The organism is Sphingosinicella sp. SM1-17, assembly GCF_056821765.1.
In genome coordinates, this window is record NZ_JBPDIO010000001.1 from 2,567,036 (window position 1) to 2,623,613 (window position 56,578).

Consider the following 56,578-nt stretch of genomic DNA (forward strand, 5'->3'; position numbering starts at 1 on the left):
GCGGCACGTTCTTGGTGGAGGACTGGGCCGGGCGCACGGGCTGCGCCTGAACGAAGGAAGCCGTTACGATCAGCGCCGGTACCAGCGCGAGAACCTGAATCCTGCTCGACTTGCCATTTCGGCCGCTCACTCCGTCCCTCCTAACGTCTTCTGCCCCAAGGATTTCATCATAACTCATGCGCTGTTGCTGTCAGCTTAATCGAGGGTTTCAGAGACGGATCGTTTCTCCGGCGCGGTCAAGCGAGTCGGTGGCCAGGTTTGATGCCGCCGATCCGGCCGGATGGGTGGTCCAGCGCCTCGGCGAACCTCGGCGGGCGCGGCGACACACTGGGACAATTTCGCGGCTTCGCCGACAAATCCGGGAGACAGGCCCGGCTCATAGCCCACCCACTGGACTTCTCACCTTGGAGGCAAAAGGACGATCATGAACAAACTCACTATCCTGACGGGCGCGGCCCTGCTCGGCGTCGCCGGGGCAGCCCTTGCGCAATCTGCCGCCACCCCGCGCATCGATCGCAATTCCGACATGACCCGTCAGCAGGTGATCGAGCGCACGCAACAGCGCTTCGCTCGCCTCGACATCAACAATGACGGCCGGGTCACCGCCGAGGAGTTCGGCCGGGCTCGCGAGCAGCGACGGGCGGAACGCGCCGGAAGCGCGTTCGAGCGGCTCGATCTCAATCGTGACGGAAATATCAGCCGCGCCGAATTCGATCAGGCGCGCTCCCAGCGCCGGGCGCAGCGCGCGGAACGTGGCCCGCGCCGGGGAATGCGGGGCGATCGCGGCCAGTCGCTGTTCGGCCAGCAGGGTTTCGTCACCCGCGAGCAGTTCCAGCAGCGTGCCCTCGCGCGTTTCGACCGGCTCGATGCCGACCGCAATGGAACCGTGACGGCCGCCGAGCGCCAGCAGGCGCGGGATCAGCGCCGGCAGCGTGCACAGGAGCGCCGCGGCAGCAACGGCTGACCTCCCGGCCGGCCATTCGAAGGGCGGTCCGGATGGACCGCCCTTTCGGCTCAGCGGGAGGTTTTTCGAAGCTTTCCCCGGGCCTTGATCTCGCTCAAGCCGGAGGCGCCGGTTTCGTGGCACACTCCCCCTTGTCCGAGTCGGGCGGACGGGGGACTTCTTGACCTATTATCGACTATACCTGCTCAGCAATTCCGACGGACGCTTCGTCGGGTTCGAGGAGATCGAAGCCTCGGACGATGTCGAGGCGGTTCGACTCGCCGAGCCCTTCGTTGGGCCGCAGCCGCTCGAGCTCTGGTGCGGCAAGCGCAAGGTGAAAAGCTTCCCCGCGGACCAGACCGTCGGCAAGTAGGCGCGCTCGTCGCTAGCCGTCGGAGCCTTCCTTCGGCAGCAAGATCCGAGCGATCAACCCGCCCTCGGGCCGGTTCTCCAAGGTCAGTCTGCCGCCATGGGCCTGGGCTGCCATCCGGGCGAGCGTGATCCCGAGTCCGGAGCCGCCGGTTTCGCGACTGCGTGACGGTTCGATCCGGTAGAAGGCTTCCTGAACCCGCTCGAGCTCCGATTCCGGAACTCCGGGGCCTTGGTCGATGACTTCGATCGCCAGCAGGCAATGCTGCTCGCTCACCCTGACCCTCGCCGCGCCGGCATATTTGACGGCATTCTCGACGAGGTTGCGGACCGCTCGGCGGAGCAGCCGCGACTGGACCGCAGCCGTGTGCCGGTCGCCATTGTCGAGGCGCACTTCGTGGCCGAGCGAACGGAATTCCTCGACCACCGTGTCGGCGAGGGCGGCGACGTCGACGATCCGGACCGGTTCCACCGCTCGACCGGAACGCGCCAGAGCCAGGGTGTCGTCGAGCATCGCCGTCATTTCCTCGATGGTGGCGACCATCCGTTGGCGCTCTTCCTCCGGTTCGACGATCTCGGCGCGGATCCGAAGGGAGGCGAGCGGAGTGCGCAGATCATGGCCGATCGCGCCGAGCATTCGATCCTTCTCGTCGAGCATGGCGCTGACCCGGGCGCTCATCGCATTGAAGGCGTTGATGGCGCGCTGGACGTCGACCGGGCCGCGGGGCACGACCTGTGGTGCTTCGCCGCGGCCTTGGAACCGCTCGGCCGCCAGTGTGAGGTCGCGCAGCGGACGCGCCAGGCGCGACGCCATCCACACCATCGCGCCAAGGACGATCACATAGATGAGCAAGGTCGCTGCCAAGGGCCGCAAGATGAGCCAGGGATTGGGCTTGGGCGTGACGATCCGGGCATTCACCCATGTGCCGTCGCGCAGTCGGACAGACAGGATCAGGGTCTGCAGCCGGTCCAGCCGCCGCTCCGTTCCCTCGCGCGCCAGTCGCTCGCGCAAGCGGGGCAGGGGCAGCTCGTCGCTTCTTGCGGCACGGGCATCGCGCAGGACCAGTCCGCTCGCCGCGGCGCTTTCGCGCAGCCGCTCGACCAGTCGGGGATCGCTTTGTTCGGGAGCGAGAAGACTGGCCTCGCCAACCGCATAGCGGCTTCTCCGCCAACGGTCCGGAAGCTGGGCTTCCCGCGACTTGGCCGGAGCGGCATCCAGGCGCTGGGCGACCATGACGAACCGGCTGATCGCGGGACCTTCGATCTGCGCTCGGCTCACCTTTTGCCGTTCGGTGAAGATCAGGCCGAAATTGATCGCCTGCGCGACGAGGAGGGCGACCGCCATGACCAGGGCGATCTGGCCGATCAGGCTCTTCGGCAGAAACGGCTTCAAAGCTTCCTGACCTCGGCCGCGAGCGTATAGCCGCCGCCCCACACCGTCTTGATCAGCTTGGGATCGGAGGGGTTCTCCTCGATCTTCTTGCGCAGCCGGCTGATATGATTGTCGATGCTGCGTTCGAACGCAGCGAGCTCGCGGCCCTGGGTGAGATCGAGCAACTGGTCCCGGCTCAGCACCCGCCGCGGATGGGTCACCAATGCGTGGAGCAGATTATATTCGCCCGTGGAGAGCGGAATGGCGACGCCGTCACGATCGACGAGTTCACGCTCTCCCGACTTGAGCACCCAGGGACCGAAGGCGTAGCTGTCGGTATCGGGCGCCCGAACGAGGCCGCCGCCTTCGCTCGCCCGGCGAAGCACCGCCTTGATCCGGGCGAGCAGCTCGCGCGGCGAGAAGGGCTTGGTGACATAATCGTCGGCGCCGATCTCCAGCCCGACGATACGATCCGTCTCCTCCGCCTTGGCGGTCAGCAGGATGATCGGCTGCCGGGTCGTGGCGCGGATATGGCCGGTGAGGGAAAGGCCGTCCTCGCCGGGCATCATGATGTCGACGAGAACGAGATCGATCGCATAGGCCGAAAGGATCTGGCGCGCGGCGGCCGCATTCTCGGCCTTGCTGATTCGAAGTCCGTTACGCGACAGATAGGCGGCGAGCGGCTCTCGAATGTCGCGCTCGTCATCGACCAGCAGGATATGCGGTTCGTCGGCCATGGCGAAGCCTATTATGGGCGTCGGCACCCGCGGCGCCAGCACAACAGTGTCGCAGAATGTCGCCGATTGTCTGACGGAGCGACCGACTTCATACTGCCCTGCGATGAGCAAGGCCGCCGATCTCGCCAAAGCCGCCCTTGCCCGCGGCGACCTGATCGGCGCCTATGATGTCGCCGGTGGCGCCATCGCGGCGGGCGACGAGAGCCTCGAGGTTCGTCATTGCCAGGTGCTGTCGCTGGCGAGGATGGGTGACACGGTGCGGGCGATCGAACGTTTCAAGGCGCTCGGCCTGGACCGGTCGCCCGATCCCCATCAGCGGGCGATCGGCGCTCGATTGCTCAAGGATCGAGCGCTCGGGCTCCCGCCGGGCGACGAGCGCGACCGCGCCCTCGAACAGGCGTTCGTGGCCTATCATTCAATCTACGTGCAGAGCGGCGACTCCTTTCCCGGCATCAATGCGGCGAGCCTGGCCCTCCTTGCCGGCGAGCCGGTTCGAGCGCGGGCGCTCGCGACATCGCTGCTGACCGACCGGGTCGATGACTATTTCGCCGCAGTCACCCGGGCCGAGGCGCTGCTGATCCTTGGCCGTGCCGACGAGGTAGGCGAGCTGCTTCGATCAGAGCCGGTAAGATCGAGCCGCGACTATGGCGCCCGTTCGACGACCGTTCGTCAGCTCTCGCGCCTGGCCGACCGTCTGGGGTTCGACTCGTCCGCGCTGCTGGCCCCGCTGATGCCGCCCAAGGTCGCGCATTTCAGCGGTCATATGTTCGCAGCCGACGAGGCGGCCGAAGCCCGGCTGAGGAGCGAGATCGACCGGGTCCTGGCGGAGGAAGATGTCGGCTTCGCCTATGGCGCGCTGGCCTGCGGCGCCGACCTGCTGATCGCCGAAGCCCTCCTTGCGCGCGGTGCCGAACTGCATGTCGTGCTGCCCTTCGCGGAAGAGGATTTCCTCACCCAGTCCGTCGCTCCCGGCGGGGAGACATGGATTGCCCGCTATCAGGCCTGCCGGTCGGCGGCCGCGAGCGTCACCCTGGCCAGTGCCTTCGAATATTTCGCAGACCCCGGCCAGTATGGCTATGGGAGCCGGATGGCGATGGGCATGGCCCGGCTTCGGGCCCGCCACCTCGTCGCCGATTGCGTTCAGATTGCGATCTGGGACGGAGCCGAAGCCAATGGTCCTGCCGGGACCGGCGCCGACGCGGCGGCCTGGACTGGGCAGGGCGGCCGCACCGTCGTCGTCGATCCGGGACCGGTCGATCGCAACCTGAAGCGGCCGCAGTCCCGCTCTTCAAGCCCCTATGAGCGGACTCTCGCGGCCATATTGTTCACCGATTTTGCGGGCTTCTCGGCCTTGAGCGAAAGCGCCTTGCCCGGATTCTGGGACGGGGTCATGCGCCGGATCGCGGAAGTCCTCGACGCCCACGGCGAAGCGGTCGTCTGCCGAAACAGCTGGGGCGATGCTCTTTACGCCGTTGCCAAGAGTGCGCGTGCGGCGGCGACAATCGCGCTCGAGCTTCAGGATGCGCTCGCCGACCTCGACTATTCGCTGCTGGGCCTCTCCGGCGGGGGAATGCGGATCGGAGTCCATTACGGCCCTGCCTATCGCACCACCGACCCGATTACCGGACGCACGACCTTCTACGGGACCGAAGTTTCCAAGGCGGCGCGGATCGAGCCGGTGACCCCGCCTGGCGCCGTCTTCGCCACCCAGCCGTTCGCGGCGATCCTGGCGCTGGAAGCCGGCCGGGAATTCGAGTGCCGCTATGTGGGCCGGATCCCGCTTGCCAAAAATTATGGCGACTATCCCATGTACCGGCTGGAGCGGACCGCACGTCAGGTCGCCGGCTGAGCGGGCGCCGCCTGTCGATCCAGGCTGCGCCGGGCGAGCGATATCGCGCCGACGACGCAGCCGACGAACAGCAGCCCCTCGAGCGCCCCGGTGACGATCTGACTGACTGGTCCGAAGCCGTTCTCGCCGACGAGGGCGCCCAGGGAGTCGAGCCGAAGGCGCGAGCCTGGAAAGCTCCGGGCAAGGAGATCTAGGCTCCCGCCCATCAACCTTCCGCCCAGCAGGGGAACGAGGAGTCCGGCGGCGGCGCCAATCGTTGCCGCGAGTGCAATGCGGCGGCGCAAGGGGCGGGTCTCGCCGCTCCGGCCCGCGAGCCAGGCGCCCAGTCCAACCGCTCCGCCCAACAGAAAGCCTTCGGCCGCGCCGGTAATGTCGCCGGGCGATCGCCCGAGGAGCAGGTTGAACGCGTCGAGGCCAAGCAGCTTGACGACCCCGCCGACGATCATTCCGCCCAGGGCTCCGCCGAGAATGCTCCAATGGCGCCCGGGGAGAAAGGTGGCGGCGGCGATTCCGAAGCTCACGCCAGCGCCGCCCATCAGGGCCGCCGCAACCGTCAGCCAGAGAAGAACCAGCAGTACCGAGGCTGCGCCCATTCCGGGTCCAAGCGGCTCCGATGCTCCGGCAAATCCGTAGAACAGGCCGCCGATGACGCCCGCCAGGCCGGCCCCGAGCGTGCCTGCGCCGCCCAGGAGGAAGAACTGGCGCCAGGGCAAGCTCGACCGCACAGGAGCGGCCGGACCTGTTCCGGATTGAGGGAGAGCCGGCGAGCCGCTGTCGATCCTCTCCACCGGGGCAATGAAGCGATAGCCATGCTTGGGAACGGTTTCGATGAAGCGAGGTGCCCCGGCGTCGTCACCAAGTTGCCGGCGAAGAGTCTTGATGCACTGGGTCAGCGCCTCGTCGGTTACCGGAACGCCCCGCCAGACCTGGTCGAGGAAGCGGTCCTTGGAAACCAGCTTGCCCGCCTCGCTTACCAGCAGGAGGAGGGCGTCGAGATAGCGGGCGTTGAGCTCCACCGGCGCGTCATCCCGGCGGAGCTGCCGGTTTTCGGCGTCGAGGAGGAATCCATCGAAACGGAAGCGGGCGGAGATCATCGTTTCAGCAATTCCTCGCAGCTCCGCAAGCGTTCGCGCCATTCAGGTGCGAGTTGCACCGCCGGCAGGCGCGGGAGTCAAGCTGCTGCCGCCGACGTCACTTGAACGGGAGGATGGAGGCCATTCGCGCTTCGCCCGGGCCTCGAAGCCTGGTCGGGAGGCGGGACCCACCCCGCCTCCGAAACCGTCCTTCCTACTGGTCGAGAAAGGACCGCATCTTCCGCGACCGGCTCGGATGCTTCAGCTTCCTCAGCGCCTTGGCCTCGATCTGCCGGATTCGTTCGCGGGTGACCGAGAATTGCTGGCCCACTTCCTCGAGCGTGTGATCGGTGTTCATGCCGATCCCGAAACGCATTCGGAGGACGCGTTCCTCGCGTGGCGTGAGCGAGGCCAGAACGCGAGTGACGGTTTCCTTGAGGTTGGCCTGGATCGCGGCGTCCACCGGAATGATCGCGTTCTTGTCCTCGATGAAGTCGCCGAGATGGCTGTCTTCCTCGTCGCCGATCGGCGTTTCGAGGCTGATCGGTTCCTTGGCGATCTTCATCACCTTGCGAACCTTTTCCAGCGGCATTGAAAGGCGCTCGGCCAGTTCCTCAGGAGTCGGCTCGCGGCCGATCTCGTGAAGGATCTGGCGGCTGGTGCGAACCAGCTTGTTGATCGTCTCGATCATGTGAACCGGGATTCGGATCGTCCGCGCCTGGTCGGCGATCGAGCGGGTGATCGCCTGCCGGATCCACCAGGTGGCGTAGGTCGAGAATTTGTAGCCGCGGCGATACTCGAACTTATCGACCGCCTTCATCAGGCCGATATTGCCCTCCTGGATCAGGTCCAGGAACTGAAGGCCGCGATTGGTATATTTCTTCGCGATCGAGATGACGAGCCGAAGGTTCGCTTCGACCATTTCCTTCTTGGCGATACGCGCCTCGCGTTCGCCCTTCTGAACCATGTTCACGATCCGCCGGAATTCGGCGAGACCCATCCCGGTCGCCTGGGCAATCTCGGCAATCTCGCTGCGGATGCGTTCGATCTGGGTCGCCTCCTGGGTGCAGAAGGCGTTCCACTTCTTGTCGATCTTGCAGACCCGCTCGGCCCAATTCTCGTCGAGTTCGTGGCCCATATAGGCGTCGAGGAAGGCCTTGCGCGGTACCTTGTGCCGCTCGGCCAGCCGGAGCATCTGCCCGCCCAGAGCGGTGAGGCGCCGGTTGTAGCTGTAGAGCTGGTCGACAAGATATTCGATCTTGGCGCCGTGGAACTGGACGCTCTCCACTTCCGCGGTCAGCTGCTCGCGAAGCTTCTGATACTTGTTCTCGTCCGCCGGGGCGAAAGTCTCGCCGGAGCCCATGGCGTCCATCCGGGTGGCCTGGAGCTTCGAGAACTTCTTGTAGAGATCGGTGATCGTGGCGAACTTCTCGAGCGCCGCCGGCTTCAGCGTCTCTTCCATCTGGGCGAGGCTGAGGGTGTTGTCCTCGTCATCTTCGTCCACCGGTCGCTGGGTGCGCCGCTCGACCAGGCTGTCTTCCTCGTCCTCGTCCTCGGCGGGCGATTCTTCGACCTCTTCCTCCTCCTTGAAGGTGGGGCCGGCGGTCGATTCGGAGATGGTGTCGTCGTCGCTTTCCGCGCCCTCGACCTGCTCGGCAGTGGGGCCCTTGGAAAGCATCGCTTCGAGATCGAGGATCTCGCGAAGCTGCATCCGGCCTTCGTTGAGGGCGTTCGACCAGTCGATGATCGCGTTGAAAGTGATCGGGGATTCGCAAAGGCCCCAGATCATCGTGTCGCGGCCGGCCTCGATCCGCTTGGCGATGGCGATCTCGCCCTCGCGGGAAAGCAATTCGACCGCGCCCATTTCGCGCAGGTACATGCGGACCGGATCGTCGGTCCGATCGACCGTTTCCTTCTTCTTCTCGACGACGAAAGTCTCGACCCCGTCCCCGGTCTCTTCGGTCCCGGCATCGATTTCCGGCTGGTCGTCTTCCTCGCCGTCGTCATTCTCGACGATATTCACGCCCATGTCGTTGAGCGCGGACATGATGTCCTCGATCTGCTCGGAGGACATCTGGTCCTGCGGAAGCGCCTCGTTGAGCTCGTCATAGGTGATGACTCCGCGCTTCTTCGCGCGCGCAATCAGCTTCTTGATGGAGGCATCGTTGAGATCGATCAGCGGCGCGTCGCCGGACTCGTTCTTGTCTTCGCTCTCGACCGTGTTCGTTTTCGCCATTCCCACGCCTTATGTCCAAATGTCGGGACTTAGTCCGCGCCGTTCTCAATCAATGTCGCAAGCCGTTGGTCCGCCTCGTCGCGCGCCGCCCGGAGTCGCTGCTGCTCCGCAAACGCCGCCTCGTCGCCAGCCTCCTTCAACCGCGCCGTCGCCGCCTCGAGCGCCGCCTCAAGCTCCGGCCGTGCCGCCAGCGTTTCGATAACCAGAACGAGATCGCGGCAGGCGCGCTCAGGTTCGGAATCGCGACGCGTGAAGGAAAAGGCCAATCCTCGCTTCAGGCTAAGCTCCTCCACCAGAGCAGCCGCACCCTTCCGGCGCAATATGGTAAGGAGGCCCTCAGGATCAAGCGCGGCGTTGGTGAAGGCGGCTTCCAGCATCAGGTCGCGAAGCCGCGACAGCTTCGCATCGGCAAGCGGAAGTGCGGCGACGGTCTCCGAATGCTGACCGATTTCGTGCGGGTAATGAAGGAGACCCTGGAGTACGGCTCGGGCGAGCGGAGGGCTCAACCCGGCCTTGCCGACTGCCCTGGCTTCGGCCGAGGCGGGCCGCGGCGGGGGCGTGAACGAGAATCGGCCGCCCGGACGCCGTTCCTGCCAGGGCCGCGGCGATGGCTGGGTCAAGGCGGCGAAACGCCGAAGAAGCTCGGAGCGATACTGGTCGCGAACGTCCGGATCGGCGATTGCCGACGAATGCTCGATCAACCGCCGCTTGAGCCCGGCGCGCTGTTCGGGCGTTCCGAGCGGCTCCGCCTCCAGCTCATGCTGCCACAATCGGTCGACCAGCGGCTCCGGCGATTCCAGCAGCGCCTCCAGTGCTTCGCGGCCGCGTGCCCGGATCAGGTCGTCCGGATCCTCCCCCTGCGGCAGGGTGACGAATCCGAGCGATCGCCCCGGCGCGACATGAGGCAGCGCCCGCATGGCGGCGCGAACGGCGGCCTTGTGTCCGGCCGAGTCGCCGTCGAAGCAGAGGATCGGCTCCGGCGAAAGGCGCCAAAGCAGGGCCAGCTGAAGCTCGGTAAGGGCGGTTCCCAGTGGAGCCACCGCTTCGTGGATTCCCGCCTGGTCGAGGGCGATCACGTCCATCTGGCCTTCGACGACGATGATCCGTTTCGCTTCTCGACTTGCCGGCCCGGCCTTGTCGAGATTGAACAAGGTTCTCCCTTTGTCGAAAAGCGGCGTGTCCGGGGAATTCAGATATTTGGGCTCGCCGGGCCCCAGGATCCGGGCGCTGAAGGCGATGCAGCGGCCGCGCGCGTCACGAATGGGGAAGGTCAGGCGACCGCGAAACCGGTCATAGGGCTCGCGGCCCTGACCCGAACCCGCCGAGCGGTCCTCGGGGGCGATCAGGAGGCCGGCCTCGACCAGCTTGTCCGTCCCGAACGCCTTCAGGGCCGACTTGAGCCTGCCTCGGGAATCCGGTGCGAAGCCGAAGCCGAACCGGCGCCGGGTTGATTCGCTGATTCCGCGCCGATCGAGATAGTCGCGGGCGGCCGCTCCCCCCATTCCCTCGAGCTGCTCGGTGAACCAGGAGGCGGCCGCTTCCATGACCTCGTACAGCCCGGCGGCCCGTTCCGCCTTCGCCTGCGAGCGCGGATCCGGCGCGGGCACCTCCATTCCGGCGGCTTCCGCCAGTTCCTTCACCGCATCCATGAAGGAAAGACCGCGAGCGTCGGTCAGCCAGCGGATCGCGTCGCCATGCGCCTGGCAGCCGAAGCAGTGGTAGAAGCCCTTTTCGTCATTGACGTAGAAGCTCGGAGTCTTCTCGTTGTGGAAGGGGCAGCAGGCCTTGAACTCGCGCCCCGCTTTCTGAAGCTTCACGCTTCGAGCGATCAGCCCGGACAGGCTCGTGCGTGCACGAAGCTCATCGAGAAAGGCTGGGGAGAGGGTCATGGATGCCCGCCAAGATCAGGAGCCCGGTCAGGAGCTGATTGCATTCCCCCACATCGCTCGTGACGAGCGGGGCGCGATTCTCGCACCAACTTCCCCCATCCCGCAAGCCGGAAGGGGAGGCTCAGCTCAGTTTGGCCTTCACCATCTGGCTGGCCTTGCTCATGTCGAGCTGCCCGGCATGGCGTTCCTTGATCAGCGCCATCACCCGGCCCATGTCCTTGACGGAAGCGGCACCGGTTTCGGCGACGAGACTGTCGATAAGGGCTCCGATCTCCTCGTCGCTCATCTGTCTGGGAAGGAATTCCTCGATCACCGCAACTTCGGCCGCCTCGGCCTCGGCAAGTTCGTCGCGCCCGCCCTTGCGGTACATTTCGATCGATTCGCGCCGCTGCTTGATCATCTTCTGGAGCACTTCGGTGACGATGGCGTCGTCGTCCGTGCTTGCCGCTTCCGAGCCGCGCAGTTCGATGTCGCGATTCTTGAGCTGGGACTGGATCAGGCGAAGCGCGCCCACGCGCGCCTTGTCCCCCGACTTCATGGCGCCGGTCAGCGCCTGCTTGATGGAATCGCGAATCATGGAGCTCTCGAACGGCCGTTTCGGGAAAGTGGCAGCATAGCGGGGCGTTTCGCCGTTTAACAGATTGACGCTGCTCGCCAGGCGCACTAGCGGGCGAGCCTTAGCGACATCGCCAGAACCCCCGGAAGGAGTGCCCGCCAAGTGGCCGACACCAAACCCACGCCCGCGCCAGAAGGAGCGACGGGCGTATTGGTCCTTGCCGACGGGACCGCCATCTGGGGCAGGGGATTCGGTGCGGAAGGCGAGGCGGTCGGGGAAGTCTGCTTCAACACGGCGATGACCGGCTACCAGGAGATCATGACCGATCCCTCCTATGCGAGCCAGATCGTCACCTTCACCTTTCCCCATATCGGCAATGTCGGCGCCAATTACGAAGATCTGGAGGCCGACAATCCCTGGGCCCTGGGGTGCGTCGTCCGCGAGGACGTGACGGCTCCAAGCAATTTCCGCGCCGCCACCACCTTCGTCGACTGGATGCGCTCCAACGGGCGGGTCGGCCTATCGGGAGTGGACACCCGGGCGCTGACCCGCAAGATCCGCGTCGGCGGCGCGCCCAACGGAGTGATCGCCTATCGCGAGGACGGGCGCTTCGAACTCGACGCGCTGCTGGAGAAAGCCCGGTCCTGGCCCGGGCTCGAAGGCATGGATCTCGCCAAGGACGTGTCCTGCCGGCAGATGTACCGCTGGTCCGGCGGTCGCTGGCGACTGGGCGAGGGTTATGCCGAGCATCCGGAGGATCAGGAGCGGCCGCACGTTGTGGCGATCGACTATGGCTCCAAGCGCAACATCTTCCGCAACCTTGCCGATGCCGGCGCCCGGGTGACCGTTCTTCCTGCCACCGCCACCTTCGAGGAGGTGATGGCACACGATCCCGACGGTTTCTTCCTGTCCAACGGTCCCGGCGATCCGGCGGCGACCGGCCAATATGCGGTTCCGGTGATCCGCCAGCTGCTGGAAACGGGAAAGCCGCTATTCGGTATCTGCCTCGGCCATCAGCTGCTCGGGCTCGCGGTTGGGGCGAAGACGACCAAGATGCATCAGGGCCATCGCGGCGCCAACCATCCGGTCAAGCGGCTCGACGACGGCCGGGTCGAGATCACCAGCATGAACCACGGCTTTGCGGTCGAGAAGGAAAGCCTGCCGGACAATGTCCGCGAGACCCACATCAGCCTGTTCGACGGCAGCAATTGCGGGATCGAGCTGACCGACAAGCCGGCGTTCAGCGTGCAATACCATCCCGAGGCCAGCCCCGGGCCGCAGGACAGCACCTATCTGTTCGAGAAGTTCGTGGCGATGGTGAGATAATGGAACCGGACTATCTCACTTTTCGCGACGATCTGTTGGTCCACCTTGTGGACGATATCGAGCCGCCGGGGATACCAAGCGTACGCCTATTGGACGTCGCCCAGCGGCACGACATGAAGTTTTACCCATCCTGGATCGAGGCGGTCGGCCGAGACTATGAAAACGCCGGCTATGGCAGGGTCCATGTGCAGGGAGACACCGAGTACTTCAGGGTCAGTGGGGAGGGTTTTGCGCGGGCTACAGAGCTAAGGCGCGATCGTCGGGCAAAACCCGTTATTGAGCGTTTGACCGCTGAACGGCCGCAAAGGCTCGTAAACATCGGAAACTTTGTGACTGCAGTTCTCGCTTTGATCGTTGCGGTGTTAGCTCTCTTGAAGGCCAACTGATGTATCGCCGCGCCTGCAAAACACACATCAGTCTGTTTGACGGCAGCAGGGTCATCGAGCTGACCCATAAGCCGACGTTCAGCGTATCATATCACGCGGACGCGAGCGCCAGTACATATCTTGGCGACAAGTTCGTGGAGCAGAAAGGGCGATCGGTGTGAGCGTTCTAGCTCAACATGTGGCAGCTGTGCTGGTTCACCACGTAAAGAGAAACTTCGCTGGAAAGCTGTCTCTCTTTGAGACCGACCTTCCGGGCTTACTCTCGGAACGCTATGATATAGAGTGTCCACACGGGCTCATCAGCGACGCCTTAACTATATTGAAGGAAATCGGCGGGTGCCGGAGCTTAGAGAGTCCGCTCACTGGTAACTTTTGTCGATTGGACGTAGCTGGTGCCAGCTATTACTTTGGCAATTGGCCGACCTTCTCTTCTGAATGGGGATCGGACGACGAGGCTGAGGAGGAATACGGTCGCCAGCGTGAGGTCATTCACAGCAAGTATGGCATACTTGAAACCTATTTCGAGTCTGAAGATCCATGGATAGAACGTATAATTTCTATTCTAGCAGAGATGGATATCGCCGCTAGCTATTATTCTGGAGATCTCCCACTGGCCGATTCCATCATCCCCGCCTCGGATCGCGTCGTTTCTCTGGATGATAATCAGAGGGAGGCTCTAGTCATACCGTTGGAGGAGCTTTCCGATGAGCTCAGGACATCCAATTCGACACGCGCTGAACTCGGAGACGACGCTGATCGCATTTCAGCGGAAGTTGATGCTGGCCTCAAACTTGTCAAAGCTGGTCAAGTCCGCCTCGCGGCCTTAGTGGCGGTACTCATCAAGCCTCTAAGATACATCTCTGAAAAGTTCTCGGGAGCTGCGGTTGGCACGCTGGCCTCCGAGCTTATCAAAGCGCTGCTGAAGCTGCTATAATGCCCAGACTGATCGACAACTCCTCCATGCGCATCATGGATGCCGAGCCATCGCTTCTCGGCCGAGTTGCGGAGTTCGATCATTCCGGTGCCCAGGCGCCTGCGACGCTGAAAGCCGAAGCCTATCGGACGGTCCCAGCCGACTCCGGTCCAGCAAGGATCATCATCGATCAGGAGTTCAACCAAGCGCCTTATGCCGAGCCGACCCGTCCAGTCGGTGCGGCCGATATCATGGGAAGGAGCGGCCCATGCGGTTCTGCCGGCATCCAGAGTCCGTTACCATCTCAAGTGGAGCTTGGGCCGCAAGGGGCACATTTTGATTTGAAAGATCTATGCAGGATGGAGTTGATGTCTTCGTTTCGCGACTTTGAACAAGCTCTTCTTGTAGCCGCATATGAGATCGCCGATAACACTGGCGAAGATTATATCCGCCTCCGAGAAATCGCAGATCGCTACGAGATGTTCTATAAGCCGGGGTGGCCCAAGCGTGCCCTGCGATCCTTGATTGATAGTGGGTTGAGCGACGATGTGCGCCACCTAGGCGGTGAGGAGCTAGATCAATCTCTCGCGCTTACGCCTGCAGGGTTCAAACGCGGGGAGGAACTTCAGCCCTATGTGGATTTGAAACGGAAATGGGAAGAAACCTCAGGGAAAGAAGCGGGTAGGTCGACGGGCACGTCCCCCGAAATGGAGGATGCACTTCGCCGGATCATCCCGGCCTCAGATCGTTTTGTATCGCCTAATCACAATGCTCCGCAGTATGGAGATGCTCTCGAAAAACTTGAGATAGCCCGTCGAATCATCGGGGAAAGTAATCAGCTGGATGAAAGTGAGAAACTGGATACCTTGGTCCATCTAGATGCAGGGATATCTATTCTGCGAAAGGCCAGACGGCTCACGGTTGGTACAATCCGGTACCTCGTCTTGGACCGGCTAAAGTCCGCCTTTGAAGGTACCATAGAGGATGCGTTCAAGGCGGTACTGCTAGGTGCATTCATGACATTGGCCACCTTTTTGATTGCATTGCTATAATGCCTAAGCGCACAGACATTTCCTCCATCCTCATCATCGGCGCCGGCCCGATCGTCATCGGCCAGGCGGCGGAGTTCGACTATTCGGGAACCCAGGCCGCCAAGGCGCTGAGGGCCGAAGGCTATCGGATCATCCTGGTCAACTCCAACCCGGCGACGATCATGACCGATCCGGAGCTGGCCGACGCCACCTATGTCGAGCCGATCACGCCGGAATATGTCGCCAAGATCATCGAAAAGGAGCGGCCCGACGCGGTGCTCCCGACCATGGGCGGGCAGACGGCGCTCAACACGGCGCTGGCGCTGTTCAAGGACGGAACGCTCGACAAGTTCGGAGTGAAGATGATCGGCGCGGATGCCGACGCGATCGAGAAGGCTGAGGACCGGCTGAAGTTCCGGCAGGCGATGGACCGGATCGGGCTCGAAAGTCCGCGCTCGGTGATCGCGCACACTCTCGACGAGGCGATCGCGGCGCTGGAGCATGTCGGCCTTCCGGCCATCATCCGCCCGAGCTTCACCCTCGGCGGCACCGGCGGTGGCATCGCCTATAATCGCGACGAGTTCGCCGCGATCGTCCAGGGCGGCCTCGAAGCCTCGCCGACCACCGAGGTTCTGATCGAGGAATCGGTGCTGGGTTGGAAGGAATATGAGATGGAGGTGGTCCGCGACCGGGCGGACAATGCCATCATCGTCTGCTCGATCGAAAATGTCGATCCGATGGGAATTCATACCGGCGATTCGATCACGGTCGCGCCGGCGCTGACCCTGACCGACAAGGAATATCAGATCATGCGCAACGCCTCGATCGCGGTGCTGCGCGAGATCGGGGTCGAGACCGGCGGTTCCAACGTCCAGTTCGCGGTCAATCCGAAGGATGGCCGGCTCGTCGTCATCGAGATGAACCCCCGGGTGTCGCGGTCCTCGGCGCTTGCATCCAAGGCAACGGGCTTCCCGATCGCCAAGGTCGCCGCCAAGCTCGCCGTCGGCTACACGCTCGACGAGATCCAGAACGACATTACCGGCGCCACTCCGGCGTCCTTCGAGCCGACGATCGACTATGTCGTCACCAAGATCCCGCGCTTCGCCTTCGAGAAGTTCAAGGACAGCGAGGCCCTGCTTTCCACCTCGATGAAGTCGGTCGGCGAGGTGATGGCAATTGGCCGAAGCTTCCATGAAAGCCTTCAAAAGGCGCTTCGCGGACTGGAGACCGGCCTCATCGGACTGGATGGGGTGAAGTCGCTCTACGGCGCGCCCAAGGCCGAGATCGAGGAAGCGCTGGCTCGCCCCTCGCCGGACCGGCTGCTCGTCGCCGCCCAGGCGTTGCGCGAAGGGCTGACGGTCGAGGAAATCCACGCCGTCACGAAATATGACCCCTGGTTCCTCGAGCGGATCAAGGAGATCGTCGACGCCGAGGAATCGATCTGCCGCGACGGCCTGCCGCGCGACGCCCATGGGATGCGGCGGCTGAAGGCGATGGGCTTCTGCGACCGGCGCCTGGCCGAGCTGGCGCTCAAGTCCGCCCATATAAGGGGCGAAGGGGTGAAGACCCGCGCCCGCTCCCACGGACTGATCCACGATGCGGTCAAGGCGATGATCGGCGCCACCACCGAGGAGGAGGTGAGGGCGCTCCGCCATCGCCTCGGAGTGCGGCCGGTCTTCAAGCGGATCGACACCTGCGCGGCCGAGTTCGAGGCCAAGACGCCCTACATGTATTCGACCTACGAGGCGCCGAGCTTCGGCGAGCCCGAGGATGAGAGCCAGCCTTCCGACCGCCGGAAGATCGTCATTCTCGGGGGTGGGCCGAACCGGATCGGGCAGGGCATCGAGTTCGATTATTGCTGCTGCCACGCCTGTTTCGCGCTCCGCGACGCCGGCTTCGAAACGATCATGGTCAACTGCAACCCGGAAACGGTGAGCACCGACTATGACACGTCCGACCGGCTTTATTTCGAGCCGCTGACCGTCGAGGACGTGCTCGAGATCCTGCACGTCGAAAAGAGCCGGGGCGAGCTGGTCGGCGTGATCGTCCAGTTTGGCGGCCAGACTCCGCTCAAGCTCGCAGCGGCGCTGGAGAAGGAGGGCATTCCGATCCTCGGAACCTCGCCGGATGCCATCGATCTTGCCGAAGATCGCGAGCGCTTCGCCCGGCTGATCGACAGGCTTGGCCTCAAGCAGCCGGCCAACGGCATTGCGCGAAGCCGGGACGAGGCGATCGCGGTGGCGGAGCGGATCGGCTATCCGGTGCTCACCCGGCCCAGCTACGTGCTCGGCGGGCGGGCGATGGAGATCGTCGATTCCCCGGGGCAGCTGGACGATTATATCCACACCGCCGTCCAGGTTTCCGGCGACAGCCCGGTGCTCATCGATCAATATCTTCGCGACGCGATCGAAGTCGATGTCGACGCCATTTCCGACGGCAAGGACGTCGTGATTGCCGGTGTGATGCAGCATATCGAGGAAGCGGGCGTCCATTCCGGCGACTCCGCCTGCTCGCTTCCGCCCTACAGCCTGGATCCGGACGTGGTCGAGGAGATCGAGCGGCAGGCAAGGGCACTTGCCAAGGCGCTCGAGGTGAAGGGCCTGATGAACGTCCAGTTCGCGGTCAAGGACGGAATCGTCTATCTGATCGAGGTCAATCCGCGGGCAAGCCGCACCGTGCCCTTCGTCGCCAAGACGATCGGAACGCCGATCGCCAAGATCGCAGCGCGGGTGATGGCCGGCGAGCCGCTCATGAACTTCCTGCCGCTCAACCGCGACGTCGCCCATATCGCCGTCAAGGAAGCGGTTTTTCCCTTCGCGCGTTTTCCCGGGACGGACCCGGTACTTTCGCCCGAAATGAAGTCGACCGGCGAAGTGATGGGGATCGACAGCGACTTCGCAACGGCGTTCCTGAAGTCGCAGCAGGGCGGCGGAATCGAACTGCCCGATGGCGGAACTCTGTTCGTTTCGGTCAAGAACAGCGACAAGCCGGCCATCGTGGCACCGGTACGCACGTTGCTGACGCTCGGGTTCAAGGTCGTCGCGACCGGCGGAACCGCCGATTTCCTCCTGTCCCAGGGGCTGGAAGTCGAGCGGGTGAACAAGGTCGCCCAGGGCCGGCCGCACATCGTCGACAGGATCAAGGACGGCGAGATCGACCTCATCTTCAACACCACCGAAGGCTGGCAAAGCCATCGCGACTCCGCTTCGATCCGGGCTTCGGCGGTGCAGCAGAAAGTTCCCTATTTCACGACCGCGGCTTCGAGCGCGGCGGTGGTGAGGGCAATCGCGGCGCGACGGGACCGTAGCCTTGAAGTACGGTCACTGCAGGACTATTACTCAGCTTCCGAAGCTTAATCCTGAACAATGTGACCGAGATCAGGCGGCCTTCTTCAGGTCGCTCCGGCCGAGTTTTTGACGAAAGGCATATCGAATGGCGACGGTCGACAAGCTGCCCATGCTCGCTGAGGGCTATGAGAAGCTCCAGAACGAAGTGCGCCACCTGAAAACGATCGAGCGGCCCGCCGTGATCGACGCGATCGAGGAAGCGCGCGGCCATGGTGACCTGTCGGAAAATGCCGAATATCATGCCGCCAAGGAGCGGCAGGGCCAGATCGAAGCGCAGATCGCCGATCTGGAAGACCGGCTGAGCCGGGCGATGGTAATCGATCCGACCACGCTTTCGGGCGACAAGGTCGTGTTCGGCGCAACCGTCCACCTGCTCGACGAGAACGACAAGGAAATCAAATATCAGATCGTCGGCGAAACCGAGGCGGACGCCCGAGTCGGTCGGATCAGCTACAATTCGCCGCTCGGTCGGGCGCTGATCGGTCGAAGCGTCGGCGACGAAGTCGAGTTTTCGGCGCCATCCGGCGAGAAATATTTCGAGATCGCCAAGATCGAATTCATCTAGCGATCCGGAGGCGCGGATGCGTCCCCCCGACAGCTGGTCCAAGGCCCGGGTCACGCTCGGTCTGGCGATCGCCACGGCGGTGGTCTGGCTCCTGACCGGGGCCAGCGGCTACCACGAGATGGCGATCCTCTGGGCCGGCTTCATTCCGGCGGACGTCGCCATCGATCTTCCGGTCTCCAGAGCGCCTGTTTGGCTGACTCCGCTGACGGCGACGTTCGTCCATGCCAACTGGATCCACCTCGGCTTCAATCTCCTGATCCTGGTCTTTTGCGGGCGCCCGACGGAAGCCGTTCTCGGTCCCGCCAGCCTGGTGATCCTCTATGTCGTCGGCGCCTATGCAGCCGCAGCGGCCCATTTTGCGGTCGATCCCGACGATCTCACGCCGATGATCGGCGCCAGCGGGGCGATCTCGGCGGTTCTCGGCGCCTACTCGCTGCTGTTCGGTCGCAACAAGGTGAAGATCGCCAATCCTACGGCGGCGCTCTGGCTCAACGCCCTCTGGCTGATGGCCGCGTGGGTCGCGCTCCAGCTCGTGATCGGGATCACCTTTGCCAGCGGCGGAATCGATGTCGCCATCGCCGCCCATATTGGCGGGTTCGCGGTCGGCCTCCTTCTCGCCAATCCGCTGCTTCTGTTCCGCTACCGACGGGCCTGATCCAGCCCAGTTTGGTCAGGCTGTCTTGCCGAGATCCGGTTCCAGCAGGCGATGAAGGTGAACGACGACATATTTCATCTCGGCGTCGTCTACCGTCCGCTGGGCATTGGCTCGCCAGGCGTCGTAAGCGCTGGCATAATCAGGGAAAAGGCCGACCAGATCGATCGTGGAAAGGTCGAAGTCGAGGCCGCGCGGATCCTTGACCCGGCCGCCGAAGACGAGATGCAGCTTGCTCATGGCGCGCGCCTAGCAGTCCTCCCGCAGCGCGCAACCCTTGCGGGCAAGCGCGGCGGGAGAGTGGCTGCCTCAGCTGTTCGAATTGCCGCCGCCGACGGCCTCGACCACGGCTTCGCCGACCTTCTGGGCGGCGCGGTTGCGAATCTCTTCGACCTGCTCCTTGCCGGCATCGAGTCCCCGCTGCGCGGCGTTGCGGGCCGCTTCCGTTATCTTGCGACCGGTGGGCGCCAGCAGTTCCTGCTCGCGCCGGGTCGCGGGAAGCAGGAAGCCGATCAGCGCACCAAGCGCCATTCCGCCGATCACGGCGCTGACCGGATAGATTCCGATCTTGTCCGCCGCCTGACGGGTTACGTCATTGGCTCGGTTGCGCGCCGTCTCGTAAGCCGAATAGGTGCGCTCGCGCGCCGACTGATAGGCGTCGGCGGCGCGGTTTCGGGACGTCCCCGTTCCGGTGCCTTGTCCGTTGCTCCGGGCCGTCTCGCTGTCCGTTCTCGTGGCCATCAACTCACTCCTTCTTTTACCGATGCGTCGACGATCGGTGCCGACGCCTTAAACCGTGAAATGTCCGTATCGATCCGGGTGACGACGCGACCCTCGTCCGACTCGTCGCCGCGTGCGACGATTCGACTCACCGCCCGCTTCAGCGGCTGGCGCGCAACGAACAGAGCCAAGGCGCCGATCACCGCAGACGCAACCAGCGGCCGCTGCTTCACCGCTTGAACCGCGCCGTCCGCAAGATCGGCGCTCTTGTCTTTGACCTCGCCCCACGCCTCGCCCGCGAGATTGGCCGGTCGGAGCCGCTGCTGAACGGCGACCAGGGTGCTGTCCAGCCGCCGCTTCGCCAGCACGGCGTTGCGCTTGGCCTGTTCGACATTGTCGAGGCTCATGGCATCGTCTCTCCGCGGGCAACCGCCTGACGCTCCTCTTCATCCCCGCCGAGCGCGCGAAGCCCGACGAGGCCGAATCGGACGAGAAGGAATCCGCCACCCGCAAGGGCCGCCGCCACCGCGACGCCCGCGCCCAACGGGCCGATCAGGGTCGCAAGTCCGAGCACCAGGCCCAGCACCAAGGCGGTCAGCGACGTCAGAAGCAGCACGGCGCCGGCCGCGAGCAGGATGAGGCCGTTGCGCGCTCGACTGGCCCGGTGGCGCGCGATCTGCTTGAGCAGGTCGACTTCGGCCCTGGCGTAGCTGCGTCCGTCCTCGATCAGGCGACTGACAAGGTCGCCGATCGAGTCCTCGCGCGGATCATGCGCGGGTGAGTCCAAGGATCAGGCCCCGCCGCTGGCTGTCGTGTCGGCGTTGCCGGACCGCTTCGAGCGGCCTGACCCGGATCCGTCGGAGGTCTGGTCGAGCCCGGTGCGGACGACCCGCATCAGCGCGAAACCGACCACGGCTGCGGCCGCGATGGCCATTCCGGGGCTTCGGCGGACGAAATCGCGCGTATCATCGACAATGTCGTCGACGCTCTTCTCCCGGACGCGACCGGCCAATCCCGAGACGGCGGACGAAGCATCGCGCGCATAGCCGGCATATTCGTCGCCGAGCCGTTGCTCGATCGAGCGTGCGGCATCCTCGATCACCTCCGCAATGTCGTCGAGCAGATCGGTGGCGCGGGACTTGCCGTCGTCGGCAAAACCGCGAAGCCGATCGGTAGCCTGTCCGCGCAGGCTGGACACCTGGTCGCGGACCTGCCCGACCAGCTTTTCCGTCGTTCCTCCCGAGCCGCTTTCGTCGCTGCCGCTGGCGCCGGCCTTGTTGCCGGTGTCGCCGCCGCCCTTGGCGACGAAGCCGCCGCTATTGGCGCCGCCACCATTGGCGGTGCCCTGGGCTCCGGCATCGTTGACGATCTGATCGGTGCCTTCGGGAAGTTCCGTTTCGCGGGGGGGCATAAGCATCTCCACTGTTGAACAGGCGGGTTGAACTCGTCACGGAAACACCTGCCGGGCGGCTTGCGTTCCGGTCCGGTGCTCGAAAGTTGCACGGGCCTGCCGGGCCCGATAAGCGGCCCTCGAGCTTTCCCATAACTCATAACGAGGCCGGAACAAATGACCGCGATCATCGATCTTCACGCCCGTTCGATCCTCGACAGCCGCGGCAATCCCACCGTGGAGGTGGAAGCGCTGCTGGAAGACGGCAGCCTGGGCCGTGCCGCCGTGCCGTCCGGCGCGTCCACCGGTGCCCATGAAGCGGTCGAAAAGAGGGACGGCGACAAGTCGCGCTGGCTCGGCAAGGGCGTCGACCAGGCCGTCGAGTCGGTCAAAGGAGAGATCGCCCAGGCGATCGTCGGAATGGAAGCCGAGGATCAGGCGGAAATCGACGCCACCCTGATCGAACTGGACGGAACGGAGAACAAGTCGAGATTGGGTGCCAACGCGATCCTCGGGGTAAGCCTGGCTGCGGCCAAGGCGGCGGCCGACGCGCGCGGACTCCCGCTCTACCGCTATGTCGGCGGAGTGTCGGCCGCGACCCTGCCGGTGCCGATGATGAACATCCTCAATGGCGGGGCCCATGCCGACAATCCGATCGACTTCCAGGAATTCATGGTGATGCCGATCGGCGCGCCGAGCTTCGCCGAGGCTCTTCGCTGCGGCGCCGAAATCTTCCACGTCCTGAAGGCGAGGCTCCACGAGGCCGGCCTGTCCACCGCCGTCGGCGACGAAGGCGGCTTTGCCCCCAACCTCGCATCGGCCCGCCAGGCGCTGGATTTCATCATGCAGTCGGTCGAGCAGGCCGGTTACAAGCCGGGCGATGATGTCGTTCTTGCGCTGGACTGCGCCTCGACGGAATTCTTCAAGGAGGGCGCCTATCGGATGGAAGGCGAGGGCCGGACGCTTTCGCCGGACGAGATGGCGGCCTATCTTGCCGAACTCAGCGCCGACTATCCGATCCGATCGATCGAGGACGGGATGGCGGAGGACGATCTGGAAGGCTGGAAAGCGCTGACGGAGCGGATCGGCGACGGGGTCCAGCTCGTCGGCGACGATCTCTTCGTCACCAATCCCGAGCGGCTTCGGATGGGCATCGCCCAAGGGCTCGCCAATTCCATCCTGATCAAGGTCAACCAGATCGGCACGTTGAGCGAGACTCTCGAGGCAGTCGAGACGGCTCACCGCGCCGGCTATACCTCCGTCATGTCGCACCGGTCGGGCGAAACGGAGGATACGACGATCGCCGATCTCGCCGTCGCCACCAATTGCGGACAGATCAAAACCGGCAGCCTGGCGCGTTCGGATCGGCTCGCCAAGTACAACCAGCTGCTTCGGATCGAGGAGGAACTGGGCGCCGTCGGCCGCTATGCCGGGCGGGGAATTTTCGCCGGCCGGAAGGCTTGAAAGCTCCTCCTGTCCGATTTTTTCGGGAATCGGCGCAAAACGCTTGATTCTGCGGCGCTTTGCTGATTCTGTGATAGTTAATGACGGGGGTTCGAAATCCATTTGCCTTGATGAAGCGGGCGGCTCTGCCGGCCGTGGGGCTGCTCGTCATCGTCAATTTTCTCGGTTATGCGATCGTCGGCGACAATGGCGTCCTTTCGTGGGGCGACTATCGGCGCCTCAAGGAAGAGCGCTCGCTCCAGCTTGCCCAGCTCGAGGCCGAGCGGGCGCGGCTCGCCCATCGCGCCCGTCTGCTCGATCCGCGTCGCGCCGATCCCGATCTGGCCGAGGAACTGGTCCGGCGTGAACTCGGTCTTGTCCGGCCCGACGAAGTGATCATCGAGCTTGACGACCAGCCGACGGCGCCGACGGCGCAGCGGCCCTGATTTTCCCAGCGGCCCGGAGGCCGTCCATCGCCTTTCCGAAGGTTCGGGGGTGCCGGTGCGAGCCGGCGGCCGGCTAGATGGCGGGCGGTCAGCGGGCAGGCTCGGGGGGCGTTGCGCCTGCGGGCGTTTGTCGCCATAGAGCCGCCAGCCAACCGCCAGGATAAAGAAAGGGCTGGAGAGTGGCCAAGGCAGCTTCCACGCCGCGCGCCTCAAGCAAAAGCAAGTCCGCGTCGGCTCCGCCGGCACGGCCCAACCGCGAGCGTCCGCCCGAACCGCAGCGCTATCAGGCGAGCCGCGACGAGCTGCTCGAATTCTATCGGCAGATGCTGCTGATCCGCCGCTTTGAAGAGCGGGCGGGCCAGCTTTACGGGCTCGGGCTGATCGGCGGCTTCTGTCACCTTTATATCGGCCAGGAGGCGGTCGCCGTCGGACTCCAGTCGGCCCTCGATACGGCCAAGGATTCGGTGATCACCGGCTATCGCGATCATGGCCATATGCTCGCTTACGGAATCGATCCCAAGGTGATCATGGCCGAGCTGACCGGCCGAGCCGCCGGCATTTCCAAGGGCAAAGGCGGCTCCATGCACATGTTCAGCGTGGAGCATAAATTCTATGGCGGGCATGGCATTGTCGGCGCTCAGGTGAGCCTCGGCACCGGTCTCGCCTTCAAGCACAAATATGAAAGCGATGGCGGAGTGTGCCTCGCTTATTTCGGGGACGGCGCCGCCAATCAGGGCCAGGTCTACGAGAGCTTCAACATGGCGGAGCTTTGGAAGCTCCCGATCATCTATGTGATCGAGAACAACCAATATGCCATGGGGACCAGCGTCAACCGGTCCTCGGCCGAGGACCAGCTCTATCGCCGTGGCGAGAGCTTCAGGATCCCGGGAATCCAGGTCGACGGAATGGACGTGCTGGCGGTTCGCGGCGCCGCCGAAACCGTGATCGACTGGGTGCGCTCCGGCAAGGGACCCGTCCTGCTCGAGCTCAAGACCTATCGCTACCGCGGCCATTCCATGTCGGACCCGGCAAAATATCGTTCGCGCGAAGAGGTTCAAGCGGTGCGGGAAAAGTCCGACCCGATCGAAGCGGTCAAGCGCGAGCTCGAGGCTGCCGGAGTCTCAGCCGACGAGATCAAGAAGATCGACAACGAAATCAAGGCGATCGTGGCCGAAGCTGCCGATTTCGCCGAACAGGCGCCCGAGCCTGATCCTTCCGAACTCCATACCGACGTGCTGGTCGGGAGCTACTGATGCCGATCGAACTCAAAATGCCTGCGCTTTCTCCAACGATGGAGGAGGGAACGCTCGCCAAATGGCTCGTCAAGGAAGGGGATGAAGTCTCCGCGGGTGACGTCATCGCGGAGATCGAGACGGACAAGGCGACGATGGAATTCGAAGCCGTCGACGAAGGTCGGATCGCCCGGATCCTCGTCCCGGAAGGAACCGACGAGGTGAAGGTCGGAACGGTGATCGCGCTGATCGCCGAAGACGGGGAAGAGGCGTCAGCGGCGCCTTCGACGAGCGGGGACGGCGCCACCGCCCAGGTCGAGCAGCCGAGCGATCAGAAGACCGAGCCGGAATCGAAATCTCAGTCGACCGAGACGGAGATGAACACCGGGGCCGGACAGCTCGTCGCTGCGGTCCAGCGCAGCGTCGAGGAACCGGAAGTGCCCGAAGGCACCGAAACGGTGCGTCAGACGGTCCGCGAAGCGCTTCGCGACGCGATGGCCGAGGAAATGCGCCGCGACGAACGGGTCTTCGTGATGGGCGAGGAGGTCGCCGAATATCAGGGCGCCTACAAGGTCACGCAGGGCCTGCTCGACGAGTTCGGAGCGCGGCGGGTTATCGACACGCCGATCACCGAATATGGATTTGCCGGAGTCGGCACCGGCGCGGCGATGGGCGGCCTGAGGCCGATCATCGAATTCATGACCTTCAATTTCGCCATGCAGGCGATCGATCACATCATCAACTCGGCGGCGAAGACCAATTACATGTCGGGTGGCCAGATGCGCTGCCCGATCGTCTTCCGCGGCCCCAACGGCGCAGCCGCCCGGGTGGGGGCGCAGCACAGCCAGAATTATGGCCCCTGGTATGCCAGCGTCCCCGGTCTGGTGGTGATCGCACCTTATTCGGCGGCCGACGCCAAGGGGCTGCTCAAGGCGGCGATCCGGTCCGAGGATCCGATCGTCTTTCTGGAGAACGAGCTCCTCTACGGCCAGAGCTTCGACGTTCCCAAGCTGGACGATTACGTGCTTCCGATTGGCAAGGCGCGGATTGCTCGCGAGGGCACGGACGTGACCATCGTCAGCTATTCGATCGGCGTCGGAGTCGCCCTGGATGCGGCGGAGCGACTTTCGGGCGAAGGAATCGAGGCGGAGGTGATCGACCTTCGGACCTTGCGCCCGCTCGACAGGGAAACGGTGCTCCGGAGCCTCGCCAAGACCAACCGCATGGTCTGCGTCGAGGAAGGCTGGCCGGTCTGCTCCATCTCCTCCGAGCTGATGGCCATCGCCATGGAAGAAGGCTTCGACGATCTCGACGCACCGGTTCTTCGAGTGACCGACGCCGACGTGCCGCTGCCTTATGCCGCCAATCTCGAGAAAATGGCGCTGATCAAGGCGGAGGACGTCGTCGAGGCGGCCCGCAAGGTCTGCTATCGATGAGTTCGCCCCTCCCCCCTTTGCGGGGGAGGACCGAACCGCCTCTGCGCTCAGCGCGGCGGAGGACGGCCGAATGAGCCTCGAACTGGATCACGACCGGCGTCTTTCGCTCGCTTATGTTCCGGCTGGTTCACGCCCGGCGGTGGAAGCGCTCTGGAACCTCGATCTCGCTTTGGCCTCGGTGCTGGCGACCGGCCGTGAGCCGATGATCAGCCGGATCAGGCTCGCCTGGTGGCGCGAGGCGCTGGAACGACTCGACAAGGCGCCGCCGCCGGCCGAGCCGGTGCTTCAGGCGCTCGCCGGGTGGGTGCTTCCTGCGGGCGTTACCGGGGCCGAACTGGCCGAGATGGAGGAAGGCTGGGCGACGCTGGTGACGCCTGATCGGCTGACCGACGACGAACTCGGGCTTTACGGAGCCAAGCGCGGCGGCCTGCTCTTCCTCCATTCGGCCCGCCTGCTCGGTATCGGCGAGCCGGCGGTGGCGGGACCCGGCGCCTGTTGGGCGCTGATGGACTTCGCCCGACACAGCTCGAACAAGGACGAGGCGCGATCGGCGACGCAACTGGCCCTGCAACAGGACGACCTTTCGCGCTGGCCGTCCCGGCTTCGGCCGCTCGGCATGCTTTCCAGGCTTGCTGCCAGAGATGCTCGGCGCGGACCGAACGAATGGGAAGTCCAGGGCTCGCCCCAGAGAATGCTGATCATGTTCCACCATCGCCTCACCGGGCGCTAGTCGCCGGGTGCATTTGGCAATTGCTTCGAAGAGCGTTAGCTTCGGCTGACGAGGGAGGCGTTATGCTTCGATACTTCGCCGGCGTGGGTTCTGCCTTGCTGCTCGTCGCAGCCGGTTTCTTCATCTGGAAGGGAATGGCCCAGCAGGAGGATCCGATGCCGCTACCACCGCCGGCAGCGGAAGAAGCGCCTGCCGGCGAGCAAGCGAGTACTCCGCCGACTCCTCCAGCTGCCGATGCCCGGACAAAGGAGGAACGCCGCTTCGACCGCGCCGACCGGGACAAGAATGGTCGGATCACCCTCGAGGAGCTTTATCAGCCCCGCAGGCGGGCCTTCGCCCGGCTCGACGCCAATGGCGATGGCCGTCTGAGCTTCGAGGAGTGGGCGGTTCGAACCTCCGATAAGTTCGCCGAAGCGGATTCCAATCGCGATCGAAGCCTCAATCGCGCCGAATATGCCACGACGGCGCCGCGGCGGCGCGCCCCGGCCCGGCAGAACTGCGCCTGCTGATTGTCGACCGGCTTATTGCGCCAGGGAGGGAACCGACTCGGAGCCGGCGGGAAAATCCCGGCCGACCGACCCGGCCAGCCATTGGCCGAGGTCCCGCTTGGCCCGGTCGGTATAGAGTTTCTTGCGTTCGGCCTTGCGGATCTTGCCGACGATCGGCGGGAAGAGGCCGAAATTGACGTTCATCGGCTGGTAGATCTCGGCATCGGCGCCGCCGGTAATATGTCCGAGCAGGGCGCCGAGCGCGGTTGTCGGCGGGGGAGGGGTCAAGGACTCGCCCTTCAGCTCCGAAGCGGCGAAGCGGCCAGCCAGAAGCCCGATGGCGGCCGATTCGACATAGCCTTCGCAGCCGGTGATCTGGCCTGCGAAGCGGATGTGCGGCGCCGTCCGCAGGCGCAAGCTTCCGTCGAGGAGCTGAGGCGAGTTGATGAAGGTGTTGCGGTGAAGGCCGCCAAGCCGGGCGAACTCCGCATTTTCGAGGCCGGGAATGGTTCGGAACAGCCGCACCTGTTCGCCATGTTTGAGCTTGGTCTGAAAACCGACCATGTTCCACAAGGTGCCGAGGGCATTGTCCTGCCGCAACTGGACGACGGCGTGCGGCCAGCGGCCCGTGCGCGGATCGTCCAGGCCAAACGGCTTCATCGGTCCGTGCCGCAGAGTGTCGACACCGCGCTCCGCCATGACCTCGATCGGCATGCAGCCTTCGAAATAGGGGGTATTCTTTTCCCAGTCGCGAAAATCGGTCTTCTCGCCGTCGAGCAGGCCCTGGACGAAGGCTTCATACTGCGCCTTCGTCATCGGACAGTTGATATAGTCCTTGGTTTCCCCCTTGTCCCAACGCGAGGCCATCCAAGCCACGTCCATGTCGATGCTGTCGTGATGGACGATGGGGGCGATCGCATCGAAGAAGGCGAGGGCTTCGGCTCCGGTCGCAGCGCCGATCGATTCCGCCAGCTGAATCGCCGTCAGCGGCCCGGTCGCCACAATGGTGAGCCCGGATCCGGGCAGCGAGTCGATCCGCTCCCGGACGAGTTCCACGTTCGGATGTTCGAGCAGCGTTCGCGTGACCTGGGCGGAAAAGCCGTCGCGATCCACGGCAAGAGCGGAGCCGGCGGGCACCTTGTTCGAATCGCCGGCCGCCATGATCAACGAGCCCAGCGCCCGCATTTCAGAATGGAGCAGCCCGACCGCATTGTTTTCCGAATCGTCCGACCGGAAGCTGTTCGAGCAGACCAGTTCGGCGAGTCCGTCCGTGTGGTGAGCCGGCGTCATGTCGCCGCCGCCGCGCATCTCCGACAGGCGAACCTTCACGCCTGCCTGAGCGAGCTGCCAGGCAGCTTCCGATCCGGCGAGGCCGCCGCCGATGATATGGACTTGGGCTGTCATGAGGGCGCAGATAGGGGTTTCGGACTGAGGGAGAAAGGGCGTGCGGATCTTCACCATCGGCTATGAAGGATCGACCCAGGCCGAATTCATTGCCGCGCTCCGGGCTTCGGGCGTGGAGCGGGTGATCGATGTCCGAGCCGTGCCCAGTTCGCGCAAGCCCGGATTCTCCAAGAATATTCTTGCTGCCGGGCTGAGAGAGGCGGGAATCGACTATGTGCACCTCAAGGCGCTCGGCACCCCGCCGGCCGGTCGCGAAGCCGCGCGACGGGGCGACATCGCCGCTCTCGAACGCATCTATGCCGAGCAGCTCCACATGCCCGAGGCGATCGTCGAAGCAGAGCGGATGAAGGTGCTTGCCGAGGAGAAAGCCTCGGCTCTGCTCTGCTTCGAGCGGGATCCGGCGCAATGCCACCGAACGATCCTGCGTGAAGCGGTGTTGCCCGAGGCGGAGGTGGTCGATCTTTACGCGTGAGAGCCGGGCAGGGGCGGGAGCGGATGCCTCCGGCAGATCGACCGACGGAAAGCATCCCCCGGATGCTTTCCTGGAGCCGGTTGATGGTCGGGGAGACAGGATTCGAACCTGCGACCCTCTGCTCCCAAAGCAGATGCGCTACCAGACTGCGCTACTCCCCGACACTGTCCGGACCCGGCTGGTACTGTGGCCCGACGCAAGAAGGAAGACGGAAGCGTCCGTCTTTCCGCAATCGAAGACGAGCTTCGATCAGGAATTGGTGGGCCCGGCAGGATTCGAACCTGCAACCAAGCCGTTATGAGCGGCCGGCTCTACCGTTGAGCTACAGGCCCACGCCGCCGCCGCGATGGCAGATATTGAGCCGCAGCGGAAGATGGCGATGAAGCTGGTGGCTCGATGGCGATGTTCAAGCCTGGCCTTCGCTCGGCTCCGCCTCGGCCGGTGAATCGATCAGCGCCGGGAGGAAGAGCGATATTCGTGCATTCTCGATGACGAGCGCTCCGCCGACCGCTTCGGCGAGGTTCCGAACGAGCCTGAGGGCAAAGCCGAGGCCAAGCGCAGGCGCGCCCGGCCAGTCCCCGTCGGGGCTGTAGCCGGGGTCCAGCATGGCCGCTTCGGACAAGCCTTCCACGGCCTCCGGGCGATCAAGCGAAAGTCGAAGCATCGCCCGGTCGCCTCGATGAACCAACTCCACCGAGACGCCGATCGTCTCGTCGGCCCGGGCGAGCCCGATCGTCGCCGCCAAAAGGCGTGAGAACATGCGTTCGGCAGCGGCGGCTTCGGCGCGGGCCGGCGGAAGCCCCGCGGCGACGTCCAGCCGGAGGTGCGATCCGCGCTCCAGCGCAAGTTGCTCGTAGGAAGGGTGCAGGCGGGCAATCAGTGCGGCAGCGTCGACGACACCTTCGTCGAGCTGGAGGCGGCGAGTTTCGATTCGTGCCGCCGTGTCGAGATCGTCGACGGCCGAAAGCAACCGCCGGGCCTGCTCGACGATGCCGGTCGCCCGCTCGCGATACCCACTTGCCGCCGGACCCATGATCTGACCCTCGATCATCTCCGCGAAGCCGACGATCGCGTTGAGCGGCGTGCGAAGCTCGTGAACCAGCTGTCGCAGCGCGTCGGCCGGCAATTGGGTGCCGAACAATCCGGGTGGAGGCACATGGGCAATCTCGTCCAGTCGAGGTCGACGGGCCGTGCCGCGATAGCCGAGAAAGGATCCCCTGGCCGGATCGAAGAAGGGAACGCCGGAAATGCGCCATTCGCCGGAGGCGGCGCCTTCACCGGGGACGGTGAAGCGGGCGTCGCGGAACGGCGCGCGCTTTTCGAAGGCTCCGGCTGCCTGGCCATCGACGCCAAAACGTCCGATCACGGCGGTGGCGGCGATCGTCTGCCCGACCAGCGGCTCGCGGGGCGCGCCTTCCACCCAGCGCAGGACGCCGTCATTGCCCGTCTCCCAGCGGAAGCCCTCGGTCGGCCGAGCTTCGGCGGGGTCGACCGGTCGGCGATCCTCTTCCTTGAGTCGGCGATAGGCTTCGATCCGATCGACCAGCTGGCGTATCTGGGACTCGCCCTGGAGGTCCGGAGTCGACGGCCCACTCGCCGCCCCGAGCGAAGCAGCAAGGACGAAGTCGCTCGACCCGAACGCAGCAAGTGCCTGCTTCACTTCGGCGGTTAGGTCGCGGCGATGGCGAATAAGCGATCGCGCCGTCGGGCCGAGGCGGGGCAGAATGTCGAGCCACTCGCGGCTTTCGACTCGGGCACCGGTGATCAAAGGTGCGGCCACCGCCGGACTGTCCTCGGCGAAGAAGACGATCAGTTCTGGGTCGACTCGAAGCCCGGCAAGCGCCCGGGCCGACTGCTGCCGCGAAGCCGCGTCGACTTCGCTTCGGTGGTGACGCAGAAAGGCATAAGCGCGGTCGACGGTTTCGCTCGAGTCCCGCAACCGGCGTTGCGCCAGCAGGTCGACGAGCTGGCGCCATTTGGCGGCTTGTTGGTCAGTGCGTTCCGACGGCAGTGCCAGCACGGTCGCAATCATGTCGTCGAAGCGCATGCCGTCCTCAGCCCGGCCGGTCGAAGCGACGCGGCTCCAAAGCCCAACGGGTAAACGCTTCGGAGGCAAGGCGAAAGAGCCGGATTTGTCGCGTCGCAAATCGGGACGCGTTCGACTTAGGAAAGAATAGGGGCGCCGGTTCGCACCGACGCCCCCGCTTTCCGATCGCTTCGGCTCAGCTGGCCGGGCGGCTCAGCCAGAGCAGCCAGTAATTGGCCAGCTCGGCACGAGGGCCGGTGACCGCCCGGAGGGCGGTTTCGGCTTCCGCACGCTGGCCGGCAAGCGCAAGCGCCGCACCGAGACGCGTGTTCAGGAGATTGGCGTCTTCGCCGCCCTTCTGCAGGGCCGCACGGTAGAGCTCGGCGGCCTGAGCATATTGACCATTGCCGAAATAGAGGTCGCCGGCGATCCGCGCCTCCCGTCCGGTCGAGGCTGCCAGGGCCCGGGTTCGGGTTGCCGCGAGACTGCGTTCATCCTCGGCTGCCCGTTGGGTGGCAGTAGCGAGCATCTGGCGCGCTTCGGCATCGCTCGCCGGGATACGGCCGCTGCTCGTGCCCTCCTGGAGCACGGCTTTCGCTTCGCCCGGCAGTCCGGCACGGTTCAGGCGATCGGCAAATTCGACATATTCGTCACCGCTGCTGAAGGTGCCGGCCGCGCGCATGAGTCGGCGGATATCGATGGCGAGCGCTGCATCGCTGGTCGCCGTACGACGAAGATTGACGAGTCCCAGCCCGATATTTTCCGCGGTCGGATAAGCCTGAAGAAGCTTTTGCTGAAGCTCGGCGGCTGCAGCCGCGTTGCGCGTGTTCATCGCGAGATCGTAGGCCCGGCGATAGCGCTCCTGGCTGGCGCGCTGGCCGCTTTCCTCGCCAATCTGGATGATGCGCTGGTAGAGCCCAAGCGCCTCCGGATTCTTGTTGAGCCGGATCTTAACCTCGGCAAGTTGCCAGATCCTGTCCGAGTTCGTCGGCTCAAGCTCGACCAACCGAGCCAGGGTCTCTTCCGCCACGGCCCAGTTTTCGGACTGAATGGCGAAATTGGCCCGGTTGTTGAGCAACGGCCGCAGATTTTCAGGCGGAGCGACTCCGCTCGCCAGCATCGCCTCGGTTCCCTGCGCCTGAAGCTGCGCGTTCTGAGTGCCTCTTCCAATGTCGAACTGCTGGAGGCCGACGACATAACGTGCGTGAGGCGACTGCGCCGCGGCTTGAGCGGCCGGCAGGGCAGCGGTTGCCGCAGCCCAGTCCTGGGCCTGAACGGCAGTGATGAGCGGCGTGACCGCAGCCCGTTCCTCCGCGGTCATCTGTGCCAGGGGATTTTGCTGCTGCTGCTCCTGCTGCTGCTGTTGCCGCTGGCGCTGGCGCTGCGCGTCGGCGCTGTCGACAATCAGGACCGAGCTCCCGACGAGCAGGGCCGCGGCCAGAGCGACGTTGGAAACCTTCATTGACATACCTCCTTCGAGCGTCCGAGGACGCGGATTTGTGACCGGATCAGGCGCCTTGCCGCGCCAGCCAAACGAGCCAGAAGCCGGCGAGATCGGCCCGCGGGCCGGTGACGGCCCGGAGCGCCGCCTCGGCCTCCGCCTTGCGGCCGGCCAGCGCCAATGCGGCGCCAAGGCGCGAGTTGACCAGATTGGCATCCTCGCCGCCTTTCTGCAGCGCGGCAGAATAAAGTTCGGCCGCTTCGGCATATTGACCATGGCCGAAATGGACGTCGGCGGCGGCGCGCGCCTGGCTGCCGCTCGTGGCCGCGAGAGCGCGCGTTCGAAGGGCCGCAAGCCCGGACCGCTCCCGCGCCGCGCGCGGGTTGTTGGTCGTATTGATCTGTCGGACGACGGCTTCGCCGGAATCGAGCATGCCTCGGGCCAGTCCTTCGTCGATCACGGCCTTGGCCTCGCCGGAAAGCGTCTCGCCGATCGGCGAGCGGAAGCCGGCCTGGGCCGAGACACCGGCGGCGGCGGCGAATTCCAGATAGTCGCGCTCGCCGCTCAGCGCCTGCGCGGCGCGCATCAACCGGAAGATGTCGAGATTGAGCGCCGGGTCCGGCTGCGACGATTGCCGGTAAACGAGCAAGGCGTCGCGCCAGTTGATCGCACTGGGATAGGCGGACACCAGATCCCGGGCGAAGGCAATGCTTTGCGGCCCGAGTCTCGCTTCGAGAGCGAGCGCCACGGCGCGCTTGTACCAGCTTTCCGGCGCCTCCTGTCCAGAGGCCCGGTGGGCGGCGATGGCCCGCTGGATCAAAGCGACCGCCTGTTGGCGATCACCCATCCGAGCCTTCACCTGGCCGTAATCGGCGAGCAAAGCCGCATTGTTGGGCTGAAGCTCGATCACGCGGGCGAGCAGGCGGTCGGCGCGCTGGAACTCGTTGGCGAAATAGGCCCTGGATGCCTGGTTGGCGAGCAGCGAGGGCAGCTCGTCCGGCTGTGCCAATCCGCTTTCGACAATTGCATCCACAGCCTGGGCCAGCATCTGACCGTCGCCTCGGGCGCGGCCGATCTGAAGCTGATAATGGGCGAGGGCGTAGCGTCCGTCGGCGCCCCGAACCGCCGCACGCGCGGCGGTGAGGGCGGTATCCTGAGCCGCGCGATCGCTTCCCGCAGCGGCGGCGGCAAGTGCCTGAAGCGCCGTGCGCTCTTCGCGAGTGAGCGTGAGGCTGCGCTGGGCCGGCTGTTGAGCATCGAGCGGCGACGGAACGAGGAAGGCCGAGCCGCAGAAGATCGCCATCGCAGCCAGCGCCGCCTTCGAAACCGTCATCGAGGATCCTCCCTGTTTGCCCCTGCCCAGGACTGGCATTTGGGCGGTGGCTTCTACCGCTTATGCCAAGCCCTTTCTAGAGGCGGGGCAATGAACGGCGCTTGAACTGCGGCGAGCCGAAAGCTTGCATGAAAACAACGGTTTACTATGTCTCTTTCCTGCGCGCGCGTACGCGTGCGCGCGGGGTGGCGCTGGGCGGAACCATCCGCTAGGGTCGCGCCACTCGAGAACCTGCGCTTCGGCGCTTCACTTACAGACAATTTCAGGAACATCCATTGGCCAGCGCACCGCCGACCATCGAACCCAGCGACATCTCCCCGGTCTCCATCGTCGACGAGATGAAGACCTCCTATCTCGATTATGCGATGTCCGTGATCGTCGCACGGGCGCTGCCCGATGTGCGCGACGGGCTGAAGCCGGTGCATCGCCGGATACTCTATGCGTGCCAGGAGGGCGGCTTCGTCGCCGGGCGCCCTTATCGCAAGTCGGCCAAGATCGTCGGCGACGTCATGGGCAACTACCACCCGCATGGCGATTCCGCGATCTACGATGCGCTCGCCCGAATGACTCAGGACTGGTCGATGCGGGTGCCGCTGATCGATGGCCAGGGGAATTTCGGATCGATGGATCCCGATCCGCCGGCCTCGATGCGTTACACCGAGGCCCGTCTCGCCTGGGTCGCCATGACCCTGCTCGACGATCTCGACAAGGACACGGTCGACTTCACCCCCAATTATGACGCGTCGCGCGAAGAGCCTCAGGTTCTTCCGGCGCGCTTTCCCAACCTGCTCGTCAACGGGGCGGGGGGGATCGCGGTCGGAATGGCGACCAACATCCCGCCGCACAATCTGGGCGAGGTCATCGCCGCCTGCAAAGCCTATATGGACGATCCTTCCATCACCGTGGAAGGGTTGATGGAGCATATCCCCGGCCCCGATTTCCCGACCGCGCCCCTGATCCTCGGCCAGGCAGGGGCCCGGGCCGCCTACCAGAACGGGCGAGGCTCGATCATCATGCGGGCCAGGCACAAGATCGAGGAGGGGCGCGGCGACCGCCGGTCGATCGTGCTTACCTCGATGCCCTTCCAGGTCGGAAAGTCCGGCCTCGTCGAGCGCATTGCCGAGGCCGCCAAGGACAAGCGGATCGAAGGGGTCGCGGACATTCGCGACGAGTCCAATCGGGAAGGCGTCCGGGTCGTGATCGACCTGAAGCGGGACGCAACGCCCGAAGTCGTGCTGAACCAACTCTGGCGGCATACTCCGGCCCAGTCGAGCTTCCCGGCGAACATGCTCGCCATTCGCGGCGGCCGGCCCGAGACGCTCAACCTTCGCGACATCATCGAATCCTTCGTTCGCTTCCGCGAGGAAGTGATCACTCGCCGGTCGAAATATGAGTTGGCCAAGGCGCGGGAGCGGGCGCATCTTTTGCTCGGACTCGTCATCGCGGTGACCAACCTGGACGAGGTGGTTCGGATCATCCGCGGTTCGGCTTCGCCGGCCGAAGCGCGCGCCGCATTGCTGGCGCGAGACTGGCCGGTTGCCGAGATCGCGGCTTACATCGCTCTCGTCGAAGCCGTCGAGCATGAGGTCGACGGCGACACCTACCGCCTTTCCGACGCTCAGGTGAAGGCGATCCTCGACCTGCGCTTGCACCGCCTCACCGCTCTGGGTCGGGACGAGATTGCCGGCGAACTCAGGCAACTCGCTTCGTCGATCAGCGCCCTGCTCGAAATCCTTGCGGATCGAGTGAAGCTCTATGCCGTGATGCGGCAGGAGTTCGACGAGATCGCAGAAGCCTTCGCGACTCCCCGAGTGACGGAGATCGCGCCGGCCGCGGACGGGATTGACGATGAGGACCTGATCGAACGCGAGGACATGGTCGTGACGGTGACCATGGGCGGCTACATCAAGCGGACGCCGCTCGCCACGTTCCGAGCCCAGCGGCGGGGCGGCAAGGGCCGAGCGGGAATGGCGACCAAGGACGAAGATGCGGTCACCAACCTGTTCGTGACGTCCACCCATACTCCGGTCCTGTTCTTTTCGACGCACGGCAAGGTCTACCGGCTCAAGGTGTGGCGACTCCCGGAAGGCGCGGCCCAGGCTCGCGGCCGGCCCATGGTGAACCTCCTCCCGCTCGCGGAGGGCGAGACGATCTCGACGGTCCTTCCGCTCCCGGAGAATGAGGAAGAGTGGAAGGATCTGCACGTCATCTTCGCAACCGCTCATGGCAGTGTCCGGCGCAACTCGATGGACGCGTTCGCCAACATTCCGTCGAACGGCAAGTTCGCGATGCGGTTCGACGAGGACGCGACCGACCGACTCATCGGCGTTGCCCTCCTGACGGAAGAGGATGATGTCCTGCTCGCTACCCGTAACGGCAAGGCAATCCGCTTCGAGGCGACGGCCGTCCGGGAGTTTCAGAGCCGCACGTCGACGGGCGTTCGCGGAATCAATCTCCAGCAGGACGACGAGGTCATCTCCCTCTCGATCCTGAAGGGCTTCGACGCGACGACGGAAGAACGTGAAGCCTATCTTCGCGCGGCGCCGTGGAAGGAGAATCGCAACGAGCCGACCCTCAGCGCGGAGCGGATGGCGGATTTCGCGGCAGCGGAGGAGTTCATCCTCACTGTCACTGCGAACGGCTATGGCAAGCGGACTTCCGCCTTCGAGTATCGCCGAACGAACCGCGGCGGACAGGGGATCACCAATATCGAGACCTCGGCGCGCAACGGCCCCGTGGTGGCCAGTTTCCCGGCCCATAATGGCGAGCAGCTCATGCTGGTCACCGACCAGGCCAAGCTGATTCGCACAACGGTGGCGGACATCCGGATCGCCGGCCGCAACACTCAGGGAGTCACGATCTTCCGTGTCGCCGAGGGCGAGCATGTCGTCTCGGCGGCCCGGATCGAGGAAAGCGAGGACGAAGCGGAAGCCGTCGTCGATGTCGAGGATCCTGAACTCAGCGGCAGCGGGGCCGCGATGGGCGAAGGATCTTCCGAAGCCTAGGGTCGATCGGGGGCTCCAAGGGCCTGATCGAGCGCCGTGGCGAGTGTCTCGAGCCGATAGGGTTTGAGGAGAACGGGCCTTCCGCCCGTTCCCGAAGCCACCGCCTGTTCGCTGTATCCGGTGGTCAGGATGACGGGGAGGTCAGGCCGTTCGCGCTTGAGAGCGTCGGCAAGTTCGATCCCGCTCATTCCCGGCATCACGATGTCGGTGAAGACGGCGTCGAAGGGATCGACCCGAGCAAGTTCGAGCGCTCGCTCACCGGAGGTGGCGCGGGTAACGCTGTGGCCCAGTTCGGTGAGCAGGATCTCGGCGAACTCGCCCACTTCCTCATTGTCCTCGACGAGCAGGATCCGACCGCGCCGGTGGGCTTCGGAAAGGCCGAGATCCTGGCGTGCTTCAGCTTGCGCGGATTCGCGGCTGCAGGGCAGCAACAGAGTGACGGTGGTGCCCTCGCCAAGAACGCTGGTGATCCGGACATCGCCGCCCGATTGGGTCGCGAAGCCGTAAACCTGGCTTAGCCCCAGTCCGGTGCCCTTGCCGGTCGACTTTGTCGTGAAAAAGGGTTCGATCGCGCGGTTGAGCGTCTCCGGATCCATTCCGGTGCCGGTATCGGAAACCAAGATCGCGACCATAGCTCCCGATTTCGAATCCTGGTGCCGCTCTGTCCTGATCGTCAGCTGGCCACCTTCCGGCATCGCATCGCGCGCGTTGACGGCAATGTTCAGGAGCGCGGATTCGAGCTGTGCCCGGTCCGCCTCGACGGCGCAGGCATCATCGGCCAGTTCCGTCCGAACGTTCATGCGCTCGCCAAGCGTTCGGTCAAGCAGTTCGGTCATGCCCCTGATCAGTTCGTTGACATCGATCACCTCCGGCTGAAGCGGCTGCCGCCGAGCGAAGGCGAGCAGCTGACCAGTAAGAGCAGCAGCCCGGTTGGCCGCCTGAACCACCGATTCGGCGAAGCGCATGCGCTTCGCTTCGGTCAGGTCCGGGCGCCGCAGCATATCCGCCGAGCCTTGAATGACCGTCAGCAGATTGTTGAAATCATGGGCGATTCCGCCCGTCAATTGGCCGAGCGCTTGAAGCTTCTGCGATTGACGCAGCTGGTCTTCGGCCTTGGTGCGTTCGCTGATCTGAACGGTGAGTTCGGCATTGGCCTGAACAAGCGCTCGAGCCCTATTCTCGAGTTCGACATTGGCCCGCCGCAGAGCATTCTGACCGATTGCGAGCACCACCACGACAAGCGTGGCCATCAGGAAGAAGAGGCCGATAACGATATAGCGAGTCAGGCGGCGGGCAACCGGCTCCGGATCCACGGCAAGATAAACGCTCCCGATCGGTTCGCCACCGCTCAGCACCGGCACCGTCGACGCCACGGCGCTGCCGGCCTGTGCCGCCGGGCCGTCCGGCCGTTCGGGCGGTTGACTGCCGTCGCGGCCATAGCCCGCCAGACGGGCTCCCCCGGAATCGTAGACGCCGACCGTCCGGACCTGTCGGTTTACCCGGATCGCGTCCACCGCCTCCTGCGCGGCCTCCCGGTCGCCGAAGTCGAGCGCGGCGGAGACGCTGGCGGCGAGTATCTCCGCCTGAACTCTCGTCTGCTGGGCCTGGAGGTCGCGATAGGCGGCTTCGTTCTGGACGATGATTCCGATGCCGGCGAGCAGAAGCAGAGCAACGGTCAGGACGATCGTTGCCGGGGCGTTAGTGAGCCGGGTACCGAGACCGCTGAAGGGTCTGAGCCTCATGGACGTCTCTGTCGAACGCCAAGTGCCAAGGCGAGGAGCCGCGAGCTGATCGAAAGCCGATGATCGAATGCAGCCGCTTCATCGATGAAGAATCGCACCCGACCTCGGGACAGAATGAAATGGATCATTCCGCGCTGCCGACCTGACCCGCCTTCGGTCACCGTCAGGATCGAGTGCCCCCGGAGCCCGCGGAGAAGGCGTTCGGTTTCTTCGGGGCTGGAGCCCTGGACGAAGGCCAGGTGGCAGCCAGGTGCGCGATCGACAGACGGCATTCGACGGACCAGCACGCCTCGGCCGTCGATCCTCTCCTTCTCTGCCGCTCGGTCGAGAGTCCGGCCGAACGGATCCCGACCGATCACGCAAAGGTGAAAGGGCTCGCGCGGCATCGGCGCTGCGGCCGCGGGCCAGCTCACGTAGCGGATGAATTTGGGGATGAACTCGGCCATGACGGCAGTCTCGCTCGACTGTGAACGAGCGGGTGCACTCGTCAATGCCAGCGACACCAGCGCCGCAACGAGCCCCGTGGACAGGGTGAGGATGCGCTGCCCGGTCAAGACTTCACCCAGGTTGAGCGAGGACGGCCCGGATGGCCGGGCAGAGTTAGCGCGACGGAACCCAGAAGGACCCGGACGCAGCAGACTTTCACTGCAGATTCCTCATCTTAGCCTTCCCTGGGCGCGGTCCTCACTGTCGGACTCGCAACCCCAAAGGTCAAGGCCAGGCAATTATCGGGCCGAGCGCTCGATCCGCTCGGGCGCGTCGGCGACCGTTGCCAGCATGGCTGTCCATGCGGCGACATTCTGACGGAGCTGCTCGGGATCGATCTTGTCGAGCGTGTCATCCGGCGTGTGATGATAGTCGAAGTAGCGGGTGCCGTCCTGATTGAGGTCGATGGCGGCGACACCGCGGCGCGCCCACACGCCCAGGTCGGCGCCGGCATTGGCAGCATCGCGGCCGCGGGCGATGCCGAGCGGCGCGAGCAAGGCCGTCAGCCGATCGGCGATCGCATTGTTGGCGGGAGCGAAGCTGTAGTTGACGCGCCAGATCCGATCCGCACCGAAGTCCGATTCGGCCACCAATGCGACATTGTCCCCCTGATGGGCATTGAAATAGGCGCGGCTTCCGTCGCCCCCGACTTCCTCGGCGCCGAACAGCACGACCCGGATCGTCCGCCGCGGCCGGCCGGCATCCATGATCCGCTTGGCCGCAGCCATTGTGATCGCGACTCCGGCGGCATTGTCGAGAGCGCCGGTGCCGAGATCCCAGCTGTCGAGGTGGCCGCCGATCAGCACGATTCCGGCGTCTGGGTCCGTTCCCGGCACTTCGCCAATCACGTTGCCGGACTCGCGCATGCCGAGGTTGCGCGGAGTCAAAGCGAGCCGCATCCGAACCGGCCGGCCGCGATCCAGAATGCGCTGGAGCTGCTCGGCATCCGGGATGGACAGAGCGGCGGCAGGGATCGGCCGAACCCCCTCAGCCCACATCTGGACGCCCGTATGGGGATTGCGGTGATAATCGGTGCCGATCGACCGGATCACGATTCCCGCCGCTCCCTTGCGCGACGCGATCGACGGACCCACCCGACGGGGAGCGCCGAACTGGCCATAGCCGGAGCCGTCCTGGGTCGGCTGCATCGCATGCGTGATGAAGACGATCTTGCCGCGGACGGCGGAATCCGGCGCCGCTTCGAGTTCGGCGACATTCCGGAAGCCGATCACTTCGGCCTCGATGCCGCGAGCCGGTGTTGCGCCGCTATTGCCCAGGGCCGTCACCGCCAGCGGCTGGGGGAAGGGAGAAAGAATCTCCGCTCGCTCCTCGCCTCGGACCCAGACCGGCATCTGATAGGTCTCGATCCGCACATTGCTGAAGCCCAGCTCGCGAAGCTTCGATGCCGCCCATTGCCGCGCCCGCGCTTCGCCCTCCGTTCCGGCCAGGCGTGGGCCGACTTCGGTGGTCAGTCCTTCGGCGATCTCCCAGGCAATCCGGTCCTCTTGCAGGGCGGCATCGCGAAGCGCTTCGGCGCGATCGGCCACTGGCTGGGCGAAAGCGAGGGAAGGGGCGGCGAGAGCAAGGAGCAGCATCTTCTTCATGGCGTCGGGGCTTAGAGCCTGTGGCCGGGCCGTGCAACGGCGGCTGCCCTCGTCACGGCGGACACGAGGTTTGCCAAGTGCGTTCCGGCAGACTAACTAGCGGCCCAATTCCGGCACTTCCCAGACATTGGAGAGCGAGCGCCTCATGGCCGCACAGTACAGCTTTGTGATGAAAGGTCTCACGAAGACCTTCCCCGGCGCCAACAAGCCGATCCTCAACGGCATCCATCTGCAATTCTATCTCGACGCCAAGATCGGCATCGTCGGCCCCAACGGGTCGGGCAAGTCGACTTTGATGAAGATCATGGCCGGGCGCGACAAGGAGTTCATCGGCGAAGCCTGGCCCGGCGAGGGAATCACCGTCGGCTATCTCGAGCAGGAGCCGCAGCTCGATCCGACCAAGACGGTCAAGGAGAACGTCATGGACGGCGTTCGGCCCGTCGCCGACATGCTCGACCGCTTCAACGCGATCAGCGCAATGATGGCCGATCCGCCGGAAGATGCCGATTTCGATGCCCTGATGGCGGAGATGGGCGAGCTTCAGGAGAAGATCGACGCCGTCGATGGCTGGACCCTGGACAACCAGCTCGAGATCGCGATGGACGCGCTGCGCTGTCCGCCGGGAGACAGCTCGGTCGAAAATCTGTCCGGCGGCGAGAAGCGGCGGGTGGCACTTACCCGATTGCTCCTCGAAAAGCCGAACATCCTCCTGCTCGACGAGCCGACCAACCATCTCGACGCCGAGAGCGTCCAGTGGCTGGAAAAGCACCTGGTCGATTATCCGGGCAACGTGATCCTCGTCACTCACGACCGCTATTTCCTGGACAATGTCGTCAACTGGATCCTCGAATTGGATCGAGGGCGCTACTTCATCTACGAGGGGAACTATTCCACCTATCTCGAGAAGAAGGCGAAGCGCCTCGAGCAGGAGGAGCGGGAGGAAGCCGGACGCCAGAAGGCCATCGCCGACGAGCTCGAATGGATCCGTCGCTCGCCCAAGGCTCGGCAGGCCAAGTCGAAGGCGCGTATCCGCGCGTTCGACGAACTGGTCGAAGCGCAGGAGAACCGGACCCCGGGCAAGGCGCAGATCCTCATCCAGGTGCCGGAGCGGCTCGGCGGCAATGTCATCGACGTCAACGGGGTGACCAAGGCTTATGGCGACAAGCTGCTGTTCGAGGATCTGACGTTCAGCCTTCCCCCGGGCGGAATCGTCGGAGTGATCGGGCCGAACGGCGCCGGAAAGACCACCTTGTTCCGGCTCATCACCGGGCAGGATCAGCCGGATTCGGGCGAGATCAAGATCGGCCCGACGGTCCAGCTCGGCTATGTCGACCAGTCGCGCGATCATCTCGACCCGAACAAGAATGTCTGGGAGGAGATTTCCGACGGGCTCGACATATTCCGGTTCGGGAAGCACGAAATCGCTACCCGGGCCTATGTCGGAGCGTTCAACTTCAAGGGCCCCGACCAGCAGAAGAAGGTCGGCCAGCTGTCGGGCGGTGAGCGCAACCGAGTGCATATGGCGAAGATGTTGAGGCGAGGAGGAAACGTGCTTCTGCTCGACGAGCCGACCAACGACCTCGACGTGGAGACTCTTCGCGCGCTGGAGGAGGCGCTCGAGAATTTCGCCGGTTGCGCCGTCATCATCAGCCACGATCGATTCTTCCTCGACCGGCTGGCCACGCACATCCTCGCCTTCGAAGGAGATAGCCATGTCGAGTGGTTCGAAGGCAATTTCGAAGCCTATGAGGAAGACAAGCGACGTCGGCTCGGGCCGGAAGCGGACCGGCCTCACCGGATGAGCTACAAGAGGCTGACGCGCTGAGCTTCGGCGTCGACTGGCCCGAAAGCCCCTTGCCGGAGTCGGAAGCGCCGCGCGACTGCCCGCTCTGCCCTCGGCTGGTGGCGTTTCGCCACGAGCTTCGTTCGCAATATCCGGACTGGTGGAACGCTCCGGTCCCCGCCTTCGGCGATCGCAAGGCGTGGCTCGCCATTGTCGGTCTCGCGCCGGGGATGTTCGGCGCGAACCGCACCGGTCGGCCCTTCACCGGCGACTATGCGGGCCTGCTCCTTTACCAGACTCTGGGCAGGTTCGGCCTCGCCGAAGGCGTATACCAGGAAAGGATCGACGACGGGCTTCGCCTGACGGGCTGTGTCATCCTCAATTCCGTCAAATGCCTGCCGCCGGCGAACAAGCCGTTGCCGGCGGAAATCACGACTTGCCGGCGCTACCTGGAAGCTTCGCTGGCGCTCCTGCCCGATGTTCGGGTGCTGGTGGCGCTTGGCCGGATCGGCCATGAATCGGCGGTTCGAGTAACCGGAGGACGGCCAGCCCAGTACCGGTTCGGCCATCTCGCAGAGCACCGGCTGCCCGACGGCCGGATCCTGATCGATAGCTATCACTGCTCGCGCTACAATCAGAATACCGGCCGACTGAGCCGGGAGATGTTCGAGGCCGTCTTCACCAGAGCCGTCGAGCTGCGTCCTTAACCTTTCCGGCTTCTGGCGAAGCGCGTCATCGAACGATCGAAGCCGGAGCGGTCGATTCAGATATCCTGGGTCAGCCGGCCGTAAAGTTCGGGACGCCGGTCGCGGAAGAAACCGAAAGCCGCACGATGTCGCTTCACCCGGTCGAGGTCGAGGCTGGCGCTGATCACGCCCGTTTCGTTTCGGCCGAACTCGGCAAGAATGTCGCCGCGCTCGTCGCAGATGAAGCTGTGGCCGTAGAAGTCCTGACCGCATTCATTGCCGATGCGATTGGCGGCGACGACCGGGACGACATTGGAAACCGCGTGGCCGATCATGGCGCGGCGCCACAGGCGGCTGGTATCGAGCCCGGGATCGTGAGGCTCGCTGCCGATCGCCGTCGGATAGAAAAGGATCTCGGCCCCCATCAACATCATCGATCGAGCGGTTTCCGGATACCACTGGTCCCAGCAGACGCCGACGCCGAGCGTTGCGGCGGGAGTCTTCCAGACCTTGAAGCCGGTGTTGCCGGGCCGGAAATAGAATTTTTCCTCATAGCCCGGGCCGTCCGGAATGTGACTCTTGCGGTAAATGCCCATGATCGCGCCCTTGTCGTCGATCATCGCAAGGCTGTTATAATGATGCGGCCCGTCGGCTTCGAAGAAGCTGGTCGGAATGAAGATCTCCAGCTCGGCCGCAAGCTTCTGCATCGCCAGGACCGCAGGATGCTGATCCACCGGACGAGCGTTGGCGAACAGTTCCTCATCCTCGGTTCGGCAGAAATAGAGGCCTTCGAACAGCTCGGGAGGCAGAACCACCTTCGCGCCGCGTCCGGCTGCTTCGCGAACGAGCTGCGAGACGTTCCCGATATTCTCGTGAAGATCATCGGTGAAGGCGAGCTGGAGAGCGGCAACTTCAAGCTGGGGCACGACGAGGTTCCTTGAGTGACGTGTGGCCGATAGGTACGGCTTCATCCGCGTTTTTCCAGAGCCAGAGCCCGATCAGCAATCGACCGAGCGGCTGGATGGCGGGGTAGAGCCAACGGTCGAGCAGCGGCGGCAGGCCTGGGCCGCCGAAGGCGGAAACGAAGATGCTGAGGGTCAGCAGGCTGGCCGCGAGATAGAAGGCTCCGACCAGCCGCGTGAAACCCTCGATCCGCAGGAAGGCAGCGGCGTAGCAACTGCAGCCGACGAGGAAGCCGAGAAGGAGCAGCCAGTAGCTGGCTTCCCAGAGACCGTCATACAATGCAGTGCGAACGTCCATGCTCGTCCGGACGGTGGGATCCCCCGCAAGCCAGGCATGTCGCCAGGGATCGAACATGAACAGCGTCATCGTCTGCTGGCCCGCTTCGACGGCTGCCCAGAGGGCGAAGCCCAGCACTCCTGCGAGGACCAGAGCCGGTCGACCGCGCATCCGTACCGCCACGGCAAGCGCGGCCGCAAACGCCAGGAACGGATGGACCAGATAGACCCAGGCCCGCAACCTGTACGCTGGCTCGACCACGGTCGCCATTCGCGCCTCGAAGGTTTCCGCGGACGCATACAGGTCCGGCAGAAAGATCAGCAGCAGGGTGGTTATCGCGGAAAGAAAGGAAGCGATCGCGCCGGTGCGATAGAAGCCCGGCCCGAACCGGATCATCTGGGCACTTGCTGGCTGATGCAGTGGAAGCTGCCACCGCCGGTCAGAACGTGGTCGGCGCGCAGTCCCACCGCCTTGCGGCCCGGAAACTGGGAAGCGATGAGCTCAACGGCCGCCTCGTCATTCGCGGCCCCATAAAGGGGCACGACCACGGCGGCATTGCCGATGTAGAAGTTCATGTAGGAAGCGGGGATGATCTCCCCGTCGCGTTCGATCCGACCGGGCGAGGGGAGGGCGATGACTTCCAGCCCCATCCTCTCGGCACGGAATCGTGCGTCGGCATAGACCTGCTGGTTCGGGTCCCGGCTGCTCTCCGGCACGGGTATCGCCAGCTTTCCTTCGCCGACGAACCGGGCGAGATTGTCGACATGCCCGTCGGTATGATCGTTGAGCAGGCCTTGGCCCAGCCAGAGCAACCGTTCGATTCCAAGGGCGTTTCGAAGTCGGGCTTCGACTTCCGAAGCGTCCAGACCGGGATTGCGGTTCGGATTGAGCAGGCACTGCTCGGTGGTGACGGCGAGGCCGGTGCCGTCGACGTCAAGGGCTCCGCCTTCGAAGACCCAATCGAATTGCCGCGCTTGCAGTCCGATCGTGCGGGCCAGCCGGGGCGCCAGGCTGTCGTCGCCGGGAAGGTCGTATTTGCCGCCCCAGCCGTTGAAGCGAAAGGCGGCAGCAGCCCGCTCGGCATCCTTGACGATGATCGGCCCGGTATCGCGGATCCAGATATCGCCGAAGCTCTGCTCGACGACGGTGGCGAAGGGCGCCATCCGTCGAGCCGCCTCGGCCGCTTCGCCGTCGGCTGCGACGAGCCGGACTTCCTCGCCCTTGCCGCCGGCATGAACGGCTTCGGCGAACGCCGCCACCTCCTCGCGAGCAGACTGCAAATCCTCCTGCCAGAGCTCCGGATGGCTCGGAAAGCCGATCCAGACCAATTCATGCGGAGCCCATTCGGGCGGCTGGCGGGCCGGCATGACGGTCCTCAGCGTCCGGAACGCGAGCGATCGCGGATGGCGCGGAATTCGTCGCCCTCGTACCAGTTCGGCCAGGCTTCGGTCTCGGCGAGCTCGCGGCCGAGCCGGTAGAACATCCGCATTTCGCGGAGCGCTCCCGTCCAGTCCCAGTTGGGATCATATTCGTCCTCAGGCCCGTGATAACGGTTGGCGCGATACGCGCTCTGCCAAGCCTCGCCGGCCGATCGCCCGCCATTGACGAGATCGGGTCCCAGCTTGGCATAGATCATCGGCACGCCGAACTTGGCCATGCTGAAATGATCCGATCGGTAATAATAGCCCGCCTGCGGCGAGGGCTCCGGAGTCAGCGTCAAATTCTCGGCCGCTGCGGCCCGCTGAAGGTAGGCATCGAGCTCCGACTTGCCTGCGCCGACGGCGTAGAAGTCGCGAGCATCGCCGTGCATCGTCAGACTGTCGATGTTGATCCCGCCGGCTGTCTGAGCCAGCGGGTAGATCGGATTGGCCGCGTAATAGGCGGAGCCGAGCAGCCCGGATTCCTCCGCCGTGACGGCGAGGAACACCAACGTTCGATCGGTACGTCCGGCACGGGCATGGGCCTCGGCCAGAGCGACCAGTGCAGCGGTTCCCGTGGCATTGTCGATCGCGCCGTTGCAGATGCGGTCTTCGCCGCTTTCGCGGCAGACGCCGAGATGGTCCCAGTGGGCCGTGTAGAGCACATATTCGTCCGGCCTCGACGTACCGGGAAGTACGCCGATCACGTTGCGCGACGCGGCGGTTCGGATCGCATTTTCGAGGCTGATCGAAGCCCGCAGGCCGCCGAGCGGAACGGCGCGAAAACCGCGTTGCTGGGCGGACCGGGTGAGCGATTCAAGGTCCTGCCCCGCGGCGGCGAGGAGCCGCCGGGCCGCCTCGTTGGTCAGCCAGCCATTGACGGCCGTCTGGTCGGCGCCGCCATTGGCCGTCTGCATGTAGAGTTGAGGGCCGGTCCAGCTGTTCTCGACCACATTCCAGCCATAGGAAGCCGGAGCCGTGTCGTGGACGATGAAAGCTGCTGCCGCACCTTGCCGGGCCGCTTCCTCATATTTGTAGGTCCAGCGGCCATAATAGGTCATGGCTCGACCGTTGAACGGCCCCTCGAGCGCCTGCGAGGCCCAGTCGGGATCATTGACGAGGATGATCACCGTCTTGCCGCGGACATCGACTCCCTCATAGTCGTTCCACCCGCGCTCCGGCGCGTTGATCCCGTAGCCGACAAAGACGATTTCGCTGTTGCTGACCTCGACCCGAGGTTGGGTGCGATAGGAAGCGCCAACGAAATCGGTGCGGTAGTCGAAGGTGATCGGCTGACTGCCGCCGGTGACGCGAAGCTGCGGACTGCCCTGGGTGGCGATCTCGACCAGCGGCACGTCCTGGTACCAGCTGCCATTATTGCCGGGCTGCAGGCCGGCGCGCTCGAATTCGCGGGCAAGAAGCTCGACCGTTTTGGTCTCGCCCTCGGTTCCCGGTGCGCGCCCCTGAAAGGCGTCGGACGAAAGCTCCTGGGTCACCCGCTGTAGTGTTTGGAAGGATATTTGCGGCGCGGCGCTTGGAGTCGCCACGGGCGTGGTTGAACAGGCGCTGGCCGCCAAGGCTGCGGCGAGGATGAGGAGACTGCGCACGATCATGCCCTTTCTTTCGCTCCGACGGAGCGGCTCCTGCCATCGGGCACGCCGTTTCGCAACCTTGCGCCATCCTCGGGGGCTTGGCATTCTGCTGCTCCAAGACTTTGGGGGGAGCTTGATGATTCAACGGCTTGCCGGAGCGCTGCTGGTGCTCCTGTTCCTCCAGGCGCAAAGCGCTCCTGCCGATCCTGCGGCCGCATTCGGCGCAAGGGAAAGTATCGAAAGCATCAGACTTTCGCCCGACGGGAGTCACATCGCTTATGTCGCTCCGAGGCAGGGACAAGGTTCCGCTCTTTATGTGGTTGACCTTGCCTCCGGCGAGTCCCGTCAAACGACCGCGGTGGACGGCCGTCGGCAAAGGCTCGGCGGCTGCAACTGGGTCTCAAATCAGCGGCTGGTTTGCACCGTCTATGCGATGACCGACGCGCCCGGCGAGATCGTCTCCGTTTCTCGCCTCGTCGCCCTCGACGCCGACGGCTCCAACATTCGTCAGCTCGGGCAGACGGACAGCTTCTATCAACGCTATGCTTCGCTTTGGGGCGGAGCGGTCGTCGACTGGCTCCCGGGGCAAGAGGGGGCCGTCCTGATGGGCCAGTATTTCGTGCCCGAGCAACGGGCTGGCACCAATCTCGAGCGGCGCGAACGCGGGCTTGGCGTAGTCCGGGTCGACACGAGAAGCGGGAGCAGCCGCCGGGTGGAGAGCCCCCATCTTCAGGCGGCGAGCTACGTTTCCGACGGTCGCGGCAAGGTCCGCATCATGGGCGTCCAGCGGCCGCGTGGCGAGACCGGGCAGGCGGGGGAAGTCATCAACTATTTCTTCCGCAGTACCGATTCTGACGCGTGGCAGCCACTTGGTCAGTACAATATCGTGACTCGCGAGGGGCTGGACCCTCTTGCCGTCGACCCTCAGCTCGACGCGCTTTATGCTCTCGAGAAACTGAACGGTCGGATGGCGCTTTACCGGGTGGCGCTGGATGGATCGGGGCGCCGGGAGCTGGTGGCATCGCACGACCAAGTGGACATTGATGGAGTCGTGCGCATCGGCCGGGCGGGACGCGTAGTCGGAGCCAGTTATGCCACTGATAGGCGGCAAGCGATCTTTTTCGATCCCGAGCTGAAAACCTTGGCTGAGCGACTCTCCCGCGCGCTTCCGGGGCTGCCCCTGATCCGCTTTGTCGACGCTTCCGAGAATGAGCAGAAGCTGCTGATCTGGGCTGGAAGCGATAGGGACCCTGGTCGCTACTATATCTACGACACGGGCAGCCGCCAACTCGCGGAGATCATGCTGAGCCGTCCTCAGCTGGAAGGCGTTCGCCTCGCCGAGGTTCGCCCGGTCACCTATCGCGCGGCCGACGGAACCATGGTTCCAGCCTATCTTACCTTGCCGGCCGGGAGTTCGGGGCGTGGCCTGCCGGCGATCGTCATGCCGCATGGCGGGCCGAGCGCTCGCGACGAGTGGGGATTCGATTGGCTTGCCCAATATTTCGCCCATCACGGGTTTGCTGTGCTGCAGCCGAATTTCCGCGGTTCGGCAGGCTATGGCGACGACTGGTTCCAGGAAAACGGCTTTCAATCCTGGCGAGTGGCGATCGGCGATGTGAACGATGCCGGTCGGTGGCTAATCGGCGAAGGAATCGCCGATCCATCCAAGATTGCCATCTTCGGCTGGTCCTATGGCGGCTACGCTGCCCTTCAATCAGGTGTCCTCGATCCCAACCTGTTCAAGGCCGTCGTCGCGGTGGCGCCGGTGACCGATCTCAACCTTCTCAAGGAGGAATGGCGGAACTGGACGAACTTCCGGCTGGTGCGTGACTTCATCGGGAGTGGCCCGCATGTGCGCGAGGGTTCGCCGGCGCAGAACGCCTCGGTCCTGAGGGCGCCGGTGCTGCTTTTCCATGGCGATCTCGATCGCAACGTCAATGTGCGGCAGTCGCGGGTGATGGCGGATCAGCTCAGGGACTCCGGTCGTCCGGTGGAGCTCGTCGTCTTCCCGGGGCTGGATCATTATCTGGAGGATTCGGAGGCGCGCGCCCAAATGCTTCGACAGAGCGACACCTTCCTCCGCCGGGCGCTTGGCATCCAATGAAAAAGGGCGGCCGTTCGGCCGCCCTCGTGAACTGTCCCGGAGCCCGGATCAGCGCGAATAGAACTCGACGACCAGGTTCGGCTCCATCCGGACCGGATAGGGCACCTCGTCCAGGGTCGGAACGCGGTTGAAGGTGACCTTGGTGGTGCCGTCCGGAACGATGTAGTCGGGAATGTCACGCTCGGCGAGGCCCTGAGCTTCGATCACCAGCGCCATTTCCTGCGCCTTCGGTCCAAGCTCGATCACGTCGCCGATATTCACCCGGCGCGACGCAATGTTGCACTTGACGCCGTTTACCCGAACGTGGCCGTGGCTGACGAGCTGGCGAGCGGCCCAGATCGTCGGAGCGAACTTGGCGCGGTAAACGACCATGTCGAGCCGGCGCTCGAGCAATCCGATCAGGTTCTGACCGGTATCGCCTTTCATTCGCGCAGCCTCGGTGTAGGTGCGCTTGAACTGCTTCTCGGTCACATCGCCATAATAGCCCTTCAGCTTCTGCTTGGCGCGGAGCTGAATTCCGAAGTCGGACAGCTTGCCCTTGCGGCGCTGACCATGCTGGCCGGGGCCATATTCGCGGCGGTTGACGGGGCTCTTGGGACGGCCGAAGACGTTTTCGCCCATTCGGCGGTCGAGCTTGTACTTGGCGCTTGAGCGCTTCGACATTCTGCTACTCCAATCTGCTTGTGCCCGTTCGGGCGGAAATCCCTGGAACCGCACCGCCGGACCGACAGATGTCCGGCGCGGCCGCCGCTTCACCAGGGGTGCGGGGCCAATTGCGAAGGCGCGCACATGGCGACCGGCAGGGAAAAAGTCAACCGGCTCGCCGAGGTTCCGACAAGGCACGGACGATGCCGCGAAGCGCCTGAACCTCGCGCGACGACCAGCCTGCCTTGGTCAGGATGGTTCGGATCGTGTTCTTGGTCGCGGGCGTCCGATCGGGGGGATGGAAATAGTCCACCTTCTCCAAGGCTTCGTAGAGTTGCTGGACCAAGCCCTCCAGATGCTCGTGCGGCGCTCGTGGCTCGGCCTCGTCCCCCAGCGTCGGAACGGCGAGTTCCTTGCCCTTCGACCATTCGTAGGCGATCAGGATCACTGCCTGAGCGAGGTTGAGCGAGCGGAAGTCGGGATTGACCGGAACGGTGACGATCCTTCCGGCAATCGCAACCTCATCCGTTTCAAGCCCGGATCGCTCCGCCCCGAACAGGATCGCCGACGGCCCGTCGGCGGTCCAGATTTCCCGGGCCGCTTCCTCCGGCGACACGACCGGGATGACGAGGCCGCGCTTGCGAACGGTGGTCGCATAAACATGGGGGCAGTCGGCAACCGCCTCGGCGACACTGTCGAAGACTCGCGCCCGCTCCAGAACGACATCCGCCCCGGACGCGGCGGGTCCGGCGGCGGGGTTCGGCCAGCCGTCGCGAGGGCTTACCAGTCGAAGGTCCGCCAGCCCGAAATTGAGCATCGCCCGGGCCGTCTTGCCGATATTCTCGCCAAGCTGAGGACGCACGAGGACGATCGCCGGCGGAGTCACTCTCTTCCCGCCTCGGTGACCGTGCCAGCAAAATCTTCGAAATCCTTGGCCTCGCGGAAATCCTTATAAACGCTTGCGAACCGAATATAGGCCACCGGATCGAGCGCCTTCAGGCCGTCCATCACCATCTCGCCGATCCGGGTGGACGAGATCTCGCTTTCGCCGCTGGTTTCGACCTGTCGCTGGATCGAGGATGCGAGCCGCTCGATCCGTTCCTGGGGCACCGGGCGCTTCCGGCAGGCGATGGCGATCGAACGCTCGAGCTTCGCGCGGTCGAAGGGCTCGCGCCGGTTTTCGGATTTGACGACCGTGAGATCCCGGAGCTGAACGCGTTCAAAGGTGGTGAAACGCGCACCGCAATCCTCACACTGGCGGCGGCGACGGATCGAAGAGCCGTCCTCGGTCGGACGGCTGTCCTTCACCTGGCTGTTCTCATGGGAGCAGAAGGGGCAGCGCAACCCGGGGACCCTGGACTCAGAGGTCCTGATAGATCGGGAAACGCGCGCACAGCTCGCGGACGCGTTCCCTCACCGCGGCTTCGACACCACCATTGCCCTCATGTCCATTCGCTCTCAGCCCGTCGAGGACGTCCGCGATCATGTCGGCGATGTCGCGGAACTCGGCGGTTCCGAAGCCGCGAGTCGTTCCGGCAGGGGATCCGACCCGGATTCCGCTGGTCTTCACCGGCGGCAGCGGATCGAAGGGTACGCCATTCTTGTTGCAGGTGATGGCCGAACGCTCCAGCGCTTCGTCGGCATCCTTGCCGGTGATTCCGAGCGGCCGAAGGTCAACCAGCGCGAGATGGGTGTCGGTGCCCCCGGCGACGAGATCGGCACCGCGCACCTTCAGTCGAGTGGCCAGCGCCTTGGCATTGTCGATGACGGCGCGGGCATAAGCCTTGAACTCGGGCTGGAGGGCTTCGCCGAAGGCCACGGCCTTGGCGGCAATGACGTGCATCAGCGGGCCGCCCTGGAGACCCGGGAATACTGCCGAGTTGATCTTCTTAGCGATCTCCTCGTCGTCGGTCAGAACCATGCCGCCGCGAGGTCCGCGCAACGTCTTGTGAGTGGTCGTCGTGACGACATGGGCGTGGCCGAAGGGGGACGGGTGCTCACCCGCTGCGACCAGGCCGGCGAAATGGGCCATGTCGACCATGAAGATCGCCCCGACCTCGTCGGCTATGGCACGGAATCGAGCGAAATCGATGTGGCGCGGATAAGCCGAACCGCCGGCGATGATCAGCCTCGGCCTGTGCTCCTTGGCCAGGCGCTCGACCTGATCGAAGTCGATCAGATGATCGTCGGGACGAACGCCATATTGAACGGCGTTGAACCATTTGCCGGACATTGCCGGCCTGGCGCCATGGGTGAGGTGGCCGCCGGCGTCGAGGGAAAGGCCGAGGATGGTGTCGCCCGGCCTGGTCAGCGCCAGCATGACCGCGCCATTGGCCTGGGCGCCGCTGTGCGGCTGAACGTTGGCGAAGCCGCACCCGAACAGCGCTTTCGCCCGTTCGATGGCGAGAGTCTCGACCGAGTCCGATGGCGCGCAGCCCTGATAGTAGCGCCGGCCCGGATAGCCTTCGGCATATTTGTTGGTGAGGACGGATCCCTGCGCCTCGAGCACCGCCCGCGAAACGATATTTTCCGAGGCGATCAGCTCAATCTGGTTCTGTTGCCGGTCGAGCTCGGCGGCGATGGCCTCGGCGACGGCGCCGTCGGCCTGGCCCAGCCGATCGCTGAAGAAACCCGCTGACTTGATCTCGGGGAAATCGATTGCGGCTTGGCTGCTCATGCGGGTTCCTTGGCAAAGGGCGGATTGGAAAGCTTGTCGACCCGGCCCTGGTGGCGCCCGCCGCCGAACGGAGTCGAAAGGAACGTCTCGACGCAGGCTTTCGCCATTTTCGCGCCGACGAGCCGAGCGCCCATGGCGATGACGTTGGCATCATTATGTTCGCGGGCAAGCCGCGCCGAGAGCGGCTCGGCAACCAGGGCGCAACGGCAGGCGGGGTGACGATTGACCGAAATGGAAATGCCGATACCGGAGCCGCACAGCGCGATTCCGCGCTCGGCACGCCCGCCGGCGATGGCCTCGGCGATCTTGTAGCCGTAGTCGGGATAATCGACGCTGTCGACGCCGCCCGGACCCAGGTCCAGCACCTCGTGGCCAGCGGCCTCGAGATGAGCGACCAGCATGGCCTTCATCTCGACCGCGGCATGATCGGAAGCAATGACGATCCGCTCGCCCACCTGATTCTCCGGCTGTTTGTGAGACCCGTCCCTAGGGTATGCCAGCCGGATTCGCCACCATCGATCGCGCTCGAATGCGCGATTTCAAGCGGCCAGCTTCATCTCCAGCCGATCCCAGATCTCGACCAGGGCGTCGGCCAGTTCGCGCATCATCTCTTCGCTGTGCGCCGGGCCCGGCGTGAAGCGAAGCCGCTCCGTGCCGCGCGGAACCGTCGGATAGTTTATCGGCTGGACGTACATGCCATATTCGGCAAGCAGGATGTCGCTGATCCGCTTGGCCTTGACCGGGTCGCCGACGAGAAGCGGAACGATATGCGTGGTCGAAGGCATGACCGGAAGCCGGGCATCGGCGAAAATGTTCTTTAGCCTGGCCGCGGCGGACTGCTGGCCCTCGCGCTCGACCGCAGACCGCTTGAGATGCTTCACGCTTGCCAGCGCGCCGGCGACGAGCACCGGCGAAAGCGAGGTGGTGAAGATGAAGCCGGGAGCGTAGCTGCGGACCACATCGACGACGTTCCGGTCGGCCGCGATATATCCGCCCATGACACCGAAGGCCTTGCCGAGCGTGCCTTCGATGATGGTGAGCCGGTTCGCGACGCCATCGCGCTCGGAAATGCCGCCGCCGCGGGCACCATACATGCCGACGGCATGGACCTCGTCGAGATAGGTGAGGGCGCCATATTTGTCGGCAAGGTCGCAAATCTCGGCGATCGGCGCGACGTCGCCGTCCATGGAATAGACGCTTTCGAACGCGATCAGCTTGGGCGCATCGGCAGGCGCTTCGGCGAGCAGCTCCTCGAGATGAGCCAGGTCGTTGTGCCGGAACACGCGCTTCTCGCAGCCGGAATTCCGGATGCCGGCAATCATCGAGGCGTGGTTGAGTGCGTCGGAAAAGACGATGCAGCCCGGGAGCAGCTTGGCCACCGTCGAAAGCGTCGCCTCGTTGGAAATGTAGCCGGAGGTGAAGAGCAAAGCCGCTTCCTTGCCGTGCAGGTCGGCCAGTTCGGCTTCGAGCTCGACATGGTAATGGGTGTTGCCGCCGATGTTGCGGGTTCCGCCCGACCCGGCACCCACGTCGTGAAGCGCCTGCTCCATGGCGCCGACCACATCGGGATGCTGGCCCATGCAGAGATAATCATTCGAGCACCAGACCGTGATCGGCTTCGGGCCATTATGGCCGGCGAAGCAGCGCGCGTTCGGAAAGGCGCCCTTGTTGCGGAGGATATCGATGAAGACGCGATACCGGCCCTCGGCGTGCAACCGCTCGATCGCCTCCGCAAAGATGCGCTGATAGTCCAATGCTCTTCCCCGTTGCTCGCGCGGTTATTAGCGGATTTGTCCACTCGAAGGCCAGTGCGAACGGCTCGCAATAAGGCCGACGGAGTCAAAGCCTCTCGATGCGGGTCAGTCCGAAGGCCGCGAGGCCGGGCCGGTAAGGCTCGAAGTCGGTGCGCCCGGTAAAGACCGCGACATGCTCTGGCACTTTGTCGGGCCAGATCACGTCCCGGCAGAGCCAGGCCGTTCGGCGGGCAATGCCTTCCTTGCCATCGACGAAGTTCAACGGGCGCTCGGCCGCGGCTTCAAGCTCATCCTGCACCAGCGGAAAGTGCGTGCAGGCGAGCACGACCGTGTCGACCCGCTCGCCGCCCGGTTCGGCGAGGAGAGCGGCGAGAATGGTGCGGAAGCTCCCCAGCGGCGGCGGTTCGCCACGAAGTTTTCTCTCCGCCAGGTCCACCAGTTCGGCCGATCCGTGCCTGACGACGGTGCAGTCCGAAGCGAATTCCTTCGCCAATCGATCGACATAGGGCTGAACAATCGTTGCCGGAGTGCCGAGAACCCCGATCGCTCGAGTACGGGAAATCGCCGCCGCCGGCTTGATGGCAGGAACCGTCCCGACGACGGGCAGGTCGAGGGCAGAGCGAACCACGTCGAGCGCGATCGTCGAGGCGGTGTTGCAGGCGATGACGATCAGTTCCGGATCGTAACGCTCGGCCAGGCGGCCAAGCAGGGCCGGGACTCGCGCTTCGATTTCGGCCGCGCTCTTGGTCCCGTAGGGATAGCCGGCGCTGTCAGCCGCATAGAGGATTGGCGCCGTCGGAATCTGATTGCGGATCGCCCTCAGGACGGACAGGCCGCCGACTCCGGAGTCGAAGATGAGAAGAGGACGAGTGTTCGTCATGAGCGGCCTTTAGTGATGGCGGGACCCGTTGCAAATCTGCTTGCGGGCCTGGCGAAGCATCAGGATCGCTGACGAGGATTGCGCGGCCTTTCGCCTTTGCTTACCCAGTTATCACCAAGGGGCCCGCGTGATTACCTTCGACATCCTTTTCGAACCGATCGCCACGATCCTGATCGGCTACCTGCTCGGATCGGTCCCGTTCGGCCTGATTCTGACCCGGCTCGCGGGCCTCGGCGACGTCCGCAACATCGGCTCCGGCAACATCGGCGCGACCAACGTGCTCCGAACCGGTCGCAAAGGTCTGGCTGCGGCCACGCTGGTGCTCGACGCCGCCAAGGGCGCCGGCGCAGTTCTGCTCGTGGAGGCGCTTTGGCCGGCCTTTTCGCAGCTCCCCGCCCTTGCCGCTCTAGCCGCCTTCCTCGGCCACCTCTTCCCAATCTGGCTCGGCTTCCGCGGCGGGAAGGGGGTGGCGACCTTGATCGGAGTCGTCGCCGCCTTGCTTTGGCCGGCCGCCCTGATCATCGCCGCGACCTGGATCCTGATGCTGGTTATCACCCGCTACTCCTCGGTCGGCGGCATGTCGGCGGCAATCGCCGCCCCGATCGCAGCCTTTCTCCTGGGGAGGGCGGATCTTTCTCTCCTCTTCGCCGGGTTCGCCCTTCTGGTTCTGTGGAAGCATCGGGCCAACATCTCCCGGCTGTTCAAGGGGACCGAACCCAAGGTCGGTCGGGTCAAGGACTGAGATGGCGCCGTCGCCCGATCTTGTCGCGCGACTCCGTCTCATCCGTTCGGAAAATATCGGCCCGATCACCTACGCCCATCTGCTGGCCCGGTTCGGCTCGGCCGAAGCGGCGATCGAGGCAATTCCCGAACTCGCTGCCCGCGGCGGCGGTCGAACGCCTCGCCTGGCCACCGTCGCCGAGGTCGAACGGGAGATCGAGCAGGTCGGTCGTCTTGGAGCACGCTACCTCTTCCTCGGACATGAAGGCTATCCGTCGCTGCTGGCCCAGCTGGAAGGTGCGCCGCCCGTCCTGATCGCCAAGGGCGATATCGCTTTGCTCGAAAGGCCGTCGATCGCGATGGTCGGCGCCCGCAACGCATCGGCCGCCGCGTGCCGCTTTGCCCGGCAGCTGGCGCGGGGCCTCGGCAATGCGGGAA

At 64.6% G+C, this 56,578-nt stretch carries 53 protein-coding genes and 2 tRNA genes (2 of these 55 cut by a window edge); 23 read left to right on the forward strand and 32 right to left on the reverse strand.

Annotated features, from left to right (window positions below):
* Positions 1-130 carry the 5' end (the start) of a class A beta-lactamase gene (gene bla, locus ACRYLT_RS12885; protein WP_482664491.1) on the reverse strand. The gene continues 998 nt to the left of window position 1, outside the view, so the window shows 130 of its 1,128 coding nt (coding positions 1-130); the start codon lies at positions 128-130; its stop codon lies off the left edge, out of view.
* 294 nt (positions 131-424) lie between these two features.
* Here bla and ACRYLT_RS12890 point away from each other — a divergent pair, with 294 nt between their 5' ends.
* Positions 425-964 (forward strand): EF-hand domain-containing protein, encoded by a 540-nt coding sequence (locus ACRYLT_RS12890; protein ID WP_482664492.1) that lies wholly within the window; start codon positions 425-427, stop codon positions 962-964.
* A gap of 160 nt (positions 965-1,124) precedes the next feature.
* Positions 1,125-1,316 (forward strand): hypothetical protein, encoded by a 192-nt coding sequence (locus ACRYLT_RS12895; RefSeq protein WP_482664493.1) that lies wholly within the window; start codon positions 1,125-1,127, stop codon positions 1,314-1,316.
* Between the two features lie 12 nt (positions 1,317-1,328).
* On the opposite strand, the gene ACRYLT_RS12900 is transcribed toward ACRYLT_RS12895, so the two are convergent.
* Both ACRYLT_RS12900 and ACRYLT_RS12905 read right to left on the reverse strand, forming a co-directional pair.
* Positions 1,329-2,705 carry a sensor histidine kinase gene (locus tag ACRYLT_RS12900; RefSeq protein ID WP_482664494.1) on the reverse strand — a complete coding sequence of 459 codons (1,377 nt, stop codon included), beginning with the start codon at positions 2,703-2,705 and terminating at the stop codon, positions 1,329-1,331.
* Entirely contained in the window at positions 2,702-3,421 is a 720-nt protein-coding gene (locus ACRYLT_RS12905) for a response regulator (RefSeq protein WP_482664495.1), read from the reverse strand. The genes ACRYLT_RS12900 and ACRYLT_RS12905 overlap by 4 nt, the downstream gene beginning before the upstream one ends.
* Here ACRYLT_RS12905 and ACRYLT_RS12910 point away from each other — a divergent pair.
* Complete coding sequence (locus ACRYLT_RS12910) at positions 3,420-5,270, forward strand: tetratricopeptide repeat-containing protein (RefSeq protein ID WP_482664496.1); 1,851 nt, start codon at positions 3,420-3,422, stop codon at positions 5,268-5,270. The genes ACRYLT_RS12905 and ACRYLT_RS12910 overlap by 2 nt on opposite strands.
* On the opposite strand, the gene ACRYLT_RS12915 is transcribed toward ACRYLT_RS12910, so the two are convergent.
* The 4 genes from ACRYLT_RS12915 to ACRYLT_RS12930 all read right to left on the reverse strand — a co-directional run bounded on the left by ACRYLT_RS12915 (position 5,255) and on the right by ACRYLT_RS12930 (position 11,045).
* Complete coding sequence (locus ACRYLT_RS12915; protein ID WP_482664497.1) at positions 5,255-6,364, reverse strand: winged helix-turn-helix domain-containing protein; 1,110 nt, start codon at positions 6,362-6,364, stop codon at positions 5,255-5,257. The genes ACRYLT_RS12910 and ACRYLT_RS12915 overlap by 16 nt on opposite strands.
* Positions 6,365-6,557: 193 nt before the next feature.
* Entirely contained in the window at positions 6,558-8,579 is a 2,022-nt protein-coding gene (gene rpoD / locus ACRYLT_RS12920; protein WP_482664498.1) for an RNA polymerase sigma factor RpoD, read from the reverse strand.
* Between the two features lie 29 nt (positions 8,580-8,608).
* Positions 8,609-10,468, reverse strand: a complete 1,860-nt coding sequence (dnaG, locus tag ACRYLT_RS12925; protein ID WP_482664499.1) for a DNA primase — start codon at positions 10,466-10,468, stop codon at positions 8,609-8,611.
* Between the two features lie 121 nt (positions 10,469-10,589).
* On the reverse strand, positions 10,590-11,045 hold the full coding sequence (locus tag ACRYLT_RS12930) for a GatB/YqeY domain-containing protein (RefSeq protein WP_482664500.1): 456 nt from the start codon (positions 11,043-11,045) through the stop codon (positions 10,590-10,592).
* Positions 11,046-11,186: 141 nt separating this feature from the next.
* Here ACRYLT_RS12930 and carA point away from each other — a divergent pair, with 141 nt between their 5' ends.
* From carA to ACRYLT_RS12965, 7 genes are all read left to right on the forward strand, one after another.
* Positions 11,187-12,350, forward strand: a complete 1,164-nt coding sequence (gene carA / locus ACRYLT_RS12935) for a glutamine-hydrolyzing carbamoyl-phosphate synthase small subunit (RefSeq protein WP_482664501.1) — start codon at positions 11,187-11,189, stop codon at positions 12,348-12,350.
* Entirely contained in the window at positions 12,350-12,736 is a 387-nt protein-coding gene (locus ACRYLT_RS12940) for a hypothetical protein (RefSeq protein WP_482664502.1), read from the forward strand. Before carA ends, ACRYLT_RS12940 begins: the two co-directional genes overlap by 1 nt.
* A gap of 157 nt (positions 12,737-12,893) precedes the next feature.
* Positions 12,894-13,670 (forward strand): hypothetical protein, encoded by a 777-nt coding sequence (locus tag ACRYLT_RS12945; protein WP_482664503.1) that lies wholly within the window; start codon positions 12,894-12,896, stop codon positions 13,668-13,670.
* Complete coding sequence (locus ACRYLT_RS12950; RefSeq protein ID WP_482664504.1) at positions 13,670-14,701, forward strand: hypothetical protein; 1,032 nt, start codon at positions 13,670-13,672, stop codon at positions 14,699-14,701. The genes ACRYLT_RS12945 and ACRYLT_RS12950 overlap by 1 nt, the downstream gene beginning before the upstream one ends.
* Complete coding sequence (carB, locus tag ACRYLT_RS12955) at positions 14,701-18,036, forward strand: carbamoyl-phosphate synthase large subunit (RefSeq protein ID WP_482664505.1); 3,336 nt, start codon at positions 14,701-14,703, stop codon at positions 18,034-18,036. The genes ACRYLT_RS12950 and carB overlap by 1 nt, the downstream gene beginning before the upstream one ends.
* Positions 18,037-18,112: 76 nt before the next feature.
* A complete protein-coding gene (gene greA / locus ACRYLT_RS12960; RefSeq protein WP_482664506.1) occupies positions 18,113-18,592 on the forward strand; it encodes a transcription elongation factor GreA in 480 nt (159 codons plus the stop codon).
* 16 nt (positions 18,593-18,608) lie between these two features.
* Complete coding sequence (locus ACRYLT_RS12965) at positions 18,609-19,247, forward strand: rhomboid family intramembrane serine protease (protein WP_482664507.1); 639 nt, start codon at positions 18,609-18,611, stop codon at positions 19,245-19,247.
* 15 nt (positions 19,248-19,262) lie between these two features.
* Here ACRYLT_RS12965 and ACRYLT_RS12970 read toward each other — a convergent pair whose 3' ends face one another.
* From ACRYLT_RS12970 to ACRYLT_RS12990, 5 genes are all read right to left on the reverse strand, one after another.
* On the reverse strand, positions 19,263-19,484 hold the full coding sequence (locus ACRYLT_RS12970) for a DUF4170 domain-containing protein (RefSeq protein ID WP_482664508.1): 222 nt from the start codon (positions 19,482-19,484) through the stop codon (positions 19,263-19,265).
* A 69-nt stretch (positions 19,485-19,553) separates the two neighbouring features.
* Positions 19,554-19,985, reverse strand: coding sequence for a hypothetical protein (locus tag ACRYLT_RS12975; RefSeq protein WP_482664509.1), 432 nt, complete (start codon positions 19,983-19,985; stop codon positions 19,554-19,556).
* Complete coding sequence (locus ACRYLT_RS12980; protein WP_482664510.1) at positions 19,985-20,371, reverse strand: hypothetical protein; 387 nt, start codon at positions 20,369-20,371, stop codon at positions 19,985-19,987. Before ACRYLT_RS12980 ends, ACRYLT_RS12975 begins: the two co-directional genes overlap by 1 nt.
* Entirely contained in the window at positions 20,368-20,751 is a 384-nt protein-coding gene (locus ACRYLT_RS12985) for a phage holin family protein (protein WP_482664511.1), read from the reverse strand. Before ACRYLT_RS12985 ends, ACRYLT_RS12980 begins: the two co-directional genes overlap by 4 nt.
* A gap of 3 nt (positions 20,752-20,754) precedes the next feature.
* Positions 20,755-21,375, reverse strand: a complete 621-nt coding sequence (locus ACRYLT_RS12990) for a hypothetical protein (protein WP_482664512.1) — start codon at positions 21,373-21,375, stop codon at positions 20,755-20,757.
* A gap of 156 nt (positions 21,376-21,531) precedes the next feature.
* Between ACRYLT_RS12990 and eno the strand changes: the two genes are divergently transcribed.
* The 6 genes from eno (at position 21,532) to ACRYLT_RS13020 (ending at position 27,150) form a co-directional block, all read left to right on the forward strand.
* Entirely contained in the window at positions 21,532-22,818 is a 1,287-nt protein-coding gene (eno, locus tag ACRYLT_RS12995; RefSeq protein WP_482664513.1) for a phosphopyruvate hydratase, read from the forward strand.
* Between the two features lie 80 nt (positions 22,819-22,898).
* Positions 22,899-23,243: an FtsB family cell division protein gene (locus ACRYLT_RS13000; RefSeq protein ID WP_482664514.1), complete on the forward strand. Its 345-nt coding sequence runs from the start codon at positions 22,899-22,901 to the stop codon at positions 23,241-23,243.
* A gap of 179 nt (positions 23,244-23,422) precedes the next feature.
* Positions 23,423-24,496 (forward strand): pyruvate dehydrogenase (acetyl-transferring) E1 component subunit alpha, encoded by a 1,074-nt coding sequence (gene pdhA / locus ACRYLT_RS13005; protein ID WP_482664515.1) that lies wholly within the window; start codon positions 23,423-23,425, stop codon positions 24,494-24,496.
* On the forward strand, positions 24,496-25,911 hold the full coding sequence (locus ACRYLT_RS13010) for a pyruvate dehydrogenase complex E1 component subunit beta (protein ID WP_482664516.1): 1,416 nt from the start codon (positions 24,496-24,498) through the stop codon (positions 25,909-25,911). The genes pdhA and ACRYLT_RS13010 overlap by 1 nt, the downstream gene beginning before the upstream one ends.
* 70 nt (positions 25,912-25,981) lie before the next feature.
* Positions 25,982-26,641, forward strand: coding sequence for a squalene/phytoene synthase family protein (locus ACRYLT_RS13015; protein WP_482664517.1), 660 nt, complete (start codon positions 25,982-25,984; stop codon positions 26,639-26,641).
* Between the two features lie 62 nt (positions 26,642-26,703).
* Positions 26,704-27,150, forward strand: a complete 447-nt coding sequence (locus tag ACRYLT_RS13020; protein ID WP_482664518.1) for an EF-hand domain-containing protein — start codon at positions 26,704-26,706, stop codon at positions 27,148-27,150.
* Between the two features lie 12 nt (positions 27,151-27,162).
* Here ACRYLT_RS13020 and trmFO read toward each other — a convergent pair whose 3' ends face one another.
* Positions 27,163-28,533 carry a methylenetetrahydrofolate--tRNA-(uracil(54)-C(5))-methyltransferase (FADH(2)-oxidizing) TrmFO gene (gene trmFO, locus ACRYLT_RS13025; RefSeq protein WP_482664519.1) on the reverse strand — a complete coding sequence of 457 codons (1,371 nt, stop codon included), beginning with the start codon at positions 28,531-28,533 and terminating at the stop codon, positions 27,163-27,165.
* A 40-nt stretch (positions 28,534-28,573) separates the two neighbouring features.
* Between trmFO and ACRYLT_RS13030 the strand changes: the two genes are divergently transcribed.
* The gene (locus tag ACRYLT_RS13030; protein WP_482664520.1) at positions 28,574-29,005 is read left to right on the forward strand and encodes a DUF488 domain-containing protein; all 432 of its coding nucleotides are present in this window, start codon (positions 28,574-28,576) and stop codon (positions 29,003-29,005) included.
* A gap of 84 nt (positions 29,006-29,089) precedes the next feature.
* Here the strand turns inward: ACRYLT_RS13030 and ACRYLT_RS13035 are convergent.
* The 5 genes from ACRYLT_RS13035 to ACRYLT_RS13055 all read right to left on the reverse strand — a co-directional run bounded on the left by ACRYLT_RS13035 (position 29,090) and on the right by ACRYLT_RS13055 (position 33,805).
* Positions 29,090-29,166 (reverse strand) — tRNA-Pro (locus tag ACRYLT_RS13035).
* A gap of 96 nt (positions 29,167-29,262) precedes the next feature.
* Positions 29,263-29,337 (reverse strand) — tRNA-Ile (locus ACRYLT_RS13040).
* A 74-nt stretch (positions 29,338-29,411) separates the two neighbouring features.
* Positions 29,412-31,052 carry a sensor histidine kinase gene (locus tag ACRYLT_RS13045; RefSeq protein ID WP_482664521.1) on the reverse strand — a complete coding sequence of 547 codons (1,641 nt, stop codon included), beginning with the start codon at positions 31,050-31,052 and terminating at the stop codon, positions 29,412-29,414.
* Between the two features lie 175 nt (positions 31,053-31,227).
* Positions 31,228-32,493, reverse strand: coding sequence for a tetratricopeptide repeat protein (locus ACRYLT_RS13050; protein WP_482664522.1), 1,266 nt, complete (start codon positions 32,491-32,493; stop codon positions 31,228-31,230).
* Positions 32,494-32,539: 46 nt separating this feature from the next.
* The gene (locus tag ACRYLT_RS13055) at positions 32,540-33,805 is read right to left on the reverse strand and encodes a hypothetical protein (protein ID WP_482664523.1); all 1,266 of its coding nucleotides are present in this window, start codon (positions 33,803-33,805) and stop codon (positions 32,540-32,542) included.
* Positions 33,806-34,080: 275 nt separating this feature from the next.
* Between ACRYLT_RS13055 and gyrA the strand changes: the two genes are divergently transcribed.
* Positions 34,081-36,810 (forward strand): DNA gyrase subunit A, encoded by a 2,730-nt coding sequence (gene gyrA / locus ACRYLT_RS13060; RefSeq protein WP_482664524.1) that lies wholly within the window; start codon positions 34,081-34,083, stop codon positions 36,808-36,810.
* On the opposite strand, the gene ACRYLT_RS13065 is transcribed toward gyrA, so the two are convergent.
* The 3 genes from ACRYLT_RS13065 to ACRYLT_RS13075 form a co-directional block, all read right to left on the reverse strand.
* Entirely contained in the window at positions 36,807-38,552 is a 1,746-nt protein-coding gene (locus tag ACRYLT_RS13065; protein ID WP_482664525.1) for an ATP-binding protein, read from the reverse strand. The genes gyrA and ACRYLT_RS13065 overlap by 4 nt on opposite strands.
* A complete protein-coding gene (locus ACRYLT_RS13070) occupies positions 38,549-39,106 on the reverse strand; it encodes a YfiR family protein (protein ID WP_482664526.1) in 558 nt (185 codons plus the stop codon). Before ACRYLT_RS13070 ends, ACRYLT_RS13065 begins: the two co-directional genes overlap by 4 nt.
* Before the next feature lie 171 nt (positions 39,107-39,277).
* Entirely contained in the window at positions 39,278-40,642 is a 1,365-nt protein-coding gene (locus ACRYLT_RS13075) for a M20/M25/M40 family metallo-hydrolase (protein ID WP_482664527.1), read from the reverse strand.
* 145 nt (positions 40,643-40,787) lie between these two features.
* Here ACRYLT_RS13075 and ettA point away from each other — a divergent pair, with 145 nt between their 5' ends.
* Both ettA and ACRYLT_RS13085 read left to right on the forward strand, forming a co-directional pair.
* Positions 40,788-42,467 carry an energy-dependent translational throttle protein EttA gene (gene ettA, locus ACRYLT_RS13080; RefSeq protein WP_482664528.1) on the forward strand — a complete coding sequence of 560 codons (1,680 nt, stop codon included), beginning with the start codon at positions 40,788-40,790 and terminating at the stop codon, positions 42,465-42,467.
* A 29-nt stretch (positions 42,468-42,496) separates the two neighbouring features.
* Positions 42,497-43,132, forward strand: coding sequence for a uracil-DNA glycosylase (locus ACRYLT_RS13085; protein WP_482664529.1), 636 nt, complete (start codon positions 42,497-42,499; stop codon positions 43,130-43,132).
* Positions 43,133-43,188: 56 nt separating this feature from the next.
* Here ACRYLT_RS13085 and aguB read toward each other — a convergent pair whose 3' ends face one another.
* Genes aguB through ACRYLT_RS13105 form a run of 4 tightly spaced genes read right to left on the reverse strand, consistent with a single transcriptional unit; the run spans position 43,189 to position 47,381 of the window.
* A complete protein-coding gene (gene aguB, locus ACRYLT_RS13090; RefSeq protein ID WP_482664530.1) occupies positions 43,189-44,037 on the reverse strand; it encodes an N-carbamoylputrescine amidase in 849 nt (282 codons plus the stop codon).
* A complete protein-coding gene (locus ACRYLT_RS13095; RefSeq protein WP_482664531.1) occupies positions 44,024-44,746 on the reverse strand; it encodes a hypothetical protein in 723 nt (240 codons plus the stop codon). Before ACRYLT_RS13095 ends, aguB begins: the two co-directional genes overlap by 14 nt.
* Positions 44,743-45,717 carry an agmatine deiminase family protein gene (locus ACRYLT_RS13100; RefSeq protein ID WP_482664532.1) on the reverse strand — a complete coding sequence of 325 codons (975 nt, stop codon included), beginning with the start codon at positions 45,715-45,717 and terminating at the stop codon, positions 44,743-44,745. The genes ACRYLT_RS13095 and ACRYLT_RS13100 overlap by 4 nt, the downstream gene beginning before the upstream one ends.
* An 8-nt stretch (positions 45,718-45,725) precedes the next feature.
* Entirely contained in the window at positions 45,726-47,381 is a 1,656-nt protein-coding gene (locus ACRYLT_RS13105; RefSeq protein ID WP_482664533.1) for a M28 family metallopeptidase, read from the reverse strand.
* A 115-nt stretch (positions 47,382-47,496) separates the two neighbouring features.
* Between ACRYLT_RS13105 and ACRYLT_RS13110 the strand changes: the two genes are divergently transcribed.
* Positions 47,497-49,464, forward strand: a complete 1,968-nt coding sequence (locus tag ACRYLT_RS13110; RefSeq protein ID WP_482664534.1) for a S9 family peptidase — start codon at positions 47,497-47,499, stop codon at positions 49,462-49,464.
* Positions 49,465-49,512: 48 nt separating this feature from the next.
* On the opposite strand, the gene rpsD is transcribed toward ACRYLT_RS13110, so the two are convergent.
* The 7 genes from rpsD to murI all read right to left on the reverse strand — a co-directional run bounded on the left by rpsD (position 49,513) and on the right by murI (position 55,420).
* Positions 49,513-50,127 carry a 30S ribosomal protein S4 gene (rpsD, locus tag ACRYLT_RS13115; protein WP_482664535.1) on the reverse strand — a complete coding sequence of 205 codons (615 nt, stop codon included), beginning with the start codon at positions 50,125-50,127 and terminating at the stop codon, positions 49,513-49,515.
* A gap of 148 nt (positions 50,128-50,275) precedes the next feature.
* Complete coding sequence (locus tag ACRYLT_RS13120) at positions 50,276-50,995, reverse strand: RNA methyltransferase (RefSeq protein ID WP_482664536.1); 720 nt, start codon at positions 50,993-50,995, stop codon at positions 50,276-50,278.
* A complete protein-coding gene (nrdR, locus tag ACRYLT_RS13125) occupies positions 50,992-51,453 on the reverse strand; it encodes a transcriptional regulator NrdR (protein WP_482664537.1) in 462 nt (153 codons plus the stop codon). Before nrdR ends, ACRYLT_RS13120 begins: the two co-directional genes overlap by 4 nt.
* Before the next feature lie 16 nt (positions 51,454-51,469).
* On the reverse strand, positions 51,470-52,786 hold the full coding sequence (gene glyA / locus ACRYLT_RS13130) for a serine hydroxymethyltransferase (protein ID WP_482664538.1): 1,317 nt from the start codon (positions 52,784-52,786) through the stop codon (positions 51,470-51,472).
* The gene (gene rpiB, locus ACRYLT_RS13135) at positions 52,783-53,241 is read right to left on the reverse strand and encodes a ribose 5-phosphate isomerase B (protein WP_482664539.1); all 459 of its coding nucleotides are present in this window, start codon (positions 53,239-53,241) and stop codon (positions 52,783-52,785) included. Before rpiB ends, glyA begins: the two co-directional genes overlap by 4 nt.
* Before the next feature lie 84 nt (positions 53,242-53,325).
* Positions 53,326-54,540 carry a 5-aminolevulinate synthase gene (gene hemA / locus ACRYLT_RS13140; RefSeq protein WP_482664540.1) on the reverse strand — a complete coding sequence of 405 codons (1,215 nt, stop codon included), beginning with the start codon at positions 54,538-54,540 and terminating at the stop codon, positions 53,326-53,328.
* A gap of 85 nt (positions 54,541-54,625) precedes the next feature.
* Positions 54,626-55,420, reverse strand: a complete 795-nt coding sequence (gene murI, locus ACRYLT_RS13145) for a glutamate racemase (protein WP_482664541.1) — start codon at positions 55,418-55,420, stop codon at positions 54,626-54,628.
* Between the two features lie 127 nt (positions 55,421-55,547).
* Between murI and plsY the strand changes: the two genes are divergently transcribed.
* Entirely contained in the window at positions 55,548-56,162 is a 615-nt protein-coding gene (gene plsY / locus ACRYLT_RS13150) for a glycerol-3-phosphate 1-O-acyltransferase PlsY (RefSeq protein ID WP_482664542.1), read from the forward strand.
* Between the two features lies 1 nt (position 56,163).
* A protein-coding gene (dprA, locus tag ACRYLT_RS13155) for a DNA-processing protein DprA (RefSeq protein ID WP_482664543.1) crosses the window boundary here: on the forward strand, positions 56,164-56,578 show its beginning. 668 nt of this gene lie beyond the right edge of the window; 415 of the gene's 1,083 nt are visible here — the first part of the coding sequence; the start codon lies at positions 56,164-56,166; the stop codon falls past the right edge of the window.

Bases quoted from the DNA above. Each gene is read 5' to 3' on its own strand.
- ACRYLT_RS12890 (WP_482664492.1), top strand. From the start codon at position 425: ATGAACAAACTCACTATCCTGACGGGCGCGGCCCTGCTCGGCGTCGCC.
- ACRYLT_RS12910 (WP_482664496.1), top strand. From the start codon at position 3,420: ATGGCGAAGCCTATTATGGGCGTCGGCACCCGCGGCGCCAGCACAACA.
- ACRYLT_RS12905 (WP_482664495.1), bottom strand. From the start codon at position 3,421: ATGGCCGACGAACCGCATATCCTGCTGGTCGATGACGAGCGCGACATT.
- ACRYLT_RS12915 (WP_482664497.1), bottom strand. From the start codon at position 6,364: ATGATCTCCGCCCGCTTCCGTTTCGATGGATTCCTCCTCGACGCCGAA.
- rpoD (WP_482664498.1), bottom strand. From the start codon at position 8,579: ATGGCGAAAACGAACACGGTCGAGAGCGAAGACAAGAACGAGTCCGGC.
- dnaG (WP_482664499.1), bottom strand. From the start codon at position 10,468: ATGACCCTCTCCCCAGCCTTTCTCGATGAGCTTCGTGCACGCACGAGC.
- ACRYLT_RS12930 (WP_482664500.1), bottom strand. From the start codon at position 11,045: ATGATTCGCGATTCCATCAAGCAGGCGCTGACCGGCGCCATGAAGTCG.
- ACRYLT_RS12940 (WP_482664502.1), top strand. From the start codon at position 12,350: ATGGAACCGGACTATCTCACTTTTCGCGACGATCTGTTGGTCCACCTT.
- ACRYLT_RS12950 (WP_482664504.1), top strand. From the start codon at position 13,670: ATGCCCAGACTGATCGACAACTCCTCCATGCGCATCATGGATGCCGAG.
- carB (WP_482664505.1), top strand. From the start codon at position 14,701: ATGCCTAAGCGCACAGACATTTCCTCCATCCTCATCATCGGCGCCGGC.
- greA (WP_482664506.1), top strand. From the start codon at position 18,113: ATGGCGACGGTCGACAAGCTGCCCATGCTCGCTGAGGGCTATGAGAAG.
- ACRYLT_RS12965 (WP_482664507.1), top strand. From the start codon at position 18,609: ATGCGTCCCCCCGACAGCTGGTCCAAGGCCCGGGTCACGCTCGGTCTG.
- ACRYLT_RS12970 (WP_482664508.1), bottom strand. From the start codon at position 19,484: ATGAGCAAGCTGCATCTCGTCTTCGGCGGCCGGGTCAAGGATCCGCGC.
- ACRYLT_RS12975 (WP_482664509.1), bottom strand. From the start codon at position 19,985: ATGGCCACGAGAACGGACAGCGAGACGGCCCGGAGCAACGGACAAGGC.
- ACRYLT_RS12980 (WP_482664510.1), bottom strand. From the start codon at position 20,371: ATGAGCCTCGACAATGTCGAACAGGCCAAGCGCAACGCCGTGCTGGCG.
- ACRYLT_RS12990 (WP_482664512.1), bottom strand. From the start codon at position 21,375: ATGCCCCCCCGCGAAACGGAACTTCCCGAAGGCACCGATCAGATCGTC.
- eno (WP_482664513.1), top strand. From the start codon at position 21,532: ATGACCGCGATCATCGATCTTCACGCCCGTTCGATCCTCGACAGCCGC.
- ACRYLT_RS13000 (WP_482664514.1), top strand. From the start codon at position 22,899: ATGACGGGGGTTCGAAATCCATTTGCCTTGATGAAGCGGGCGGCTCTG.
- ACRYLT_RS13010 (WP_482664516.1), top strand. From the start codon at position 24,496: ATGCCGATCGAACTCAAAATGCCTGCGCTTTCTCCAACGATGGAGGAG.
- ACRYLT_RS13015 (WP_482664517.1), top strand. From the start codon at position 25,982: ATGAGCCTCGAACTGGATCACGACCGGCGTCTTTCGCTCGCTTATGTT.
- ACRYLT_RS13020 (WP_482664518.1), top strand. From the start codon at position 26,704: ATGCTTCGATACTTCGCCGGCGTGGGTTCTGCCTTGCTGCTCGTCGCA.
- trmFO (WP_482664519.1), bottom strand. From the start codon at position 28,533: ATGACAGCCCAAGTCCATATCATCGGCGGCGGCCTCGCCGGATCGGAA.
- ACRYLT_RS13045 (WP_482664521.1), bottom strand. From the start codon at position 31,052: ATGCGCTTCGACGACATGATTGCGACCGTGCTGGCACTGCCGTCGGAA.
- ACRYLT_RS13050 (WP_482664522.1), bottom strand. From the start codon at position 32,493: ATGAAGGTTTCCAACGTCGCTCTGGCCGCGGCCCTGCTCGTCGGGAGC.
- ACRYLT_RS13055 (WP_482664523.1), bottom strand. From the start codon at position 33,805: ATGACGGTTTCGAAGGCGGCGCTGGCTGCGATGGCGATCTTCTGCGGC.
- ACRYLT_RS13065 (WP_482664525.1), bottom strand. From the start codon at position 38,552: ATGAGGCTCAGACCCTTCAGCGGTCTCGGTACCCGGCTCACTAACGCC.
- ACRYLT_RS13075 (WP_482664527.1), bottom strand. From the start codon at position 40,642: ATGAAGAAGATGCTGCTCCTTGCTCTCGCCGCCCCTTCCCTCGCTTTC.
- ettA (WP_482664528.1), top strand. From the start codon at position 40,788: ATGGCCGCACAGTACAGCTTTGTGATGAAAGGTCTCACGAAGACCTTC.
- ACRYLT_RS13095 (WP_482664531.1), bottom strand. From the start codon at position 44,746: ATGATCCGGTTCGGGCCGGGCTTCTATCGCACCGGCGCGATCGCTTCC.
- ACRYLT_RS13100 (WP_482664532.1), bottom strand. From the start codon at position 45,717: ATGCCGGCCCGCCAGCCGCCCGAATGGGCTCCGCATGAATTGGTCTGG.
- ACRYLT_RS13105 (WP_482664533.1), bottom strand. From the start codon at position 47,381: ATGATCGTGCGCAGTCTCCTCATCCTCGCCGCAGCCTTGGCGGCCAGC.
- ACRYLT_RS13110 (WP_482664534.1), top strand. From the start codon at position 47,497: ATGATTCAACGGCTTGCCGGAGCGCTGCTGGTGCTCCTGTTCCTCCAG.
- rpsD (WP_482664535.1), bottom strand. From the start codon at position 50,127: ATGTCGAAGCGCTCAAGCGCCAAGTACAAGCTCGACCGCCGAATGGGC.
- glyA (WP_482664538.1), bottom strand. From the start codon at position 52,786: ATGAGCAGCCAAGCCGCAATCGATTTCCCCGAGATCAAGTCAGCGGGT.
- murI (WP_482664541.1), bottom strand. From the start codon at position 55,420: ATGACGAACACTCGTCCTCTTCTCATCTTCGACTCCGGAGTCGGCGGC.